Annotated in this window: 57 protein-coding genes and 2 pseudogenes (1 of these 59 cut by a window edge); 16 read left to right on the top strand and 43 right to left on the bottom strand. The window is 71.3% G+C overall.

The window, feature by feature from the left end:
• The 3 genes in view from J0P97_RS08055 to J0P97_RS08045 are tightly spaced (at most 20 nt apart) and all read right to left on the bottom strand, a layout consistent with a single transcriptional unit that may run on beyond the window.
• Positions 1–120 carry the beginning of a DUF2834 domain-containing protein gene (locus J0P97_RS08055; protein WP_215487257.1) on the bottom strand. It extends 225 nt beyond the left edge of the window, so only the first 120 of its 345 coding nucleotides appear in the window; it begins with the start codon at positions 118–120; its stop codon lies off the left edge, out of view.
• 20 nt (positions 121–140) lie between these two features.
• Positions 141–1,046, bottom strand: a complete 906-nt coding sequence (locus tag J0P97_RS08050) for an EamA family transporter (protein ID WP_308163513.1) — start codon at positions 1,044–1,046, stop codon at positions 141–143.
• Entirely contained in the window at positions 1,043–2,254 is a 1,212-nt protein-coding gene (locus tag J0P97_RS08045; protein ID WP_308163511.1) for a serine hydrolase domain-containing protein, read from the bottom strand. The genes J0P97_RS08050 and J0P97_RS08045 overlap by 4 nt, the downstream gene beginning before the upstream one ends.
• A gap of 170 nt (positions 2,255–2,424) precedes the next feature.
• Here J0P97_RS08045 and J0P97_RS08040 point away from each other — a divergent pair, with 170 nt between their 5' ends.
• Both J0P97_RS08040 and J0P97_RS08035 read left to right on the top strand, forming a co-directional pair.
• On the top strand, positions 2,425–2,736 hold the full coding sequence (locus J0P97_RS08040; RefSeq protein ID WP_215487255.1) for a DUF2470 domain-containing protein: 312 nt from the start codon (positions 2,425–2,427) through the stop codon (positions 2,734–2,736).
• 115 nt (positions 2,737–2,851) lie between these two features.
• A complete protein-coding gene (locus J0P97_RS08035) occupies positions 2,852–3,505 on the top strand; it encodes a biliverdin-producing heme oxygenase (RefSeq protein WP_215487254.1) in 654 nt (217 codons plus the stop codon).
• Positions 3,506–3,646: 141 nt separating this feature from the next.
• On the opposite strand, the gene J0P97_RS08030 is transcribed toward J0P97_RS08035, so the two are convergent.
• Positions 3,647–5,068 (bottom strand): ATP-dependent DNA helicase, encoded by a 1,422-nt coding sequence (locus J0P97_RS08030; RefSeq protein WP_372449685.1) that lies wholly within the window; start codon positions 5,066–5,068, stop codon positions 3,647–3,649.
• 44 nt (positions 5,069–5,112) lie between these two features.
• Here J0P97_RS08030 and J0P97_RS08025 point away from each other — a divergent pair, with 44 nt between their 5' ends.
• Positions 5,113–6,261, top strand: coding sequence for a hypothetical protein (locus tag J0P97_RS08025; RefSeq protein ID WP_372449684.1), 1,149 nt, complete (start codon positions 5,113–5,115; stop codon positions 6,259–6,261).
• Positions 6,262–6,282: 21 nt separating this feature from the next.
• Here J0P97_RS08025 and J0P97_RS08020 read toward each other — a convergent pair whose 3' ends face one another.
• The 14 genes from J0P97_RS08020 to J0P97_RS07955 all read right to left on the bottom strand — a co-directional run bounded on the left by J0P97_RS08020 (position 6,283) and on the right by J0P97_RS07955 (position 17,477).
• Positions 6,283–8,274, bottom strand: coding sequence for a bifunctional copper resistance protein CopD/cytochrome c oxidase assembly protein (locus tag J0P97_RS08020; protein ID WP_215487252.1), 1,992 nt, complete (start codon positions 8,272–8,274; stop codon positions 6,283–6,285).
• 83 nt (positions 8,275–8,357) lie between these two features.
• Positions 8,358–8,636, bottom strand: a complete 279-nt coding sequence (locus J0P97_RS08015) for an HU family DNA-binding protein (protein ID WP_215487251.1) — start codon at positions 8,634–8,636, stop codon at positions 8,358–8,360.
• Positions 8,637–9,020: 384 nt separating this feature from the next.
• Entirely contained in the window at positions 9,021–9,326 is a 306-nt protein-coding gene (gene rpsN, locus J0P97_RS08010; protein ID WP_215487250.1) for a 30S ribosomal protein S14, read from the bottom strand.
• Between the two features lie 4 nt (positions 9,327–9,330).
• A complete protein-coding gene (gene rpmG, locus J0P97_RS08005; protein ID WP_005051772.1) occupies positions 9,331–9,501 on the bottom strand; it encodes a 50S ribosomal protein L33 in 171 nt (56 codons plus the stop codon).
• Positions 9,501–9,737, bottom strand: a complete 237-nt coding sequence (rpmB, locus tag J0P97_RS08000) for a 50S ribosomal protein L28 (protein WP_215487249.1) — start codon at positions 9,735–9,737, stop codon at positions 9,501–9,503. The genes rpmG and rpmB overlap by 1 nt, the downstream gene beginning before the upstream one ends.
• Before the next feature lie 190 nt (positions 9,738–9,927).
• Positions 9,928–10,218, bottom strand: coding sequence for a DUF4287 domain-containing protein (locus tag J0P97_RS07995; protein ID WP_215487248.1), 291 nt, complete (start codon positions 10,216–10,218; stop codon positions 9,928–9,930).
• A 27-nt stretch (positions 10,219–10,245) separates the two neighbouring features.
• Complete coding sequence (locus tag J0P97_RS07990) at positions 10,246–10,944, bottom strand: DNA-3-methyladenine glycosylase (protein ID WP_372449691.1); 699 nt, start codon at positions 10,942–10,944, stop codon at positions 10,246–10,248.
• Positions 10,941–12,419 (bottom strand): hypothetical protein, encoded by a 1,479-nt coding sequence (locus tag J0P97_RS07985; RefSeq protein WP_215487247.1) that lies wholly within the window; start codon positions 12,417–12,419, stop codon positions 10,941–10,943. Before J0P97_RS07985 ends, J0P97_RS07990 begins: the two co-directional genes overlap by 4 nt.
• Positions 12,409–13,254 (bottom strand): TIGR03943 family putative permease subunit, encoded by an 846-nt coding sequence (locus J0P97_RS07980; RefSeq protein ID WP_215487246.1) that lies wholly within the window; start codon positions 13,252–13,254, stop codon positions 12,409–12,411. The genes J0P97_RS07985 and J0P97_RS07980 overlap by 11 nt, the downstream gene beginning before the upstream one ends.
• Entirely contained in the window at positions 13,247–14,302 is a 1,056-nt protein-coding gene (locus tag J0P97_RS07975) for a permease (RefSeq protein ID WP_215487245.1), read from the bottom strand. The genes J0P97_RS07980 and J0P97_RS07975 overlap by 8 nt, the downstream gene beginning before the upstream one ends.
• A complete protein-coding gene (locus tag J0P97_RS07970; RefSeq protein WP_215487244.1) occupies positions 14,289–14,741 on the bottom strand; it encodes a Fur family transcriptional regulator in 453 nt (150 codons plus the stop codon). The genes J0P97_RS07975 and J0P97_RS07970 overlap by 14 nt, the downstream gene beginning before the upstream one ends.
• A gap of 44 nt (positions 14,742–14,785) precedes the next feature.
• The gene (locus J0P97_RS07965; RefSeq protein ID WP_215487243.1) at positions 14,786–15,646 is read right to left on the bottom strand and encodes a metal ABC transporter permease; all 861 of its coding nucleotides are present in this window, start codon (positions 15,644–15,646) and stop codon (positions 14,786–14,788) included.
• Complete coding sequence (locus J0P97_RS07960) at positions 15,643–16,485, bottom strand: metal ABC transporter ATP-binding protein (RefSeq protein WP_215487242.1); 843 nt, start codon at positions 16,483–16,485, stop codon at positions 15,643–15,645. The genes J0P97_RS07965 and J0P97_RS07960 overlap by 4 nt, the downstream gene beginning before the upstream one ends.
• 47 nt (positions 16,486–16,532) lie before the next feature.
• Positions 16,533–17,477, bottom strand: coding sequence for a metal ABC transporter solute-binding protein, Zn/Mn family (locus J0P97_RS07955; protein WP_215487241.1), 945 nt, complete (start codon positions 17,475–17,477; stop codon positions 16,533–16,535).
• Between the two features lie 214 nt (positions 17,478–17,691).
• Here J0P97_RS07955 and J0P97_RS07950 point away from each other — a divergent pair, with 214 nt between their 5' ends.
• The gene (locus J0P97_RS07950) at positions 17,692–18,276 is read left to right on the top strand and encodes a manganese efflux pump MntP (protein WP_215487240.1); all 585 of its coding nucleotides are present in this window, start codon (positions 17,692–17,694) and stop codon (positions 18,274–18,276) included.
• Positions 18,277–18,315: 39 nt separating this feature from the next.
• Here the strand turns inward: J0P97_RS07950 and J0P97_RS07945 are convergent, their stop codons facing one another.
• The 4 genes from J0P97_RS07945 to J0P97_RS07930 form a co-directional block, all read right to left on the bottom strand.
• Positions 18,316–19,656, bottom strand: a complete 1,341-nt coding sequence (locus J0P97_RS07945) for a dihydrolipoamide acetyltransferase family protein (protein ID WP_215487239.1) — start codon at positions 19,654–19,656, stop codon at positions 18,316–18,318.
• Between the two features lie 200 nt (positions 19,657–19,856).
• Entirely contained in the window at positions 19,857–20,852 is a 996-nt protein-coding gene (locus tag J0P97_RS07940; protein ID WP_372449683.1) for an alpha-ketoacid dehydrogenase subunit beta, read from the bottom strand.
• Between the two features lie 71 nt (positions 20,853–20,923).
• Positions 20,924–22,051, bottom strand: a complete 1,128-nt coding sequence (locus tag J0P97_RS07935) for a thiamine pyrophosphate-dependent enzyme (RefSeq protein ID WP_215487238.1) — start codon at positions 22,049–22,051, stop codon at positions 20,924–20,926.
• 140 nt (positions 22,052–22,191) lie between these two features.
• Positions 22,192–23,256, bottom strand: a complete 1,065-nt coding sequence (locus tag J0P97_RS07930; RefSeq protein WP_215487237.1) for a histidinol-phosphate transaminase — start codon at positions 23,254–23,256, stop codon at positions 22,192–22,194.
• A 133-nt stretch (positions 23,257–23,389) separates the two neighbouring features.
• Between J0P97_RS07930 and J0P97_RS07925 the strand changes: the two genes are divergently transcribed.
• Entirely contained in the window at positions 23,390–23,785 is a 396-nt protein-coding gene (locus J0P97_RS07925) for a phage holin family protein (protein WP_215487236.1), read from the top strand.
• Here J0P97_RS07925 and J0P97_RS07920 read toward each other — a convergent pair.
• Positions 23,754–25,181: a hypothetical protein gene (locus tag J0P97_RS07920; RefSeq protein ID WP_215487235.1), complete on the bottom strand. Its 1,428-nt coding sequence runs from the start codon at positions 25,179–25,181 to the stop codon at positions 23,754–23,756. The two genes, J0P97_RS07925 and J0P97_RS07920, sit on opposite strands and share 32 nt — an antisense overlap.
• On the bottom strand, positions 25,178–25,462 hold the full coding sequence (locus J0P97_RS07915) for a hypothetical protein (RefSeq protein WP_215487234.1): 285 nt from the start codon (positions 25,460–25,462) through the stop codon (positions 25,178–25,180). Before J0P97_RS07915 ends, J0P97_RS07920 begins: the two co-directional genes overlap by 4 nt.
• A 132-nt stretch (positions 25,463–25,594) precedes the next feature.
• Here J0P97_RS07915 and J0P97_RS07910 point away from each other — a divergent pair, with 132 nt between their 5' ends.
• Positions 25,595–26,101 (top strand): low molecular weight protein-tyrosine-phosphatase, encoded by a 507-nt coding sequence (locus J0P97_RS07910; RefSeq protein ID WP_215487233.1) that lies wholly within the window; start codon positions 25,595–25,597, stop codon positions 26,099–26,101.
• 26 nt (positions 26,102–26,127) lie between these two features.
• A complete protein-coding gene (purB, locus tag J0P97_RS07905; protein WP_215487232.1) occupies positions 26,128–27,510 on the top strand; it encodes an adenylosuccinate lyase in 1,383 nt (460 codons plus the stop codon).
• A gap of 29 nt (positions 27,511–27,539) precedes the next feature.
• Here purB and J0P97_RS07900 read toward each other — a convergent pair whose 3' ends face one another.
• Positions 27,540–27,821 carry a hypothetical protein gene (locus tag J0P97_RS07900; RefSeq protein WP_215487231.1) on the bottom strand — a complete coding sequence of 94 codons (282 nt, stop codon included), beginning with the start codon at positions 27,819–27,821 and terminating at the stop codon, positions 27,540–27,542.
• Positions 27,822–27,971: 150 nt separating this feature from the next.
• Positions 27,972–28,646, bottom strand: coding sequence for a FadR/GntR family transcriptional regulator (locus J0P97_RS07895; RefSeq protein WP_215487230.1), 675 nt, complete (start codon positions 28,644–28,646; stop codon positions 27,972–27,974).
• 180 nt (positions 28,647–28,826) lie between these two features.
• On the opposite strand from J0P97_RS07895, the gene J0P97_RS07890 reads away from it, so the two are divergent.
• Positions 28,827–30,590, top strand: a complete 1,764-nt coding sequence (locus J0P97_RS07890; RefSeq protein WP_215487229.1) for a 2-isopropylmalate synthase — start codon at positions 28,827–28,829, stop codon at positions 30,588–30,590.
• Between the two features lie 51 nt (positions 30,591–30,641).
• Here J0P97_RS07890 and J0P97_RS07885 read toward each other — a convergent pair whose 3' ends face one another.
• The 9 genes from J0P97_RS07885 to J0P97_RS07845 form a co-directional block, all read right to left on the bottom strand.
• On the bottom strand, positions 30,642–30,989 hold the full coding sequence (locus tag J0P97_RS07885; protein ID WP_215487228.1) for an amino acid transporter: 348 nt from the start codon (positions 30,987–30,989) through the stop codon (positions 30,642–30,644).
• The gene (locus J0P97_RS07880) at positions 30,986–31,678 is read right to left on the bottom strand and encodes an acyl-CoA synthetase (RefSeq protein ID WP_215487227.1); all 693 of its coding nucleotides are present in this window, start codon (positions 31,676–31,678) and stop codon (positions 30,986–30,988) included. The genes J0P97_RS07885 and J0P97_RS07880 overlap by 4 nt, the downstream gene beginning before the upstream one ends.
• A gap of 70 nt (positions 31,679–31,748) precedes the next feature.
• A complete protein-coding gene (locus J0P97_RS07875; RefSeq protein WP_215487226.1) occupies positions 31,749–32,186 on the bottom strand; it encodes a hypothetical protein in 438 nt (145 codons plus the stop codon).
• Position 32,187: 1 nt separating this feature from the next.
• Positions 32,188–32,610, bottom strand: a complete 423-nt coding sequence (locus J0P97_RS07870; RefSeq protein ID WP_215487225.1) for a VOC family protein — start codon at positions 32,608–32,610, stop codon at positions 32,188–32,190.
• A 4-nt stretch (positions 32,611–32,614) separates the two neighbouring features.
• Positions 32,615–32,995: a helix-turn-helix transcriptional regulator gene (locus tag J0P97_RS07865; protein WP_215487359.1), complete on the bottom strand. Its 381-nt coding sequence runs from the start codon at positions 32,993–32,995 to the stop codon at positions 32,615–32,617.
• Between the two features lie 69 nt (positions 32,996–33,064).
• Complete coding sequence (locus J0P97_RS07860; RefSeq protein ID WP_215487224.1) at positions 33,065–34,039, bottom strand: Gfo/Idh/MocA family protein; 975 nt, start codon at positions 34,037–34,039, stop codon at positions 33,065–33,067.
• Positions 34,036–34,788, bottom strand: a complete 753-nt coding sequence (locus J0P97_RS07855; protein ID WP_215487358.1) for an alpha/beta fold hydrolase — start codon at positions 34,786–34,788, stop codon at positions 34,036–34,038. Before J0P97_RS07855 ends, J0P97_RS07860 begins: the two co-directional genes overlap by 4 nt.
• 58 nt (positions 34,789–34,846) lie before the next feature.
• Positions 34,847–35,149, bottom strand: coding sequence for a DUF427 domain-containing protein (locus J0P97_RS07850; RefSeq protein ID WP_215487223.1), 303 nt, complete (start codon positions 35,147–35,149; stop codon positions 34,847–34,849).
• A gap of 31 nt (positions 35,150–35,180) precedes the next feature.
• Positions 35,181–36,761 carry an MATE family efflux transporter gene (locus J0P97_RS07845; protein WP_215487222.1) on the bottom strand — a complete coding sequence of 527 codons (1,581 nt, stop codon included), beginning with the start codon at positions 36,759–36,761 and terminating at the stop codon, positions 35,181–35,183.
• Positions 36,762–36,901: 140 nt separating this feature from the next.
• On the opposite strand from J0P97_RS07845, the gene J0P97_RS07840 reads away from it, so the two are divergent.
• Complete coding sequence (locus tag J0P97_RS07840; RefSeq protein WP_215487221.1) at positions 36,902–37,879, top strand: DUF808 domain-containing protein; 978 nt, start codon at positions 36,902–36,904, stop codon at positions 37,877–37,879.
• A gap of 30 nt (positions 37,880–37,909) precedes the next feature.
• Here the strand turns inward: J0P97_RS07840 and J0P97_RS07835 are convergent, their stop codons facing one another.
• Entirely contained in the window at positions 37,910–40,159 is a 2,250-nt protein-coding gene (locus J0P97_RS07835; RefSeq protein ID WP_215487220.1) for an HAD-IA family hydrolase, read from the bottom strand.
• 315 nt (positions 40,160–40,474) lie between these two features.
• Here J0P97_RS07835 and J0P97_RS15570 point away from each other — a divergent pair.
• Positions 40,475–40,828 (top strand): annotated as a pseudogene (locus J0P97_RS15570) (NUDIX hydrolase); the annotation flags it as partial.
• 407 nt (positions 40,829–41,235) lie between these two features.
• Here J0P97_RS15570 and J0P97_RS07825 read toward each other — a convergent pair.
• The 4 genes from J0P97_RS07825 to dhaK are packed head-to-tail and all read right to left on the bottom strand — an operon-like array spanning position 41,236 to position 45,181.
• A complete protein-coding gene (locus J0P97_RS07825; protein WP_215487218.1) occupies positions 41,236–42,738 on the bottom strand; it encodes an SDR family NAD(P)-dependent oxidoreductase in 1,503 nt (500 codons plus the stop codon).
• 25 nt (positions 42,739–42,763) lie between these two features.
• Positions 42,764–43,525 (bottom strand): HPr family phosphocarrier protein, encoded by a 762-nt coding sequence (locus J0P97_RS07820; protein WP_215487217.1) that lies wholly within the window; start codon positions 43,523–43,525, stop codon positions 42,764–42,766.
• Entirely contained in the window at positions 43,522–44,187 is a 666-nt protein-coding gene (gene dhaL, locus J0P97_RS07815) for a dihydroxyacetone kinase subunit DhaL (protein WP_308163506.1), read from the bottom strand. Before dhaL ends, J0P97_RS07820 begins: the two co-directional genes overlap by 4 nt.
• Before the next feature lies 1 nt (position 44,188).
• Entirely contained in the window at positions 44,189–45,181 is a 993-nt protein-coding gene (gene dhaK / locus J0P97_RS07810) for a dihydroxyacetone kinase subunit DhaK (protein ID WP_215487215.1), read from the bottom strand.
• A gap of 101 nt (positions 45,182–45,282) precedes the next feature.
• Between dhaK and J0P97_RS07805 the strand changes: the two genes are divergently transcribed.
• Positions 45,283–46,467 (top strand): low temperature requirement protein A, encoded by a 1,185-nt coding sequence (locus tag J0P97_RS07805; protein WP_246540031.1) that lies wholly within the window; start codon positions 45,283–45,285, stop codon positions 46,465–46,467.
• Between the two features lie 39 nt (positions 46,468–46,506).
• Here the strand turns inward: J0P97_RS07805 and J0P97_RS07800 are convergent, their stop codons facing one another.
• Positions 46,507–47,415, bottom strand: a complete 909-nt coding sequence (locus J0P97_RS07800; RefSeq protein WP_215487214.1) for a LysR family transcriptional regulator — start codon at positions 47,413–47,415, stop codon at positions 46,507–46,509.
• A gap of 73 nt (positions 47,416–47,488) precedes the next feature.
• Here J0P97_RS07800 and J0P97_RS07795 point away from each other — a divergent pair, with 73 nt between their 5' ends.
• Positions 47,489–48,550, top strand: a complete 1,062-nt coding sequence (locus tag J0P97_RS07795) for an EamA family transporter (RefSeq protein WP_282836697.1) — start codon at positions 47,489–47,491, stop codon at positions 48,548–48,550.
• On the opposite strand, the pseudogene J0P97_RS07790 reads toward J0P97_RS07795, so the two are convergent.
• Positions 48,512–49,309 (bottom strand): annotated as a pseudogene (locus tag J0P97_RS07790) (ROK family protein); the annotation flags it as partial. The gene J0P97_RS07795 and the pseudogene J0P97_RS07790 overlap by 39 nt on opposite strands.
• Positions 49,310–49,710: 401 nt before the next feature.
• Between J0P97_RS07790 and J0P97_RS07785 the strand changes: the two are divergent.
• The 4 genes from J0P97_RS07785 (at position 49,711) to J0P97_RS07770 (ending at position 54,683) form a co-directional block, all read left to right on the top strand.
• Positions 49,711–50,991 carry an ABC transporter substrate-binding protein gene (locus J0P97_RS07785; protein ID WP_282836699.1) on the top strand — a complete coding sequence of 427 codons (1,281 nt, stop codon included), beginning with the start codon at positions 49,711–49,713 and terminating at the stop codon, positions 50,989–50,991.
• 3 nt (positions 50,992–50,994) lie between these two features.
• Positions 50,995–51,906: a carbohydrate ABC transporter permease gene (locus J0P97_RS07780; protein ID WP_215487213.1), complete on the top strand. Its 912-nt coding sequence runs from the start codon at positions 50,995–50,997 to the stop codon at positions 51,904–51,906.
• Positions 51,906–52,829, top strand: coding sequence for a carbohydrate ABC transporter permease (locus J0P97_RS07775; RefSeq protein ID WP_372449682.1), 924 nt, complete (start codon positions 51,906–51,908; stop codon positions 52,827–52,829). Before J0P97_RS07780 ends, J0P97_RS07775 begins: the two co-directional genes overlap by 1 nt.
• A 186-nt stretch (positions 52,830–53,015) precedes the next feature.
• Positions 53,016–54,683 carry a glycoside hydrolase family 13 protein gene (locus J0P97_RS07770; RefSeq protein ID WP_215487353.1) on the top strand — a complete coding sequence of 556 codons (1,668 nt, stop codon included), beginning with the start codon at positions 53,016–53,018 and terminating at the stop codon, positions 54,681–54,683.
• A gap of 33 nt (positions 54,684–54,716) precedes the next feature.
• On the opposite strand, the gene J0P97_RS07765 is transcribed toward J0P97_RS07770, so the two are convergent.
• Positions 54,717–55,010, bottom strand: a complete 294-nt coding sequence (locus J0P97_RS07765) for a DUF2277 domain-containing protein (protein WP_215487212.1) — start codon at positions 55,008–55,010, stop codon at positions 54,717–54,719.
• Positions 55,011–55,069: the final 59 nt, after the last annotated feature.

Raw genomic sequence — 55,069 nt, 5'->3', positions numbered from 1 at the left:
ATCTCCGATGAAGTCGCGCATCTGCACGATCGCGAGGGCGTTGAACGTCCACGTCCCGACGAGGCCGAGCACGGCGAGAGCGAGGTACACGACGGCGAGCGGGGTCCAGTGGCGGGTCATGGCGACATGATCCCACCCCGTCAGCCGAGCGGCTCGACCGCCGCACGCGCGTGGCGCCCGGCCATGCGGACGGCGCCGATCGAGGCCGCGACGACGAGGCCGATGCCCGCGACCTCCAGGATGCTGAGGTGCTGGCCGAGGAGCACGAAGCCGGCGAGCGCGGCGATCGCCGGGGCGAGGCTCATCATGATGGCGAACGCGGATGCCGCGAGGCGGCGCAGCGCGATGAGCTCGAACGCGTAGGGCAGCGTCGAGGAGAGCAGTGCGACGGCCGCGCCGAGGCCGAGCAGGCCGAGGGATGCGGGCTCGGGGCGCAGGAGCACAGGGCCCGCCTGCACCAGCCCGAACGGGAGCGCGAGCACGGCGCCGATCGCCATGGCCAGGGCGAGCCCGCCGAGCCCCTGCACCCGAGCGCCCACTCGCGCGGACGAGAGGATGTAGAGCGCCCACATCGCGGCGGCGCCGAGGGCGAACAGAACACCGACGACATCCAGCCGGTCCCATCCGCCGCCGGCGAGCGCCACGACGCCCGCGAGCGCGAGAACCGCCCAGAGCCATGCCGACCCGCGCCGGCTCGCCACGATCGAGAGGGTGAGCGGCCCGAGCACCTCGATCGTCACCGTGACCCCGAGGGGGAGACGTTCGAGCGCGAGGTAGAACAGGCCGTTCATGACCGCCAGCGCGATCCCGAGCTGCACCACCGCGCTCCACGCGGCCCGGTCGAGGCCGCGCAGGCGCGGGCGAGCCACGGCGCACAGGATGAGCGCCGAGAACACGAGTCTCAGCATGACCATGCCGAGAGGGCCGACGGCCGGGAACAGTCGGATCGCGACCGACGCGCCGACCTCCTGGCAGAGGAGTCCCGCGAGAACGAGCGAGACCGCACCCCCGCGTGCACCGACTCCCGGAGGAGCGTCGGTCGTCACGGGATGGGGCAGACGGCGGCTGCCGTCACCTGGGCGCCCATGTCCTCGGCGGTCCAGGGAAGACCGGCGTCGGGGGCCGTCTGGCCGGCGGCAGCCGGAGCCTTGGAGGCGATCGCCGCCAGCTCCCAGGCGAGCGCGCGCACGAGGGCATCCGACGCGCGGGAGTTGTTCAGCGCGACGACGATCGTCATTCCGGTGTTGCGGTCGGCGAAGGCCGCGGTCAGCATCCCCGGCGTCTGGCCGAATTGACCGATCAGGGAGCCCGCCTGGTATGCGCCGCCGGTGGCGGTGAACCACGACGCGGCATCCCCCGCCGCCGGGAGCGGCGCGTCGAAGCGGGCCTCGGTGTCATACGAGCGCGCGCCGAGCGCGAGCGACTGCGTGTACCGGCCCACATCGGCGAGGTCGGAGACGACGGCGCCCGCCGTCCACGTCGCCGAGGGGGACAGGTCGCCGAGGTCGATCGGTGCCGCGCATTCCACCGCGCCCTCGGCGTTCGCCGGCGACCAGAGCCCATGCAGCGTGGCCGCAGCAGACGCGGGCAGGGACGAGCCGGACATGCCGATCGGAGCGAAGACGTACTTCTCGTAGAGAGCGGACATGCTCTTGCGCGATGCCTGCTCGAGCGCCATCCCGAGGAGGAGGTAGCCGGTGTCGGAGTCGGAGAACCCGGCACCCGGCTGACCTCCGGGGCGCTCGAGGCCGTGGCCCACGAGTTCCCGGGGGTTCCAGACCCGCTCGGGCGTGACGACGAAGCGGCCGAAGACCGCGGGCGTGTAGGACGCCACGCCGCTCGTCGAGTCGCACAGCTGGCCGAGGGTGATCGCCTCGCGCCCGGGCAGGCCGGGCACGTACGTCGTGACGCTGTCGTCGAGCTTCACGACGCCGTCGGCGACCAGGCCGTACAGCGCGTCGCACGTCATCGACCGCGTGATCGCCCCCGCCGTGAACGAGGTCGCGACGTCGACGCCGGCACCGCCGGGCGCAACTGAGCCCGCGCCGGCGACCCAGGTTCCTGCCCACGGCGCCCACACCCCGACCAGCGCACCGCTGGAGCCGGATGCCGCGATCGCGCGGTCGACCGCGGCCTGCAGGAGGCCCTGCGTGTCCGCGGGAAGAGCGCCGTCCACCTGCGCAGGCAGCTGGACGCTCGGTCCGTTGTCGGGGGCGCAGGCGGCGAGCGAGAGCGCCAGCGCCACGGAGGTCACGAGCGCACCGATTCGGCTCGCGCGTCCAGTACGCGGCATTCCTCACCCCCGAAAGTTCCTTCTCAGCGTAGGACATGATCCCGGCCACCCCCGGCAGCGTGACGTGATCGATGCACAATCCGGGCGCGGGAGCCCCGGGTGCAGAAGGGGCGGATGTCTAGGGTGGGAGCATGCCGCACGCCTTCGACGCCGACGCCCTCGCAGGTGTCCTGGCCCACATGAACAACGACCACATCGACGACAACCTGTTGATCGCGCGCGCGTTCTCGCCGCTTCCCGATGTGATCTCGGCGACCATGACGACCTTCGATGGCGCGGCGGGTCAGTGGGAGGTGATCACCGCGCACGGGACAGAGGACGTCGTCCGGGTGCCGTGGCCGGGCGGAGAGATCACGGAGCGCCGGGAGGTCCGCCGCGAGATCGTCGCCCTCTACGACGAGGCCTGCGCCCGCTTGGGCGTCACCGCCCGCCCGCACGACTGACCGCTGCGGCGCGCCGGCGGCATCCCGCGCCGGGCTTCGCGCTCGGCATCCGCATCGTGTCATCTGAGGAAACCTTCAGTTTAGGTGAGCCTTAGTTTCAGCTACACTGAGGGCCATGACCGCGACCTCTCCGTTCTCGACCACGCTCCGCGAGCGCTCGCGCGCCGCGCACTCGGGCAGCGAGCATGCCGGATTCATGGCCGACCTCATGCGCGGACAGGGGACGCGCGAGGACTACGTCGCCCTCGTCGCGCAGCACTGGTTCATCTACGAGGCGCTCGAAGCGGCGGCCGAGACGTTCGCCTCCGACCCGATCGCGGCGCCGTTCATCACCCCGAAGCTCACGCGCCTGCCTGCGCTCGAGGCCGACCTCGAGTACCTCCTCGGGCCCGACTGGCGCCAGCGGATCTCCCCGGTCCCGACGACGGGGCGCTACGTCGCCCGCATCCGCGAGGTGCAGGGCGCCCGGTGGGCGGGAGGATTCGTCGCGCACCACTACACGCGTTACCTGGGTGACCTTTCGGGGGGCCAGTTCATCGGGAAGATCATGTCCCGCCAGTTCGAGCTCGGGACGAACGGCATCGGCTTCTACGTGTTCGACGAGATCGCGGACCCGACCGCGTTCAAGGACGTGTACCGCGAGCAGCTCGACGCCGCGCCCTGGGACGCCGCGGAGGCCGAGCGCGTCATCGCCGAGGTGCTGGATGCCTATCAGCTGAACACCGACCTGTTCGTCGACCTCGCCGCCGCCAAGGCCGCCGCCGCCTGACCCCGCCCCGCCCCGCCCCGCGCCGCCTCTCCGGACCGCGAGACACCGTTCTCGCGCCGAGACACCGGTGCACGCCGCGCGTCTCGGTGCACGGATGGTGTCTCGCGGACCTGGGCGGGGGCGGGCGCGGGGCGGGGCGGGTCAGAAGCCGGAGGCGCGGACGCCGGCCATGAAGCGGCGGACGTCGGCATCCACGAGGATGTCGCTCGGGCGCAGGGGGCGCGTCAGGTGCAGGCCATCCAGCGAGGTCAGCCGCGACAGAGCGACGTACGTCTGACCCGGGGCGAACGCCCCCGAGCCCAGGTCGATGATCGCGCGATCGTACGTCTTGCCCTGCGACTTGTGGATGGTCACCGCCCAGGCGAGCCGCAGCGGGAACTGGGTGAACTCGGCCGCGATCTCACGGGTGAGCTTGCGGGATGCCGGGTCGTACGCGTAGCGGAACCTCTCCCACACGGTCGGCTCGACATCGTGCTCCTCGCCGTCCAGCTCGACGCGCACGGTTCCTCCGGCGATGCGGGTGACCGTGCCGATGGATCCGTTGACCCAGCGCGGCCCGCCTCCGCCGGAACCACCCGGGCCGCCGTATCCGGCGATGTCGTTGCGCAGGAACATCACCTGCGCCCCCACCTTCAGCTGCAGCTCCGCGTCAGCGGGGTAGCCGGTCTCGCCCCGCCCGAAATCCCCGGAGATCTCCGCGCGCGCCGTCTGCACGGGCCCCGTGAGCGCGTCGAGGTGGCGCTGGTTGATCCTGTTGACGATGTCGTTGCGCGTGGCGAGCGTGATGATCGGCGGCTCGCCCTCGGCGACGTCGGGGACAGGCCTCGCACCGGCGGCGTTGAGCTTCCCGGCGATGTCGGCGGTGACCACGCCATAGCGGACGGCATTGAGCATCGCCTTGAACTCGTCATCGGCCTGCCGGTGGATGTGCCGCAGTTCGCGGATGTTCAGCGGCGCCCCCACCCGGCCGAGATCGAGCAGACCGTCGGAGCGGATCGCGCCTCCCCCCGCCCCCAGGCCGGTCCCCGAGCCTGTCGAGGGGCCTGCCCACACCTGCGCGTCGAAGAACCAGAACGAGCGGTAGTGGTCGTGGATGTACTTCAGCTCGTCACCGCGCGGGGGCACGGGCGAGAGCTGGTACGGATCGCCGAACATGATCACCTGCACGCCGCCGAACGGCTCGCTGCGTCGGCGCCGCGCCTGACGGAGGGAGCGGTCGATGGCATCCATCAGGTCGGCGTTGACCATCGAGATCTCGTCGATCACGAGCGTGTCGATGGCGTTCATGATCTTCCGCGCCGGCTCGGACTGCTCGAGCTCGCTGTCGGCGATGAGCCCGATCGGCAGCCGGAACAGCGAGTGGATCGTCTGCCCCTCCACGTTGAGCGCCGCCACGCCGGTCGGCGCGCAGACGGCGATCTGCTTGTCCGTGTTCCACGCGAGGTGCTGCAGCAGGGTGGATTTCCCCGTTCCCGCGCGTCCCGTGACGAAGACGTGCTCGCGGGTGTCCTCGATGAGGCGGTAGAGCTCCTCCTGCTCGGGTGACAGCGGAGGGACGTTCACCGACACAATGCTAGCCATCGGCGCCGGTTTCCTAGACTGGGCGCGTGGACGACGCGCGAGAGGGCACAGCGGGGGATGCCGTGGGGCGTGCCCCGACGGCCGCCGCACCCGCCGTCGGGGCCGATGCCGCCGCCCCGCAGCCGGCGCGCCGACCGGCTCGCCGGCGCCGTTCGCTCGGCCGTGACCTCACGGCGATCGGGATCGTCGGCGTGCTCCTCGTCGGAGCGTTCGGCGCCGCGGGCGCGGTGCTGTACGACGACCTCTACAGCCCGTCCTCGTTCGTGCGCCGCTACCTGGACCTGCTCAGCACGGGAAACGCCGCGGAGGCCCTCACCGTGCCCGGCGTCGCCGTCGACTCGGCGGCCCTGCAGAACTCCGGACTGCCGGCGGATGCCAGCGAAGCGCTCCTGCGCCGCGCCGCCCTCGCCCCCCTGACGCACCCCGAGATCACCTCCGCCACCGCGGAGGACGACGGCACCACGACCGTCACGGTGTCCTACGACGCCGGCCCGCATTCCGGCACCACCGCGTTCCGTGTGGAGCGCGCGGGATGGGTCGGCGTGGCGCCGACCTGGCGGTTCGCGACCAGTCCCCTCGCCGCGATCGAGCTGACGGTGCGCGGAGCGACGCAGTTCGCCGTCAACGGCTTCGAGGTCGACACCCGGCAGGTCTCCCCCGATCGCGCCGACGCGGATCCCCTCGAGCCGGTCGCCCTCCTCGTCTTCTCGCCGGGCCTCTACTCGATCTCGGTCGACACCCCGATTGCGTCGACCCCGGGCGTCGCCGTGCTCTCGGACACACCCCTCGCGAAGATCCCCGTCGACGTGCAAGCCCAGCCGACCGAAAAGTTCACCGCCGCTGTGCAGGAGCAGGTGGAGTCCTTTCTCTCCACGTGCGCCACTCAGCAGGTGCTCCAGCCGACGGGCTGCCCCTTCGGCCTCGTCGTGCAGAACCGCCTCGCGAGCACCCCGACCTGGTCGATCGCGCAGCAGCCGACGGTCACCCTCGTCCCGGATGGCGCGCACTGGCGGATCGAGAAGGTCCCGGCGGTCGCGCACATCACGGTCGACATCCGGTCGATCTTCGACGGGTCGGTCCGCACGCTCGACGAGGCGGTGCCCTTCTCGCTCGACGGCACCGTCACGATCCTGCCCGACGGCACGGCGTCCATCCAGGTCGGCGACGGCAGCTGACCGTCGCGTCTGCGGCGACGATCAGCGGCGCGCGCGGGTGTCGCGATCGGCGAGGGCCTGCAGCCGCGCGTTGTACTCCTCGAGCTCGGCGTCCCCGGTCCGCTCGGCCTGGCGATCCGATCGCCGCTGCAGCCGATCGTCCGAGCGGCTCCACTGGATCGCGACGGTGATCGCGAGGACGAGGGTGGGGATCTCGCCGATCGACCACGCGATGCCGCCGCCCGTGTACTGGTCGGCGAGCGGCGTCTCGCCCCACGTGCGCCCCATCGACCCGAACCACTCGGCGACGAACAGACCCGACGACATCATGATCGTGATGCCGAAGAACGCGTGCATCGCCATGACGCCGATGAGGGTGAGCAGGCGGAAGGGGTACGGGAGACGGTACGGGACGGGATCGACCCCGACGAGGGACTGGACGAACAGATACCCGGAGATGAGGAAGTGCGCGATCATCCACTCGTGCCCGATGTGGTCGTACAGGCTCCAGCGGAAGAGGTCCGTGTAGTAGAACGCCCACAGGGATCCGATGAACATCGCCGCCGCGAACAGCGGATGCGTGATCACCCGCGAGAACGGGGTGTGCACCGCCCAGAGGATCCACTCGCGGCCGCCGCGCGAGCCGTCGTCGCGTTTGGCGATGGCGCGGGATGCCAGGGTCACCGGCGCTCCGAAGACGAGCAGCATCGGGATCGCCATGGACAGCAGCATGTGGCCGACCATGTGCATGCTGAACAGGTAGTCCTGGTAGGTGTTGACCCCCCCGTTCGTGACCCAGAGCAGGAGCGCCAGCCCGGCGAGCCAGAGCACGGTGCGGTAGATCGGCCATCGGTCGCCGCGCCGGTGCAGGCGCCGCACGCCGGCGAGGTAGAAGAACACGCCGAAGCCGATGGCGAACGCCCAGAGCAGATCCGGATCCCAGCTGGTGATCCAGCGGATCGGGGTGAGCTCGGGCGGCAGCGGGGCGCCCGTCAGCACTTCGGCGGGGCTCGGGATCTCGGGCAGGCGGGTGTCGACCGGCGGTGGCGTCCGAGAGAGGGCGACGGCTGCGCCGCTCGCGATGCCCATGAAGGCGAGCTCGAGCGTGATGAGGCCCCAGAAGCGTGACGCGGCCCGGCGGCCGGTCTCGGCATCCGCGCGGATCCGTCCGATCAGGCTGCGTCGGTACCAGGCGCCGAGGACGCCGATGAGCAGGAGCGCGACGACCTTGACGGTGAGGATGGCGCCGTACGGCGAGAAGAGGTTCTCCACCGAGACGACGCCGACGATGGCGCGAGCGACCCCCGAGAGCGCCACGACGACGAACGCGGCCAGTGCGATCGACGAGTAGCGCAGGAGCACATCCGACAGGGCGATGCGATCCAGCTGCGGGCGGAGGACGACGAGGAGGACGAGCCCGCCGAGCCACACCGCTGCGCCGATGATGTGCAGCGCGAGGGAGACGACCGCGGTGTTGTGGTTCGCCTCCTCGCCGGAGTGCCCCTGGGTCGCCATGGGGATGAGTGTCGCGACCGCCAGCGCCGCGATCACGAGCGTCGGCGTCCAGCCGCGCACGGCGAAGGTCAGCACGGTGAGGGTCGCCCCCGCGAGGGTGGTGAGCGACCAGGCGCGCCCGGGCTCGGTGTCCACGAGGAAGCGGCCCAGCTGCTGCCCGAACTCGGCGCTCGCACTGGGTGTCGCGTTGTAGATGTTGACGAAGGTGAGGAATGCGACGAGGGCGCTGGCGACGGTGAAGATCGCCGCCGACACGGAGGCCACATCCAGCGCGGTGTCGAACGGCTTCGTCTGGGCGCGCAGCGCGAACAGCGCGAGCAGGAGGGTGCCGACCATGCCGGCCGCGGAGAGGTTGACCCCGAGGGTCGCGACCGGGAGACCCCACCGCACGAGCGGTCCGGGATCGGCGATCAGGAGCGGGCTCGCACCGCCGCCGTAGATGAGACCCGCGACGAGCGCCGCAAGCGCGGCGACGACGAGGATCGCAGGTCCTGCGACCCGGAACACACGGGTGGGCACCGCTCCAGCCTACGCGGGCTTCGGGCGGGCACGACGAAGGGGGGATGCCACGCGGCATCCCCCCTTCGCGGACGTGGGTCCGATTACTTGGCGGCGGCCTTCAGCTTCGAGCCGGCCGTGACCTTGACGCGCTTGCCCGCCGCGATCTGGATCTCGGCGCCCGTCTGCGGGTTGCGACCCGTGCGAGCGGCGGTCTCCACCGTCTCGAACGACAGGAAGCCGGGGATCGTGACCTTGTCGCCCTTGGCGACGGCCTCGGAGACAGCCGAGAACAGACCGTCGACGACGCGGCCGACAGTGGCCTGGCTCTCGCCGGTGGCGCTGGCGATGCTGGCGACGAGCTCGGTCTTGGTGATAGCCATGGGGTTTCCTCCAGACGGCAGCGTGTGTGCCGCCTTCAGTGACATCGAACCGGGCGAACGCCCGGGTTGGTCGGATGGACCGGTCCCGAATATACCCATGACAGGCGGATTTCCGCGGATTTCCGGCCCTCTCGGACCATTCTCACCGGCGTGTCGCGGTGCAGGAGTGATGGATGTGACGAATGTGATGGACGGTCGGCTCGCCGCGGCGAACAGATCCGGAAACGCGCACCAGAACCGGATGCGTGGGCCCGTGGCATCCGGTTCTGCGATCGTTCTCCGATCCTGCGGGCGCGGCTTCTGGGGGCGCAGCGCGCACGACGAAGGCCCGCCCCCTCTCGGGGACGGGCCTTCGTGCGGGCGGGCGCGGGGCCCGAGAGCGTCTTACCAGCTCGACTTGGTCACACCGGGCAGCTCGCCCTTGTGCGCCATGTCGCGGAAACGCACACGCGAGATGCCGAACTTCGACAGGTAGCCGCGCGGGCGACCGTCGATGGCGTCGCGGCCACGCAGGCGCACGGGCGACGCGTTGCGGGGCAGCTTCTGCAGACCGATCCGAGCGGCCTCGCGGGCCTCGTCGGTCGCGTTCGGGTCCACGAGGGTCTTCTTCAGCTCGGCACGCTTCTCGGCGTAGCGGGCGACGACCTCTTCGCGCTGGTTGTTGCGCGCGATCTTGCTCTTCTTCGCCATGAGATCAGCGCTCCTCTCGGAATTCGACGTGCTTGCGGATCACCGGGTCGTACTTCTTCAGCACGATGCGGTCGGGGTTGTTGCGGCGGTTCTTGCGCGTCACGTAGGTGTACCCCGTGCCGGCGGTCGAACGCAGCTTGATGATCGGACGGACGTCCTGAGCCTTCTTGGCCATCAGAGCTTCACCCCTCTAGCGATCATGTCCTTCACGACCGACTCGATGCCGCGCGCGTCGATCACCTTGATGCCCTTGGCGGACACGTTGATCGTGATCTTGCGACCCAGCGACGGAACGAAATAGGTCTTCTTCTGCACGTTCGGGTCGAAGCGGCGCTTCGTCCGACGGTGCGAGTGCGAGATGTTGTGACCGAAGCCGGGAACAGCTCCGGTCACCTGGCACACTGCTGCCATTGTGGTGACTCCTTCAAGTACCGTGAGACCGGACGGTCCCACCCAAGATCCCTTGTCTGCACCCCACCCCTCAGCGCGGCATTGCTGCCGGATGCGGTGGGTGGGATACGAACTGCGTGCTGGAGTGCGCGCAGACAAAGAGTCAGTCTAGCACGCGCGGCGTGTCGCCTTGACCGGCGACCAGCGTGGTTCAGGTCCCCGGACGGGTGTCCTTGCCGTCGAGCCACAGCGTGTCGGACTCGTCGCGGTGGACGCCGTCCGTCCCGACGTGACGCGCGTCGATCTGCGGGCCCTTGGTGATGACGTGGACGAGCGCCATCCCGTAGCCGCGGGAGAGCTCGTAGTCCTCCTTCAGCCACGCGAGGATCGGGGCCGCCTTCGTCTCGGGGCCGAAGCCGCGCTCCGAGGCCAGGTCGATGAACTGCCGCGGAGTGAGCCCGGTGCGGGTCTCGATGTTGTCGAGATAGGCCTGGAATGACATGGGTACACGCTAGCGGTCCGCGCGCTCTCACGCGGGGCGCGCGCCGCGCCCCCACCGGAAGGGCGACACCGTGGGGTCGCCGGCGATCCAGAAGCGCCAGGGGAAGGCATCCGTGCCGGCCGCACCGGCGACGCCCACCCGCGGGCCGGTCGCGATGGGCGTGAGCGGGACGGCGGGGAGCCACAGCCGCGCGACGGCGTCCGCACGCGGCGTCCCGGTCACGGCGTCGATGCCGTCGTGGAGGGCATGCCGCAGCCCCACCGCATCCCCGAGCCGACCGGGCCCCCGCGCGAGATCGCGGCTCGTACGTGCGGCGCGGCGGCGCGCAAACGCGGCCTCCTCCCCCGCGACGACCTCGCCGGCGCGCAGCAGCACTCCGCCCGCGGTCCCCTCCGGCCCGCAGACGACGTTGACGCACGAATGGATGCCGTGGCTGAGATACACGTACAGATGCCCGGGCTCGCCCCACATGGTGGCGTTCCGGGCCGTCCGACCCATCCGGGCGTGCGATCCGGGGTCGGGCTCATCGCCGGTCCCGGCACCGTGGTAGGCCTCGGTCTCGGTGATGCGCACCGCGACCGACGCGGCGCCCGTCGTCACTTCGAGCACGCCGCCGAGGAGCCGCGGCGCCACCTCGACCGGCAGCGCGGTGAGCGCGGCACGCGTCGCGGGCACGAGCCCGGGATCGGGGGCGTCGTCGCGGGCAGCGCCGGGCACGCCCGTCACATCCGGGGCGGGGTCTGGCACCACGAGATGTCGAAGCCCTGCAGAGCGACCTGCTCCGTGCCGTCGGCGAGGGAGACGACGTGCGTCTGCACCTTCTTCGGCAGCGGCAGCCGGTGCCCGTCGTAGGTGTTGGACACCGCATCGGGCGCGATGAGGAACGCCGCGTAGCGCCCGCTGGGCGACACGCAGGTGTCGATGAGCGTGTCCTTCGGGTCGATGTCGAAGACGGGACGGGCAGCGCCGGCGGCGTCCACGACGTGCACCGTCGTCGAGCGCACGGTGAACCCGTCGAGGATCGCCAGCACCCGCAGGGTCGTCCCGTCCGCCATCGGGATGACGCGGTTCACCTGTCCCAGGGACGTGTCGGTCGCGGCCAGCGGCACCTCCTGCGCGGTGGACAGGTCGATCGCCGCCGGTCCCGTGACCCGCTCCACGATGACCGTCGTCGAGCCGCGCGCGATCCCGTCGATCGCGACGGCGTTGCCCAGGGCCACCGGCGCCGAGGCTCCCCCGGATGCCGTCGGCGGCGACACCAGCGTCAGGGCGCCGTCGTAGGTGAGGGTCAGGAGGGTGTCGGTGCCGGGCACGAACCGCCAGTCGCCGACGCGCGACTCGCCCCCGGAGCGGGTGATCGCGGTGGGGTCGGTGTCGGCCTGCGCATCGGCGAGGGAGGCCGTGTAGAGGACGTTCTCGCGCGCCCCGGCCGCGCCGATGTTCGCGTCGGTGAAGGTGTAGCCGATCAGGTCGCCCCGGTCTGCGCTCTGGAGGTTCGTGACGCTGCCCGTGCCGGGGAGGGGGAGATCGCGCTGGCTTCCCCCGTCGAGATCGGTGACGGTCAGGTGCGAGTGGCCGTCGTCGTCGATCGTCGAGATCACGAGGTGCGACGAAGTGGCGCGGAAGTCTTCGATCTGCGGCGCCGTGAACACCGGAACGGCGGCGTCGCCCTCGAGGTCGGTCTGGAAGACGGTGTCGCCGCCGGCGCCCTCATTGCCGCGCTGCAGGATGTAGGTCTGCAGCTTCGGGGTGGTGAACGACTCGCTGAGGGTGGTGGATGCCGCGCCGCCGACGCCCACGACATCCGTGATCGTGACGGTGTACTGGGTGTCGTCCCACAGGGGCAGCGCGAAGCGCACGCCGACGCTGCGCCCGGAGGTGTCGACGGTGAAGGACGTCGCCGGGGTCACCGTCACCTGATCCGGGGTGACGTCGGCGAGGGACTGCGTGGTCGTGAAGATGACGCGCGATCCGGCGTTGCGCGACGCGGCATCCGGGTCCACGCTCACCCGTGTGGCTCGCGGGCCCTGCGCTGTCGTGACGGCGGCGCCCGCGAGGCCGATGACTGCGAGGACGGCGACGACGATGGCGAACGCACCCAGGAACGCGCGCGAGCGCCGACGGCGTCGCTGCTGACGACGCCCGGGGGCGTCACCGCGCACCGCACCGCCCGCCGCACCGCGCCGCGGCTCAGTACTCATAGGGGTCCTTGGGCTCGTCGATCTTCTCGACCGATGACGCATGCACCGCGAGGCGTCCGTCGTCGTCGCGGATCATGCCGGTCACGGTCACCCACTGCCCGGTGTCGTAGCCCGCGTCGGCGGCGATCCGCAGGCTCGCGGGCTGCGCGTCGATGACGCAGTGCGTGATGACGAGGCGGGTGAGGGAGAACCCGTCGTCGCCCGGGGTCACGAAGCCGGTCAGCGTCACCTGACTGCCGTCGAAGGACTCGGGGTTTGTCGCCGTCGCGAACACGCTCGCCCACTCGCCCACGCCGAACGAGGCGGTGTCGCCGGTGGCGGCGAGCGCGATCGTGTCGGCCCCCTGGAAGAGGGGCGGCGTGCCGGTGTCGCGCTGCATCGCGAGCTGCGCCGAGAGGGTGGCCGGTGGGGTGAGGACGATGGCGGCGACGACGCCCGTGGCGAGGATGCCGCCGGTGACGGCGGCCACGGTCGCCCAACGCCCCGCGGGCGCGTGGTCGTGGCCGCCGTGGTGATCGTGGTCGTGGTGATCGTGCCCCCGGCCGGGGTGGACGTCGTGGTCGCCGGAGTGGCCGTCGCCGGCGTGCCGTCTACGCGAGGGCGATGGGCCGTGGTCGTGGCCGTGATCGGCCTCCGCACCCCGCGGGAGGGCGAAGCTCACCGCGCAGCCGGCGAGGGCGACGAACGCCATCGACACCGCGAACCACGTGGAGGAGGGGTTGATGTACAGGCCGAGCCGGTCGGTCAGCCACAGCCCGATCGTCACGGCGGACAGCCCGGCCGCGAGCCCGACGCCGAGCAGGCGCGCACCCCAGCCGGCGAATGCGTCACGCAAAGAGGTTCACCACCGATCCGACGGCGATGGCGAACAGGACGACGATCACGACGAGACCGCCGAGCACCTTGGTGCGGAAGGTCGTGCGCAGGAGCGCCAGCATCTTGACGTCGACGAGGGGTCCGACAAGGAGGAATGCGACGATCGAGCCCGGGGTGAACGTCGAGGCGAACGACAGTGCGAAGAACGAGTCGACGTTCGAGCAGATCGACACGATCATCGCGAGGATGATCATCGCGATGATCGACAGCGCCGGGTTCGATCCGATCGCCAGCAGCGCGTCGCGCGGCACGAGCACCTGCACCGCGCCGGCGAGCGCCGAGCCGATGATCAGGGCCGGCAGCACCGCCCTCAGCTCGACGACGAACTGGGCGAGGCTGCGGCGACCGCGGTCGCGGGCCTGCGCCCCGTCGAGGTCTTGCGCGAACTCGCACGAGGCCGCGAAGCGCTCTGTGATGAGGCCGTCCGGATCGGGATGCCGGCTGTACAGCCAGCCGATGAGGTTCGCGACGGCGAAACCGCCGAGCAGCCGCGCGATGAGGATGCCGTCGTCGAACCCGAACGCCTGATGCGTCGTGATGATGACGATCGGGTTCACGATCGGTGCGGCGATGAGGAAGGTGAGCGTCTCGGGCACGGTGAAGCCGCGCATCATCAGGCCGCGCGCGAACGGGACGTTGCCGCACTCGCAGACCGGCACGAGCATGCCGAGCAGCGAGAGGACCATGCGGCGCGCCCAGGCGCGTCGCGGCATCCAGCGCTCGATGACGCCCGGCGGGACCCACACCTGCACGACGATCGAGAGGAGCACGCCGAGCACGACGAACGGCATCGACTCGATGAGGACGCTGATGGAGAGGGTCAGGCCGTCCTGAAGGCGCGTGGGCAGGGCCGGTCCGGGCGAGCCGATCGCCAGCGCGACGAGCCCCGCGACGACGAGGACCCCGAGGAGGACGAGGCCGACGCGCGCGAGCCTCGGGTCACGATCGAGCCGTTGCGTGCGGGGTTCGTAGCTCGGCCGCGTCGCGGTCCGCTCAGACACGCGCATCGGGGTCGGGGGCGGATGCTGCGTCGGCCGCGGTCGGCGCCGCGGCGGCTCCCCGCGCGGTGCACTCCGCGCACATGCCGAAGATGTCGACGACGTGCTCGGCCTGAGTGAATCCGTAGGCGGATGCGGTGCGCTGCGCCCACGACTCGACCTCGTCGGCCTCGATCTCCACCGCCTTGCCGCACGAGCGGCAGATCAGGTGATGGTGGTGGCCAGCCGTCGAGCAGGCGCGGTAGATCGCCTCGCCGTCGGGGCTCTGCAGCTGGTCGGCCTCGCCGCTGGTGGCGAGGGTCGCGAGCGCGCGGTACACGGTCGCGAGGCCGATGCCGGTGTTCTCGTCGCGGAGGACGCGGTGCAGATCCTGCGCGCTGACGAAGCCGCCGGCGTCGCCGAGTGCCTCGCGCACCCGATCGCGCTGCCACGTGTTCCGCTGGACCATGAGCGCGAGTCTACTCACGCGGTCTTGGAGCGGGCTGGGTACGGTCAGGCCTCCACGCTGCCCCGCCGGCGCACCCCGTCGATCGCCCGGCAGACCAGGTAGATGAGGAACGACAGGGTCGTGATGTAGGGGCTCACCGGGAGCGTCCCGGCGATGGCGAGGAGGATGCCGCCGACGGCGGCCGTGACGCCGAAGCCCGCGGCCAGAAGCGGCACCGCGACCGGGCCGTTCGAGACCCGCATCGCGGCGGCGGCGGGGGTCACGAGCAGCGACAGCACCAGCAGGGCGCCGATGATGTGCACCGCGACGGCGACGACCACGCCGAGCAGCAGCATGAACACGAAGGAGATCGCGGTGGTCGGGACGCCCCGCGCGGCGGCGGACTGCGGATCGAGCGAGTCGAACGTCAGGGGCCGCCAGATGAGCAGCAGCGCGACGAGCACGAGGGCCCCGAGCACGATCAGGACCGTGAGCTGATCGCTCTGCACCGACACGATCTGCCCCGTGAGCAGGCTGAATCGGTTGGCGCTGCGGCCGCTGTAGAGCGAGATGCAGAGGATGCCGAGGCCGAGGCCGAACGGCATCAGCACGCCGATGATCGAATTGCGATCCCGCGCGCGCGCGCCGAGCCATCCGATGAGCCCGGCCGCGACGAGCGAGCCGACGATCGAGCCGGTGACCACGTCGAAGCCCAGCAGGAGTGCGGCCGCGGCGCCCGCGAAGGAGAGCTCGCTGATGCCGTGCACCGCGAACGCCATGTCGCGCTGCATCACGAAGACGCCGATGAGGCCGCCCACGATGCCGAGGACGGCCCCCGCCCAGACGGAGTTCTGCACGAGGGCGAGGATGTCTCCGTAGCGCGACACCCCGCCGAAGAGGGCGTCGCCCACGCTGTCCCAGTTCACCGCGGGTCGTCCTTTCCGGAACGGCGGACACCGACCGTCGCGGTCACCGGGGGCGGGGCGACGTCCTCGCCGTGGTGGTGGTGCTCCGCATCCGAGTCGGGCGCGCCCACGACGACGAGTCGCCCACCGACCCGGGCCACGTGGACGGGGGTGTCGTAGAGCTCGGTCAGCGTCTTCGAGGTCAGCACCTCGTCCGGGCGGCCGAGCGTGAAGCGGCCGCCGGTGAGGTAGAGGATGCGATCGACCTTCTCGAGGACGGGGTTGATGTCGTGCGTCACGAGCAGCACGCCCGCGCCGCTGCGCACCCGGTAGCGGTCGATGAGCTCGATCACGTCGCGCTGGTTGGCGAGGTCGAGGCTCGTGAGGGGCTCATCGCACAGCAGGAGGCCCGGATCGTCGGCGAGCGCCTGTCCGACGCGCAGGCGCTGCTGCTCTCCTCCGGAGAGGAGCCCGACCGGCCGGTCGGCGAACGAGCGCGCGCCCACGGCGTCGATCAGCTGCTGCACGCGCTCCCGATCGGCGCGACGGGCGACGGGCAGGCCGAAGCGGTGCCCGTCGACGCCGAGGCGCACGAGGTCGCGCCCGCGCATCGCGGTGTGGCGCGGGAGGGGTCGCTGCTGCGGGATGTATCCGATCCGTCGATTGCCGGCGCGGTGGACGGGAGCGCCGAACGTCTCGATCGTCCCGGCGGTGAGCCGCTCGAGGCCGAGGACGGCGCGCAGGAGCGTCGTCTTGCCGGTGCCGCTCGGGCCGAGCACGGCGATCAGCTCGCCGGGCTGGACCTCGAGGTCGAGACCACGCCACAGCTCATGGCCGCCACGCGAGAGCGCGGCGGCCATGATGCGCAGTGGAGGCGCTCCGGTCGGGGAGAGTGGAGGCGTCGGACTCACGAACCCAACGCGGTCTTGATCTGTGTAGCCATGTCGGTCATCCACGATACGTAGGTATCGCCGTCCGGGAGAAGTTCGGACGCCTTGATGACCGGCACGTTCCCCTCGCCCGCCTTGGTCTCGACCTGCGTCGTCTCGGCGCCGGCAGCCTGGGCGTTGACGAAGACGATCTTCACCGAGCCGCTGCCGATGAGGGTGAGGGCCTCCAGGAGCGTCGCCGGCGGGACATCCTGGCCCTCCTCTACCGCCTCGCTGAAGGCATCCGGAGTGGCGTTCTTCAGGCCCGCGGCCTCAGCGAGGTAGAGCGGGACGGGCTCGGTGACGAAGATCTCCTCGCCGCTGTGGGCCGTGGCGACCTCGTCGAGGATCGGCGTGACCTTCGCATCGATGTCCTTGCGGAACGCGTCTGCATTCTCCGTGAAGGTGCTCGCGTCCGCGGGGTCGATCGTGCCGAGCTGCGCGGCGATCTCGTCGGCGACGGCGGCGATGGTCTGCGGGTCGTAGAAGACGTGCTCGTTGAAGCCCTCGACGGCCTCCGACGGGTCGGAGCCCTTCCACTCGGGTGAGAACGTGACGGCGCTGATCAGTGGCGCGTCGGATCCCGCGGCATCCTTCAGCGAGGCCATGAACGGGTCGTAGCCGCCGCCGTTCTCGATGAGGAGTCGAGCATCCTGGATGTCGAGCTGATCGGCGGCGGTGGCCTCGAACTCGTGCGGGTCTTTGCTCTCGTCGGCGATCAGCGAGGTGACCTCGACGCGGTCGCCTCCGACGGTCTTCGCGATCGCACCGTAGACGTTCGTCGAGGCGACGACGGCGATCGTGCCGCCGTCGGAGCCCGATGCAGCGGGCGAGGCGGGGGAGTCGGAGGCGCCGGAGCAGCCGGTGAGGGCGAGGGCGGATGCCGCGGTGAGCGCGGCGAGGAGAACGACGGGACGCTTCATTCCCCCAGCGTACGACTAGTGATAATCGTTATCAAAATCAGGGGTACCCGAAATCCTGACAATCGGGGCATTCCGCTTGAACCGCGGGGATGCCACCCTCCAGGCTGGACACTGCTCGCGCGTTCGACGGCGCCGCGCGGCCCGCCTGCGCACCGTGGCCCCACGGCCCGTGTCGGCGTCCCATCTCCGCATCCTTCTCGCTCCGGGAGCCGTCATGTCCCCCTGGACCCTGTTCCTCCTCGCGCTCGGCGTCTCGGCCGACGCGTTCGCCGTCGCGCTCGGCAAAGGCCTGCAGCTGCGCGCCCATGTGCTGCGCACGGCGCTCGTCTTCGCTACCGCCTTCGGTCTCGCGCAGGCGATCATGCCGCTTCTCGGGTGGCTGCTGGGCTCCACCTTCGCCGAGGCGATCGCCCCGTTCGACCACTGGATCTCGTTCGGCCTGCTCGTCCTGGTGGGCGGCAAGATGATCTGGGAGGCGGTCACGCCCGACGCGCCCGCCGACCCGGAGCATCCGGACCACGTCCACGACACCGAGGCCTTCTCCGCGCGCGAAGTGCTGCTCCTCTCGATCGCGACGAGCATCGACGCCCTCGCGGTCGGCGTCTCGTTCGCGTTCCTCGACGTGAATGTCTGGATCGCCGTGGGCGCGATCGGCCTCGTGACCTTCGCCCTGTCCTTCGTCGCCGTGTTCGTCGGCTTCCGCATCGGCACACGGTTCCGCCGTCCCGCCGAGATCGTCGGCGGGCTCGTCCTCATCGGCATCGGCACGCAGATCCTGCTCGAGCACCTGCTCGCCTGAGCGGCGCGCGGCCCCGCGCGCCCGGGCGCAGGGGCGGGGTCAGTCGAGCAGCAGCGCAGGCTCTTCGAGGATGGATGCCACGTCGGCGATGAACCGGCTCATGCCGTCGCCGTCGATGACGCGGTGGTCGAACGAGCCCGACACCGTCGTGACGAAGCGAGGGCGCACCTCGCCGTCGACGACCCACGGCTTCTGACGGATCGTGCCCATGGCCACGATGCCCGATTCGCCGGGGTTGATGATCGGCGTACCGGCATCCATCCCGAACACGCCGATGTTGGTGATCGTGACCGTGCCGCCCTGCTGGTCGGCGGGCGAGGTCTTGCCGTCGCGGGCCGTCAGGGTGAGCTTTTCGAGCGCGCGGGCGAGCTCGCGCATATTGAGATCCTGCGCGTCCTTGATGTTGGGGACGAGGAGCCCGCGCGGCGTCGCCGCGGCGATGCCGAGGTTGACGTAATTGCGCACGCGGATCTCCGCGGAGCCGTCCTCCTTGTCGATCCACGCGGCGCCGATCAGCGGCGTGCGGCGGACGGCCCAGATGACAGCGCGCGCCATGATCAGCAGCGGGGACACCTTGATGTCGGCGAAGTCCGGCGAGGCCTTGAGCCGTTTGACGAGCTCCATGGTGCGCGTGGCGTCGACGTCGGTCCAGACCGACACGTGCGGCGCGGTGTACGCGGAGCGCACCATGCCGGATGCCGTGGCCTTGCGCACGCCCTTGACGGGGATGGCCTCCTCCCGGCCCGGAGAGAGCGCCGGGGCGGGCGGTGCGACGTGCGCGACGGGGATCGTGTGCTCGCGCACGGTGGGCGCCTCGGGGGTCGCGATGTTGCGGAAGACACTCGCCTGCTCGGCCTGGCGGACGACGTCCTCGCGGGTGACCTCGCCGGCGGGGCCGGAGGGGGCCACGTCGGCGAGCGTGACGCCGAGGTCGCGCGCCAGCTTGCGGACGGGCGGCTTGGCGACGACCCCGACCGACGCGCGGACGGTCTCGGTGCGCTCGGCCGGGCGCTTGCGGCGCGAGGTCGCGCCCGCTCCGGTGCCGTAGCCGACGAGGACGGCGCCGGCGGGGTCGGGCTCGGGCGCAGCGGCGGGCTCGCCGTGAGCAGACAGGCCGGCGGAGGCATCCTGCGCTTCGGTGGCGCCGGCGATCGTGATGACGGGCGCCCCCACCGTCACCGTGTCGCCCTCGGCCGCAAGGAGTTCCCCGACCGTTCCGGCGAACGGCGACGGCAGCTCGACGAGCGACTTCGCGGTCTCGATCTCGACGAGCACGTCGTTGACGGCCACGGCATCGCCCGGCGCGACGCGCCACTGGACGATCTCCGCCTCGGTCAATCCTTCTCCGACATCGGGCAGGTGGAAGGTCTGCGTGCTCATGCGTGCTCTCTTCTCTCTCCGCGAGACACCTTCTGTGCGCCGAGACACCGGTGCACAGCCGGGGTCTCGGTGCGTGGGCGGTGTCTCGCGGTCATGGCGGCGGGCGGGGAGGTGCGTGGGGTGGGGCTGGGGGTGGGGGCGGGGGGGGGGGGGGGGGGGGGGGGGGGGGCGGGGGGGGGGGTGGGAGGGGGGGGCGGGGGTCAGTAGGCGAGGGCGCGGTCGACGGCTTCGAGGAGGCGGTCGGCGTCGGGGAGGTACGTGCCCTCGAGCTTCGCGGGCGGGAACGGCACGTCGAATCCCGACACGCGCAGCACCGGCGCCTCGAGGGCGAAGAACGCCCGCTCCATGACGGTCGCAGCGATCTCCGACCCCACCGACAGGTTGCCGGGGGCCTCCTGCGCGTAGACCATCCGCCCGGTGCGGCGCACCGAGTCGAGGATCGGGCCGTAGTCGATCGGCGAGAGCGAGCGCACATCGACGACCTCGCAGCTCGTGCCCTCGCTCTCGGCGAGCGCCGCGGCCTGCAGGAGCGTCGTGACCATCGCGCCGTGGCCGACCAGGGTGACATCGGTCCCCCGGCGCACGACGCGTGAGGCGTGCAGCGGCATCGAGCGCTCTGCCGTGTCGACCTCGCCCTTCATCCAGTACTTCGCCTTCGGCTCCAGGAAGATCACGGGGTCGGGCGAGGCGATGGCATCCTGGATCATCCAGTACGCATCGTTCGGCGTCGACGGGCTCACGACGCGCAGGCCGGGGGTGTGCGCGAAGTAGGCCTCGGGGCTCTCCTGGTGGTGCTCGACCGCGCCGATGTGGCCGCCGTAGGGGATGCGGATGACGACGGGCATCGTGACGGCACCCTCGTGGCGGTTCGTGATCTTCGCGAGCTGCGAGGTGATCTGGTCGAACGCGGGGAAGACGAACCCGTCGAACTGGATCTCCACGACCGGGCGGAAGCCCGCCATCGCGAGCCCGATCGCGGTGCCGACGATGCCCGACTCGGCCAGCGGCGTGTCGAGCACGCGGCGGTCGCCGAACTCGGCCTGCAGCCCCTCCGTCACCCGGAAGACGCCGCCGAGCTTGCCGATGTCCTCACCCATGAGCACGACGTGGTCGTCGGCCGCCATCGCGGCGCGGAGACCGGCATTCAGCGCCTTGGCGAGCGGCAGGGACGTCACCGTTCCTGAGCCTGTCGTCACGGTTCCTGAGCCTGTCGTCGCGGTTCCTGAGCCTGTCGTCACGGTTCCTGAGCCTGTCGAAGGATCGACCATCACGCACCCCCCTCGAACGAGGCCTCGTAGGCCGCGAGCCAGCGCTGCTGCTCTTCGACGAGCGGATGCGCGTCGCCGTAGACGTGCGCGAACATCAGGTCGACGTCGATCCCGCCGAGGGCGTTCGTGCGGGTGCGCACGTCATCGGCATAGTCCTGAGCCTCGGCATCCACGCCGTCGAAGAAGGATGCCGCGGCGCCGCGGCCCTCGAGGTAGGCGCGCATGCGCGCGATCGGATCGCGCCGCGCCCACGACTCCTCCTCGTCGGAGGTCCGGTACTTCGTGGGGTCGTCACTCGTCGTGTGCGCGCCCATCCGATACGTCGTCGCCTCGATGGCCTGGGGGCCCGAGCCGGAGCGTGCGTCGTCGAGCGCGAGCTTGGAGACGGCGTAGCTGGCGAGCACGTCGTTGCCGTCGACCAGGGTCGAGGGCATGCCGTAGCCGGCGCCGCGCTGATAGAGCGGCGCACGGGCCTGGGTGGCGACGGGGACCGAGATGGCCCACTGGTTGTTCTGCAGGAAGAAGACCTCGGGCGTGCGGTAGGTGTTCGCGAAGACCATCGCCTCGTGGACGTCGCCCTGACTCGACGCACCATCGCCGTAGTAGACGATGACGGCCTCATCGCGCTCGGGGTCACCGGTTCCGGAGCGTCCGTCGAAGACGAGCCCCATGCCGAACCCCGTCGCGTGGAGGGTCTGCGAGCCGAGGACGAGCGTGTAGATGTGCGTGTTGCCGTTGCGCGGATCGGTCGGATCCCATCCGCCGTGGCTGAGGCCGCGCATGACGCGGATGATGTCGATCGGGTCGACGCCGCGGGTCGTCGCCACGACATGCTCGCGGTAGCTCGGGAAGACGTGGTCCTGCGGACGCGTCGCCCGCACCGAGCCGACCTGCGCCGCCTCCTGGCCGAACGAAGGGGGCCACAGCGCCAGCTGGCCCTGACGCTGCAGGTTCGTCGCCTGGCGGTCAAAGGCGCGCACGACCACCATGTCGCGGTAAAAGGTCTCGAGGTCGGCGTCGGTCAGCGCGTCGATGAGCGGGAGGTAGCGCTCCGCCTCGGGCGTGGGCGCGAAGGTTCCGTCCGATGCCAGGACGCGCACGAGTGCGGGGTCGTCGGGCAGGGTCATGCCTCCACGCTAGACCCGGTCGCATGCAGAGCTCTGCATGCAGTCCACAACGGATGCCGCGATCCGCCGTGCCCCCACGACAGTGCAGCGACGGCGTGGCGGCCGCCGGCGGCGCAGCGCGGCAGGAGCGGATGGCGTCGTCACGGCGCGACGCGCGCGGCGACCTCCACGATGCGATCGACCGATTCGGCCTCGCCGATGGAGATGCGCACACCGTCGCCGGCGAACGGGCGCACGATGAGTCCGGCCTCCTCGAAGGCGGCCGCGACCTCGAGGGCGCGATCTCCTGCCGGCAGCCACACGAAGTTGCCTTGCGCGAGCGGCACTTCCCAGCCCGCGCCACGGAGGCGCGTGGCGAGCTCGTCGCGCCGGATCGCGAGTTCCGCGACCCGCACCTTCAGCTCGTCCTCCGCATCGAGGCTCGCGAGCGCGGCCTCCTCGGCGGCCGCCGTCACCGACAGCGGGATCCCGGTCGAGCGGGCGGCCCCGAGGATGCGGGGGTCGCCGACGGCGTAGCCGACGCGGAGCCCCGCGAGCCCGTACGCCTTGGAGAACGTCCGCAGCACGACGACGTTCGGATGGCCCGCCGCCAGCACGCGTGCGCCGTCGACCGCCGCCGGGTCGGTGACGAACTCGGCGTAGGCCTCGTCGAGCACCACGAGGATGTCGGCGGGCACGCGGGTGAGGAAGGCGTCGAAGCCCTCCTGCGTGACGATCGGGCCCGTCGGGTTGTTGGGCGAGCAGACGATGATCATGCGCGTGCGGTCGGTGACGGCATCCGCCATCGCGTCGAGATCATGACCGCCGGCCGCGTCGTTCGGTACGGTGACGCCGTGCGCACCGGCCACCACCGGGAGGCTCGGATAGGCCTCGAAGGAGCGCCAGGAGAACAGGATCTCGTCGCCGTGACCGCTCGTGGCCTGCGCGAGCTGGAAGAGGATCGACACCGACCCCGCCGCGATGTGCACGTGGTCGTCGGTGACCCCGAAGCGCTCCGCGAGACGGGCGCGGAGGCGGGAGGCGGTGGCATCCGGGTACCGGTTGAACCCGTGCGCGCGCTGGACCGCCTCGACGACACCGGGCAGCGGGTCGAACGGATTCTCGTTGCTCGACAGCTTGAAGGCGTCGGCGCCGGCCTGCTTGCCCTGCCGGTAGGCGGGCAGGGCCGCGATCTCGGGACGAATGCGCACAGGAAGATCGGTCACGGGAGCAGTCTACGGAGGCGACCGGGGCCGACGCGCGGTCACCGGGTGGCGCCCCCGGACACGCGGCGGGTCGGGGCGCGGCGACGCGGGACCGGTTCCGCCGGCGCGCGCCGCGTGCCAGACTGACCGGACCATGCGCTTCCTCATCCGCGTCGTCGTCAACGCCTTCGCCATCTGGGTCGTCACCCTGATCCCGGCACTGGGAACGACCGTCATCGCGTTCCCTCCGGGCGAGACCCTCCAGCTGGTCCTCGCCCTCCTCGCCGTCGCCGTCGTCTTCGCGATCGTCAACAGCATCATCGGCACGGTCATCAAGATCGTCGCGTTCCCGCTGTACATCCTGACGCTCGGGCTCATCTCCTTCCTCATCAACGGCCTGCTGTTCGTCATCACGGCGTGGGTCACCGAGTGGTGGGCCTGGGGGATGCGCGTCGAGGACCTCTGGCACGGCATCCTGGCGGCCATCGTCGTCTCGCTCATCAACTGGGTGTTCGGCATCATCCTGCGCCCCCAGCTGAAGCGGCGCTGACCGCACCGCCCGCCGCCGCGTAGGGCGGAGGCACGACCGCGACCGCCGCGCCTCGGACGTATGGCGTGGGCGGCACGACGGTGTCACGCGCCGCGGCGTAGACGATCGTCTCGACGGACCGCGCACGCCCGAGGTCATCGAGCCGCGCGCGCACGGCATCCATGCGCGGGTCTTCGGAGGCATCGAGCATCGCCGCTGTCTCGCGGTAGGCGTCGAGCTCATGCGGCACGATGAGACCCTGACCATCGCGGAGGGTTCCCGGATGCTCGCGGGTCGCCACGAAGCTGCCATCTGCGCCCACTCCCGCCGCCGATCCGCCGCCGGCGAGCGCTGCGACCGGGTCGTCGAGGTGGCGCACCGCGACGCTCAGGGTGTCCTCGCCCACGTCCGCGTGGACCGGGTCGCCGAAGGTCACGAGCAAGGACACGTCGTAGTCTCCGGAGAGGGCGAGGTAGGACGCGTTCATCGCGCCCTGCGAGTGCCCGAACAGGTCGACCGTGTCGCCGGCGGCCGCCCCGGCATCCGTCAGCGCTGCCGCCAGGGCGTCGTCGGACGCGGCGTTCATCCGCGCGTAGAGACCGAGGTCGGAAGCCCAGTCCCATGCCTCCGCGCGATCGGGCGTCGTGACCGTGCCGCCGATGTAGGCGACGAAGCGGCGGTCTCCATCGGGCATCGTGTAGCGCTCGACCCGCACGCGCGCCTCACCGCGCGGGATGCGGTCCACCGCCTGCACGAGCCCAGCGGGCGCGGACGCCGCGGCCGGAGCCACCGGCCCGCCCGCTCCGGGGCCGAGCCGGGTGACGTGAACGCGCGTGTCGAGGCCCCGCAGGCGCGTCCCGCGGGGCAGAGTGCCGAGCCCGAGCACGGTGGCCGCCCCGGACAACAGCACCGCGAGCGCCCCGAGGTCGGCGCTCGTGGCGAACATCGAGCGATACTGCTCGTTCAGGGCGAGCGGCCCGGCCAGCGCCCCCCGCACCGACACCCCCGCCAACGCTCCGGCGAGCGCAGGGTCGGCGGCCATCAGCCCGACGGCCTGCGCGTGCAGTTTCGTGGCGAGGACGAGGTCACCCCCCACCGCCGCGGACTGCGCCTGAGCCTGGAGCTCGACGATGTCGTAGAGGCCGGCCATCGCCTCGAGGTCGCGCGCGAGCCGCGCGGCCCGATCCCCGGCATCCGTCGCGGCAGCGGTCGGCATCGCGATCCAGACACCCGACATCGCGGCGGCGTCCGCGGCGCCGTCGAGCGTCGCCCGGACCGCCTCGCACACGCCCGCGAGGGCGCGCAGCCCCCCGGCAGCGGAACGCAGGGTCTCCGTGTCGACGGCGACCACCCCGCCGCTGGAGATGTCGAGGTCATCGTTCCCAGCTGTGCCGGAGGAGCCCGTGGCGCGGCTCATCGCCCGGCTCCGGGCATCCGCGTCGCGCGCAGCCGTTCGTCGCGCGCGGCGCACTCCACCTCGTCCTCGGCGACGTCGACGGCCGCCTCGAGCCGGGCCAACTCGTCGCAGAGCAGGCCCACTCCCGCCCGATAGCCGTCGGTGGCGCGGGAGCGCCAGGCCGTGGCATCCGTGAGCGCGCGGGCACGGACACGCGCCTCGCCGATGTCGGTGCGCGCCGCACGCAGGCACTCCCCGGCGCGGTGCAGTGCTGTCAGAGCAGGCGAGGAGGCGAGATCCATGGTCAGACTGTGCCGCCGTCGCCCCTCGGCCGGGGCCCGGACCGACCGATCTGTGGACGGTTCGCCGACATTCCAGGCTGGGGACGAGGTGATGCACTTCCCTGGCGACATCCGTATGGCCAGAATGAGGGGATGCCCCAGAAGCCCGCGCCCTTTCGCGTCGCCTTCGTCTGCACGGGCAACATCTGCCGCTCGCCCATGGCCGAGATCGTGTTCCGTGAGTTCGTCGAGCGCGCGGGCCTGTCCGACTACGTGACCTCTTCCAGTTCGGGCACCGGCGACTGGCATGTCGGCGAGCGTGCCGACGCACGGACGATCGAGGCCCTGCGCCGCCGCGGCTACGACGGCGAGCATCACCGGGCACGACAGTTCACGCTCGCCGACTTCGACCGCCATGACCTCATCGTCGCCCTCGACCGCTCGCACGAGCGGATCCTCACGAGCTGGGCGCGGACGAGCGACGACGCCGACAAACTCGCCGTCCTGCTGTCCTTCGACCCCTCCGCGGGCGACGTCCTCGACGTCCCCGATCCCTACTACGCCGGGTCGGAGATGTTCGACGACGTGCTCGCTATGATCGAGAGTGCGAGCCGGGCGCTCTTCCGGCAGCTCGAGCCCGCCATCCGTCCGTCATCCTGAGCGCCCGTTTCATCGAACGGAGCCTCGTGACCACGTCCCTGCCGCCGCAGCCCCTCAGCCCCCTCGACGGCCGCTACCGCGGCGCTGTCGCGGGCCTTGCCGACTACCTCTCCGAAGCGGGCCTGAACCGCGCCCGCGTCGAGGTGGAGGTCGAATGGATCATCACCCTCACGGATCGCTCGCTGTTCGGGTCGACTCCCCTCACAGCGGAGCAGAAGCAGAGTCTGCGCGCCCTGTACGAGGAGTTCGGCCCGGCCGAGATCGCCTGGCTCGCCGAGAAGGAGGCCGTCACCCGACACGATGTGAAGGCCGTCGAGTACCTCGTGCGCGACCGCCTCGCGACGCTCGGGCTGGATGCCGTCGCCGAGCTCACGCACTTCGCCTGCACGAGCGAGGACATCAACTCCGCCTCCTACGCCCTGACGGTGCGCCGTGCGGTCGAGACGGTGTGGCTGCCGAAGCTCCGTGAGGTGACGGCGACGCTCGGCGACCTCGCCCGCGAGCACCGCGACGCCGCGATGCTCTCCCGCACGCACGGCCAGCCGGCGACGCCGTCGACGATGGGCAAGGAGCTCGCGGTGTTCGTCTGGCGTCTGGAGCGCGTCGCGCGCCAGATCGAGTCGGGCGAGTACCTCGCGAAGTTCTCCGGCGCGACCGGCACGTGGTCGGCGCACCTGTCGGCGGCTCCCGATGTCGACTGGCCGGCGCTCTCGCGGGAGTTCATCGAGGGACTCGGCCTGGGGTTCAACGTGCTCACGACGCAGATCGAGTCGCACGACTGGCAGGTCGAGCTCTACGACCGCGTCCGTCACGCCGGCGGCATCCTGCACAACCTCGCGACGGATGTCTGGACGTACATCTCCCTCGGCTTCTTCGCGCAGATCCCCGTCGCCGGCGCCACCGGCTCCTCGACGATGCCGCACAAGATCAACCCGATCCGCTTCGAGAACGCCGAAGCGAACCTCGAGATCGCGGGCGGGCTGCTGCAGACCCTGGCATCCACCCTCGTCACGAGCCGCATGCAGCGCGACCTCACCGACTCGACCACGCAGCGCAACATCGGCGTCGCGTTCGGGCACTCGCTGCTCGCCCTCGACAACCTTCAGCGCGGCCTCGGCGAGATCCTGCTCGCCCGCGAGGTGCTGCTCGCCGATCTCGACGCGAACTGGGAGGTGCTCGCCGAGGCGATCCAGACCGTCGTCCGTGCCGAGATCGTCGCCGGCCGCTCGCAGATCACCGACCCGTATGCGCTCCTGAAGGAGCTCACCCGCGGACGCCGCGTCGGCGGCGCCGAGCTCGTCGCCTTCGTCGAGGGCCTCGACATCGGGGCGGATGCCAAGGCACGCCTCGCGGCGCTCACGCCCGCGACCTACACGGGCCTCGCGGACCGTCTCGTCGACGAGGTGTAGCGGCGCCCCTCCGGCGGCCGCGAGAGGGATCAGAGGATCAATCCCCGGAGCCCGTCGATCGGGCGCTCATCCCACGTCGCGAAGGGGTCCTCGCCGATCTCCGCCATGAGGGCGGGGCGTGCCGCGGCTGCCGATCTCTCCGAGTCCCACAACGCGATGCCGACGAGACGGCCGCTCGCGTCGTCGACCACGCCGGTCCACTCCAGACCTGCCTGATCCCTCGCCACCCTGCTGTAGCGCTGCATCGAATCGAGCACCGCCTGTCGATGCTCGGGCTTGGGCGAGTGGACGGAGACGACGGCGAAGGTCATGGCGTCGATCCAAGCATGCATGCACAGGGGGCGGCACGGTGCCGGGGCGAGGCCGGCTCCTGCCCGGCGCGCGCGGATGCCGAGGTCCCGACCCCTCGGCGGTGACACGTGCGCCCCGCTGCCTGCCGTATCGGCGGATCGGACGCAGGGTCAGGCGAGGGGCAGGCCCGCCGCGAGGGACGCGAGGTGGTCGCGCGTGATCGCTGCCGCGACGGCGGGATCTCCGGCGGCGATGGCGTCGTAGAGGCGGTGGTGCGTCGCGTGGTCTGCGTCGCTGCCATGATCGCCGCGCCGGCGGAGCATCGCGATCATGGCTTCGCGACTGCGCGGAGTGAAGCTGTCGAACATCTCCAGCAGGATCGGATTGTGGGCCGCGGCGACGATCGCGCGGTGGAACGCGGCATCGGTGTCGACGTGCTCATCGATGCGCTCGCGGCGCGCCTCGCGGGCCTCGAGCGCTCTCTTCAGGGCCCGCAGCTCGGCCGGGCTGCGACGGGCAGCGGCGAGCGCCGCTGCTTCGACCTCGATGGCGCCCCGGGCCTCGATCACGGCGCGGATGTCTGCACGGCCGACCTTCTGCGTCCAGTCGCCGGGGGCGTCCAGCGCGATCACGAAGACGCCGGCGCCCTGCCGGGTGGCGAGCACGCCGCGGCCGGCGAGCTGGCGGATCGCCTCGCGGATGGTGGAGCGTCCGACGCCGAGCTGCGGCGCGAGCGTCGTCTCTCCGGGCAGCTTCTCCCCGAGCGCCCACTCGCCGGAACGGATGCGTTCGAGCAGGAGCTCGGCGGCCTGGTCCGCCAGCGGCTCGCGACGGACGGTGGTCATCGCCCCATCATTCCAGATCGGCTGACTTCTCTACTTGTCTGAGGAGTTGTGGTAACGTTCCCGTCATGCGCTCCCTCGAGCTCCTTCTTCGCCGCCACGGCGGGGCATAGCCGGACCGGCTCCCCGACGTGGAGCCGAAGCATGCGCCGGTCCCCCTCATCCGGACTGAAGAAGGACCCCATGAACACGAGCACGCTCTCCCACCTGACGACCCCGGCGGGCTCCCTCCCCGCTGACGCCCCGGCGTGGAACCGCCAGCGACACTCGCGGATGCCGTCGCAGCGGTACCGTGACTTCTCCTCCCGCGTCGAGGTGCCCCTGACCGCGCGCGCGTGGCCGACCAAGCGCTTCACCGCCGCGCCGCTGTGGGTTCCCGTCGACCTTCGCGACGGCAATCAGGCCCTCGCCGAGCCCATGGATCCGGAGCGCAAGCGGCGCTTCTTCGACCTGCTGGTTCGGATGGGCTATAAGGAGATCGAAGTCGGATATCCCTCGGCCTCGCAGACCGACCATGATTTCGTTCGCCTGATCGCCGATGCCGATCTCGCGCCGGAGGATGTCACGATCGTCGTCTTCACCCCGGCCCGCCGCGACCTGATCGAACGCACCGTCGCATCGATCCGGGGCATCCGCAACCAGGTCGTCATCCACATGTACGCGGCGACCGCACCGGTCTGGCGTGATGTCGTGCTCGGCCGCGACCGCGCGGAGCTGAAGAAGCTGATCCTCGACGGCGGCCGGGATGTGCGCGATCTCGCGGGCGACCTGCCGAACGTGCGCTTCGAGTTCTCGCCCGAGGTCTTCACCCTCACCGAGCCCGACTACGTGCTCGAGGTCTGCGATGCGATGACGGAGCTGTGGGATGCCACACCGGAGCGCCCGGTGATCCTGAACCTCCCGGCGACCGTCGAGATCGCGAGCCCGAACGTCTACGCGGACCAGATCGAGTACATGCACGAGAACCTGGCGCGGCGCGATGCCGTGATCCTGTCGGTGCACCCCCACAACGACCGCGGCACCGGCGTCGCCTGCGCGGAGCTCGCCGTGCTCGCCGGGGCTCAGCGCGTCGAGGGATGCGTGTTCGGCAACGGCGAGCGCACCGGAAATGTGGACATCGCGACGCTCGCGCTGAACCTGCACGCCCAGGGCATCGACCCGATGATCGACTTCTCGGACATCGACGAGATCCGCCGCACGGTCGAGTACTGCAACCGCATCGAGATCCATCCGCGTCACCCCTACGTGGGCGATCTCGTGCACACGGCCTTCAGCGGCACCCACCAGGACGCGATCAAGAAGGGCTTCGCGGAGCACCGCGCACGGGCCGCCGCCGAGGGCCGCTCGGAGAGTGAGATCGCGTGGAGAGTGCCGTACCTGCCGATCGATCCCGCCGACCTCGGGCGCAGCTACGACGCCGTGATCCGCGTGAACTCCCAGTCCGGCAAGGGCGGGGTCTCGTACCTGCTGGAGAGCGAGTACGGGATCGAGCTGCCCCGCCGACTGCAGATCGACTTCGCTCGGCACGTCCAGCGGCACACGGATGCCAGCGGCGGCGAGGCCACCGCCGCCGAGCTCTGGGAGATCTTCCGCGCGGCGTATCTCGCGCGACCGGCCGGAAGCGACGGCCCGGCTCTCCTGGGGTACGACACGACGGGCACCGCGACGACGATCGCGCTCCGGATCCACGGCGGTGAGCACCGCAGCGTTCACGAGGGGATCGGACCGGTGGAAGCACTCACCCGGGCGCTCGCGCAGCACGGCAGCCGCATCGAGGTGCTCAGTCTGCACCAGAGCAGCCTCGGCACCGGCACCGGCACCGACGCGCTCACCCTCATCGAGTATCGCGATGACGACGGGCCCCGATGGGCGGCAGGCACCGACCGCTCGGTGCTCACCGCCAGCCTCAACGCGGTGCTCCGCGCCGCGGCTTCCCCCGCCCGCTGAGCCGGGGCGCGGGCCGCGCGATCCCCGCCCGTCGACTGCGAGACGGCGGGGTCAGGCGCGGGGGTCGGATGCCGAGGGGTCCGACCCGTCGGCGCGGCCCGCGCCGCCGTCGGCGTCCTCATCCGGCAGGAGCACGGCGCGGTCGACCTGCTTGGTCACCTGCGCCGGGTCGACGGCCAGCATGAGCAGCGCGATGATGACGAGGGTGGCGATGAAGGAGATCCCCGCGACCACGAGCGACACGACGATGACGTGCAGCCGCTCGTCGCCGCTGAGGTCCTGGAAGAAGCCCATCGACACGAGCGCGATGATGCCTCCGAAGGCGGCCGCGGCGAACGCGAAGCCGAGCAGCTGCACCGGCTTCATCAGATCGCGACGGGTCGGACGGTTCTCGCTCATGCGGGCTCTCCTGCTGTCGGAGCGGCCTGACCGGCCGCGGCGTCCCCCTGGCGTCCCGCCGGGCTCGGCGCATCCTCGGTCGTCGACGCCTCCGAGTCCACCGGCGCGGGGCGCGGGGAGAAGCCCGCGATGCCGAGGAACACGGCGACGATCGCCGCATAGCCTCCGAACACCCCGACGCCGATCGCGATGCCGGTGAGCGCGAACTCGCCCGCACCGTCGATCACGTAATGGAGGTCGTAGCCCGGGTTCACGACGAGCAGACCCAGGGCGAGCGCGATCGTGACCGCGCCGATCAGCACGCCGTCACGGGCGTGCGGATCGCGGGCGCGGCGCGCGCGCAGACCGCCGACGAGCTCGATGATCCCCGAGATCGCGGCCCACGCGATGACGACGGAGAAGAACAGCACCGTCGATCGCAGCGGGGGGATGCCGGTGACCATGCCGGCGACGCCGGTGACGATGCCGAGGAGCACCGGCACGGCCCGCGACCCGGCGGGGAAGACGAGCCACGCCGACAGGAGGAACGCGAGAGACGTGGCGATCGCGAAGCCGCTGAACACCGCGAGACCGAGCTGGGCGGAGTGGTCCGCGGAGAAGGTGATCATGATCGCCGCGATCGCCGCGAACAGGGCGCGCACCAGTTGCAGGTGGCGCACCTCGAGGGTGCGCGGCGGGGCGTCGGTCACAGGGAGCTCATCCGGACGGGGCGGGAGGGAACCCTTCCAGTCTAGGTCGTCCCCACCGCCCGCCCGCGGTTCAGGCCACGGCCTGGGCGACGAGGGTGCGGATGCGCTCGTCCACGGCGGGGGTCACCGCCACCACCGCGAAGGAGACGGGCCACATGTCGCCGTCGTCGAGGTGCGCATCCTCGGTGAAGTTCACCGTCGGGTAGCGGGTGTCGAACTTCGCCGCCGGCTGGACGAAGACGACCACTTTCCCGTCCGCCGCGTACGCCGGGAAGCCGTAGTAGGTCTTCGGGTTCAGGTCGGGCGCGAGTTCGGTCACGATCCGGTGCACCGCGCGGGCGAGATCGCCGTCGACCCCGCCCAGCGCGTCGATCGCCTCGGCGCACGCTTCCAGCTCCTTGGCGAGCTTGGCCGCGCCCTTGAGGCCCTTCGTGGAGCGCAGCTCGTCGGCGCGCTGGGCCATCGCCGCGCGCTCATCGGCGCTGAAGCCGCTCTTCGTGTCGGACATGTCAGGCCTCCGGGGTCGGGTTCTGCTGGATGCGGATGAGGTTGCCGGCGGGATCGCGGACGGCCGCGTCGCGGATGCCGTAGTCCTGGTCGATCGGCTCCTGGACGATGTCGGCGCCGGAGCGCTCGAGCTGCGCGAAGACCGCGTCGAGGTCATCGGAGCCGAGGTTGATCCCGAAGTAGCTGCCCTTGGCGACGAGTTCGGCGAGGGTGCGACGCTCGTCCTCGGAGACGTCGCGCCCGACGCCGACGGGGTGCAGGACGATCGCCGTGTCCGGCTGGCCGACGGGTCCGACGGTGATCCAGCGGAGGTCGCCGCGGCCGATGTCGAGGCGCACCTCGAAGCCGAGGACGTCGCGGTAGAACGCGAGGGATGCCTCGGCATCCGTCTGGGGAAGGAAACTCGAGTGAATGGTGATGCTCATGCGTTCACGTTAGGGTCGTGGGCCGCGGGGGCGCTTCTCGATTCCTGACCGGTCTGGTCAGCTGGCGCACGAGGCACGGCGCCATCCCGGGCCTGAACGGCGCACCGCGCTCGCGATAGACGCTCGGCGGCACCCCGACGAGCTCGGTGAAGCGCGTCGAGAACGTCCCGAGAGACTGATACCCGACGGCGATGCTCACGTCCGTGACCGAGGCATCCGTCGTCCGCAGCAGGGACATCGCGCGCTCGACGCGCCGCGTCATGAGGTAGGCGTACGGCGTCTCCCCGTACGCGAGGAGGAACTGCCGCGACAGGTGTCCGGCGGAGAGGTGCACGTCGCTCGCGAGGGACGGGATGTCGAGCGGCCGCGCGTACTCGCGATCCATCCGGTCTCGCACGCGACGGAGCCGGATGAGGGTGTCGAGGTCCTGACCGGTCGGCACGCGTGGCCTCTCTCAGCGAGGTCCGCGACGGAGGGCCTCGACCGCGCGGAGCACCGCCAGTGTGCGCTCCTGATCGGGTACGGGGTCCTCTCCGCGGACGAGCTCGGCGAATCGGCGCACCTCGTAGACCATGTTGTTGTCGGCGGCCTCGATGCGCTCCGCGGTACGTGTGCCGTCGCGCAGCGACAGGGCGATCTCGCGCGGGGCGGTGACCTCGTCGAAGTCGATCGTCCCGAGCTCGCCCTGGATCTCGTTTGGCCGATGCGAGACGCCGATCTTCGAGAACGAGACCTGCGCCGCGAAGGCGGGGTACCCGAGGACCGCCGCACCCGCGCCGTCGGCGCCCGTCGCGATCGTCACGAGGTGCCCCGCGACGGTGTCCGGCGCGCCGAACAGGTGGACGAGGGCGCTCAACGGGTAGACGCCGAGGTCGAACAGAGCGCCGCCGGCGAGCGCGGGATCGAAGATGTTGGGGGTCTCTCCCGCGAGCACGAGGTCGTACCGCGCCGAGTACTGCGACTGGCCGAACGACACGAGTCGCACAGCCCCGATGCGGGGCAGGAGCTCCGCGACCCGGGCGAGGCCCGGATCGTACGCGTTGCGCATGCCTTCGAAGACGACGATGCCCCGATCCCGGCCCGTCTCGGCGAGCTCGGCGAACTCGGCCGCCGTCGGGGTCGCGGGCTTCTCGAGGAAGACGTGCACGCCCGCCTCGAGCGCACGACGCGCCTGCGCGGCGTGCGCGCCGTTCGGGGAGCCGATGTACACGGCGTCCACCTCTCCCGAACGCAGCAGCGCGTCGAGATCCGTGGCCGCGCGGGGGACCCGGAGGCGCTCTGCGAAGGCGGCGCCGCGCTCTTGGTCCCGTGAGTACACGACCTCGATGCGGATGTCATCGCCGGCGCCGTTCGCGGCGGCCACGGCATCCGCGAACTTCTCGGTGATCGTGCTCGTGCCGATCGTCGCCAGGCGGAGGGGAGTCGTCATCGCCCCTCCTGGAGGAAGGCCAGCGCCTGCTCGCGGAGGACGCGGGAGCCGGGAGCGTTGAAGTGATGACGGTCCGGGATCTCGAGGAAGCGCCCCTGGGGCGCGGCCGCGGCCAGCGCGCGCGAACCGGGGATGATGGCGTCCTGGGACCCGGTCGCGAACAGCACCGGCTGCTGCGGGGCGTGCGCCGGATCCGGGTCGACGGTCTTCGTCTCGCGGAGGCCGCGCGCGATCGCGAGCAGCGCCCGCAGATCGTTGCCCGGCACGCGCTCGGTGAGCCGCACGTAGTTCTGCGTCACGGGGTCCGTCACCGGTATTCCCTCTTCGGCATACGCGCGGACCTGCTCGATGTCGAGGCGGGCGAGGGGGATGCCGTCGGGCACCCCGCCCAGGATCGCGCGGGGGATCCGCGGGGCGATGTCCTGGACCACCTCCCACCCGACGCGCGCGCCGAGCGAGTAGCCCACGTAGAACGCCTCATCGACGAGGTAGGTGTCGAGGACCGTCTCGACGTCGCCCGCGAGCTGCGAGAGGGAGTAGTCGGATGCCTCGTGCGGCTTGTCGCTGGCACCGTGCCCCCGCTGGTCGAGCCCGATGACCCGGTACCCGGCGCGGAGCAGGTCGCGCACCCACCCGGTCGCGACCCAGTTGTCCTTCGTGCTCGAGGCGAAGCCGTGGACCACCACCGCGACGGGGTCGTCCAGCTCACCCCACGAGTAGGTGGCGATGCGGTGGCCGTCGCCGACCATGATGAACTGCGGATCGGGCAAGGCGGTCAGCTGCGGCAGGACCGCAGGGACGCCCGTCTCAGTCGATGACACGGATCTCCTTCCAGAAGGCGACGTACCCCGAGAAGTCCTTCCCGACCCGCTCTCTTCCCGACTCGTAGGGGTGGGGGTAGCTCCACGCCCGGTCGGTCAGCTCGCGGTCGTCGACGCGCACCGTGTAGTACTGGCACACGCCCTTCCATGGACAGGTGTACGGCGTCGGGCTCTCGACGAGGTAGTCGCTGTTGACGCTCGAGGGCGGGAAGTACCAGTTGCCCTCGATCGAGATGAGCTCCTCGCGCGGCGCCTCGGCGATGACGGTATCTTCGAGCACGGCCTTCATGGCATGTTCCTTCCCCTCGGATGGGGCCAGGCTACTCCGGCCGACGGGTGCCGCGGGGGGGGCGGGCGTCGCGGCGGGCCCGCGAGTGCACGTGCACCGCCTGATCGCCGCGGCGACGGCGCCACGGGGAGAGGGCCGGCGCGCTCTCGTCGGCGGACCCCGCGGCCGGAGGCGACAGCACGGGGAGCGGAGCCGTGATCACGGCATCCACCACCATCGACCCGTCCGTCGGGCCGATGACGGGGATCGCGGTCGTCTCGGTGACCTCCGCGGGGTCGACCGGCATGCGCGCGAGCCGACGGTGCGCGCGCAGGTACGCCGGGACGAGCACGAGGCACGCACCGATCCAGGCCAGCGGGTTCGACCACACGACGCCCTCGAAGCCGAGCAGGTGCCCGAGGACGAGCGCGGCGCCCACGCGCATCGCGAGCTCGATGATGCCCGTGACTGTGGGGATCACCGTCGACCCGAGCCCCTGCAGCGACCCGCGCAGCACGAAGAGGATCGCGAGCGCCCAGTACCAGAAGCCGTTCACGTGGAGCATGAGGGTCGCGAGTTCGACGACGCGGTCCGAGCCGTCGCCGATGAACAGCCGCACCACGACGCCGCCGAACGCGATCAGCAGCGCCCCGAGGACGACACCCGAGCCCACTGCCATCACGGTCGCCTGGCGGACGCCGCGGCGGATGCGATCGGGCCGGCGGCCGCCGAGGTTCTGCGCCGCGTACATGGAGGCCGCGAGGCCCAGCGACTGCAGGAGCGCCACCGCGAGCCCGTCGACCCGGGAGGCGGCGGTGTAGGCGGCGACGGCCTCGCCGCCGAGCAGGTTGAGGGCGACCTGCACCGTCAGCGTGCCGATCGCGATGATGGAGGCCTGGAACCCCATCGGCAGCCCGAGGCGGAGGTGTTGGGCGAGGTCCCGCCGGGTCACCCGCCAGTCGAAGCGGCGCACGTGCAGCACCGGAAGGCGGCGACGCACGAACTCGAGACAGAGGATGACCGAGATCGCCTGGGCGACGCACGTCGCGAGGGCGGCGCCCGCGACGCCCCAGTCCAGCGGTCCGACCATGAGGATCACGAGCGCGACGTTGATGACGCACGAGAGGGTGAGGAACACGAGCGGCGTCCGGGAGTCGCCGATCGCGCGGATGATCGCCGCGAGGTAGTTGAACGCCATGATCGCACCTGCCCCGAGGAAGCTGATCTGCGCGAAGACGGTCGCATCCGCCATGAGCTCGGGCGGGGTCTGCAAGAGCGTGAGGGCGGCGCCGGACAGCATCGGGGCGAAGACGGTGAGCACGACCGTTGTCGCCGCCGTCAGGATCGCACCCGTGGCCACCGAGCGTCGCACTGCCGCGAAGTCGCGCGCACCGAAGGCCTGCGCGGTCGGGATCGCGAACCCGCTCGTCATCCCCCACGCGAACCCCAGAAGGAGGAAGAGCAGGCTGCCGGTCGCTCCCACGGCCGCGAGCGCGTCGACGCCGAGATGGCGCCCGACGACGACGGCGTCGGCGAACTGATAGAGCTGCTGGACGACGTTGCCGATCAGCAGCGGCACCGAGAACGCGAGGATGCCGCGCCACGGGCTGCCGGTGGTGAGGGTGCGGGACATGGAGCTTTCTTCGGGGGAAACAGCGAACGGCGCCCCGAAGGGGACGCCTCGGCATCCACGATATCGAATCGATTCGACGATGGCAAGCCGGCGGCACGGCCGTCCGGGAGGCCGTCCGCGGGACCGGGTACTGTGAGGGCATGTCCGTAGGTCTGCTCGCCGTCGTCGACGACATCCTCAGCGCCGCCCTGAAAGCGTCGGCGAAGTCGGCGGGCGTCGTCATCGACGACGCGGCCGTCACGCCGCAGTACGTTCAGGGCCTCTCGCCCGCGCGGGAGCTGCCGGTCGTCGGGCGGATCGCGCTCGGCTCGCTCGCGAACAAGTTCCTCGTGATCATCCCGATCGCGCTCCTGCTCACCGCCTTCGCGCCGTGGGTGCTGCCCTGGCTGCTCATCGTCGGTGGCAGCTATCTGTGCTTCGAGGGCGCCGAGAAGGTGCTCGAGTGGTTCGGGTTCCATCACGGCGGTCACGACGGCGAGGAGGCGCGCGACGAGAAGCGCCTCGTGGCCGGAGCCGTCCGCACCGACCTCATCCTCTCCGCCGAGATCATGCTCATCGGCCTCGCGGCGATCGACCCGACGCTCGACTTCTGGATGCGCCTCGCCGTCCTGGCCGTCATCGCGCTGGCCATGACCGCGCTCGTCTACGGCGCCGTCGCGCTGCTCGTGAAGATCGACGACATCGGCCTGCGCATGGCCCGCGGCGACTCCCCGCGCGTGCGGCACACCGGCATGCGGATCGTCCGATCGATGCCCGCCGTCTTCCGCGGGATCTCGATCCTCGGGACGATCGCCATGCTCTGGGTCGGCGGTCACCTGGTCCTGCAGAACCTCGGCGAGGTCGGGTGGCATGCGCCGATCGATCTGCTGCACGGACTCGAGCACCTCCTCGAGCCCGCCGGCGGCGTCGTGGTGTGGCTGGGCGACACCCTCGTCTCGGCGATCGCGGGCCTCGCCTGGGGCCTCGTGATCGTCGGGATCACCCTCCTCATCGGCAAGGCCTTCGGAAAGAACCTCAGCTTCGCCGAAGGTCACGCCAGTCCCGCCGGCGATGCCGGATCCTCCGGGGCCGGTGCCGCCGGAGCCCCCGCGGCGGGGCAGGCGCCCCCGCGGCACTGACCCGCAGGGGAGTTCCGAGCCGAGCGCGGGTCACGCGCCGATCGTGACCGCGATCCCGGGCTCCGCCGACGCCACGCGGATCCCGGAGGCATCCGGAACCACCCACGTCGCGCCGGTCCCCGCCGCGTGCGGGCCGATGCCGATCACGCGCATGCCCGCCGCCAGACCCGCCGCGATCCCATTCGGCGAGTCCTCGACCACGATGCACGACGCCGGGTCGACGCCGAGGGCGCGCGCCGCCGCGAGGAAGCCCTCGGGGTCGGGCTTGCTGCGGGTGACGTCCTCGGCCGTGATCGCGAGGGACGGCACGGGGAGTCCGGCGGCATCCATCCGCGCCTGAGCGAGCGCGAGGGAGGCCGAGGTCACGAGGGCGTGCGGGAGTCCGCGGAGAGCGGCGAGGAGCGCGGCGGCGCCGGGGATCGCGACGACACCGTCGGTCTGCGCCGTCTCCGCCGCGAGGAGCTCCCGGTTCTCGGCGAGGTTCACCTCGTGCGGGCGGTCGGGCAGAAGCAGGGCCATCGAGTCCTGACCCTGACGTCCGTGGATGATCGAGAGCGTGCGCGCGGGGTCGATGCCGTGCCCCTCGGACCACTGTCGCCAGAGCCGCTCGACGACCTCGTGCGAGTCGACGAGCGTGCCGTCCATGTCGAGCAGGAGGGCCGCCGCGGTCGTCTCGGCCGGCGCGGCGGCGTTCCCGGCCGGGTCGCCGGGGTTCCCGGCCGGCGCGGCGCTCTCCGGTCGGGCGGTGTCGGCCCGCTCCGATGTGAGGACCGATGCCGGCACCCGGAGGATCTCCCACCCGCCGCCGAGCGGCGGGATGTGCCACCCGGCATCCACAGCCCCCGCGCCGGAGTCCGCCGCGCGGTGGACGATCGCGCGGTGCGGGGATGTCGTGTCGACGATGTGGATCAGGACGGAGCCGTCGTCGCGGCGCTCCCCGCGCGTCGCGAGGACGAGTCGCGTGGGCGCGGCGTGCGAAGAGCAGGCCGGATCGGCGATTCCGGCGGCGTCGACGACCGAACCGGACGTTCCGGCCTGCTTTCCGGCCGCGGCGGCGCCGGCATCGGCCTCGAACTCCACCTCGGTCTCGGTCCAGCTGCCGCCGACCTTCAGCTCGCCGACGCCCGGCAGGTCGAGCGTCCACCCGTCGGCGGTGTCGGTGAGGGTGAGCCCGTCGGCGTCGAACGGGGCCTGTCGAAGGATGCCGAGGTCGGCGCGCGAGTCCCACGTGTCGTGCGAGACGTGCAGGGCCGTCGGCACCGGGATCTTCGACGTCGGTGCGGCCTCGGCATCCACCGTCGCGGCGTCGGCGACCGCGACGGCGTCGACGAACGCCCAGAACGCGCGGAGGGTCGCCTGCGTGTCGAGGGTGGCTCCGTGATAAGCGATGACGAGATCGCTCTCCGGGATGATGAGGCCGAACTGCCCTGCGGCTCCGTCGAGGCGGTAGCCGTGACGGCTCCGCCACATCTGGTATCCGTATCCGAGGGACCAGTCGTTGACCTCGTCCTCGGCAGCGGCGGGTCCGTCGAACTCCGCGGTGTCCGACCAGACCCGGCTCATCTCGTCGACGTACGCGCGCGGCGCGACCTGGGCGCCGCCGAAGACTCCGCCGGCGCCCAGCATGATCGCCGTGCGGGCGATGTCGTCGACGGTGAGGTGGAACCCGGAGGCGCCCGTCTCGATGCCGTCGACCGAGCTCATCCAGCGGTCGCCGATTCCGAGCGGCTCGAGCAGCCGGGGCCGAAGGTACGCGGTGAGCTGCTCGCCGGCGAGGCGCGCGATGATCGCGGAAAGCGCGTACGTGGCCGGTGAGTTGTAGGCGAACCGGGTGCCGGGGGCCCGCTCGGGAGCAGTGGCGAGGAGGCCGGCGGGCGAGAACCCGTACCGCTCGATCTGTTCGGGGCTGTGGCCCGTGTTCATCGTCAGCAGGTGACGGACCGTGATCCCGTGCGGGTTCGGCAGGCCGAGCAGATCCCCCACCGAATCGTCGAGACCCAGCCGCCCCTCGTCGACGAGGAAGCCGATGGCGAGCGAGGTGTACGTCTTCGAGACCGAGTAGACGAGTGCGGGCTGCTCGAGCCGATACGGAGCCCAGGCCGTCTCGAAGGCCACCACCCCGCCCCTCGCGACGAGCAGGGCGTGGGGGTCGAGACCCTCCTCCTGGAGCCGGTCCGCGAGAGCGGCGAGGGCTGCGGCCGGGATGCCGACCGCCTCCGGCGCACGACGCTCGAGCGGCGGGAACGATGTGGGGCGCGGGTGCGGCGAGGTCGAAGTCATCCCCTCCACTGTACGTCGGCGGGTCGCCGCGGGCCCGCCGCGTCGGTGGCGGCTGCAGAACTTCGGCGGATTCGCGGCCGAGCGGCTCTGAAGGCCGGAGCTTGCGCCGGGCCCGCCCGCTCTCGCGGAGCTCTGGCGATGCCCCGTCCGGCGTCGCCCAGGCGGCCCCGGCGCCGGGCCGGAGGCCGAGGATGTTACGGTGCGGGGGTGTCCGCCGAACCCGCTGAGCCCGCCGGAACCCCCGCCCCGACGCCGGCCGCGGCCCCGGCCGGGCCCCTCGCGGCGACGCCCCGCGAGATCCGGGTGTCGGCGGCCGTGATCACCGACGCGACGGGGCGACTGCTGCTCGTGCGCAAAGCCGGGACGAGCGCGTTCATGCAGCCCGGCGGCAAGCCCGAGCCGGGCGAATCACCGGCCGCGACGCTGGCCCGCGAGCTGGCCGAGGAGGTCGGTCTGATCGTGCCCGCCGCCGACCTCGAGCCGCTCGGCGAATTCCGCGCCGCGGCTGCGAACGAACCGGGCTTCGTCGTCGTCGCCGACGTCTTCCGGGCGGATATCGGCGACCAGATCCCGGTGCCGGATGCCGAGATCGACGAGCTCCGCTGGGTCGCACACGCGGGGGCATCCGAGATCGAGGTCGCTCCGCTCGCCGCCGCGTACTTCCTGCCTCCGGCGCCGTTCACCCTCGACGGCTCGCGGATCGACGGCATCGCCTCGTTCTACGACGAGGTGAACCGCGTGCTCATGACCGGGGAGGACTGGACCCTCGGCCCCAGCCTGGATGCCCTCGACGATCTGCTCTACGGCGGCATCGGGTCCCTCCGCGGCGTGCAGCGGCCGACGATCGTCCTCAGCCACCACCGCACCGTGCGCGCGGCGCTGGGCGCCCCGGCGACCCGTGCCTTCTACCTCGGCAAGCTCGCGCGCCCCGACGTGTACGCCGTCGACCGCTTCCGCGCCGATCTCGCGGCGCTCGACGCAGGAGACGGCCCCACCTACTTCGACCTCGTCCTCGCCGTGTTCGCCGACCACCCCGACATCACGCTCGTCCTCGACTGACGCTCACCCGCCCGGGCTCACCACGAGCTCTTGCGATAGTCCTTCAGGAAGATTCCGAACAGATCCTCGCCGGCTTCACCGCGCACGATCGGGTCGTAGACCCGAGCCGCACCGTCGACGAGGTCGAGGGGTGCGTGGAAGCCCTCCTCTGCGAGGCGCACCTTGGTGAAGTGCGGGCGCTCGTCGGTGATCCAGCCGGTGTCGACCGCGGTCATGAGGATGCCGTCGGTCTCGAACATCTCGCGGCCGCTGGTGCGGGTCAGCATGTTCAGGGCGGCCTTGGCCATGTTGGTGTGCGGATGGCCCGGACCCTTGTATCCGCGGCCGAACACCCCCTCCATCGCCGAGACGTTCACGATGTACTTGCGGCGGGCGGGCGACGCGGCCATCGCCGGCCGCAGCCGCGACACGAGGAGGAACGGCGCCGTCATGTTCGCCAGCTGCACCTCGAGCATCTCGAGGGGTTCGACCTGATCCACCGACTGGGTCCAGCTGTTGATGTGGTTCTCATCGGGCACGAGGCCGCCCGCGTCGATCGCCGTCCCGGCGGCGAGGCGTTCGAGCGACGACGACCCCGCGGCCATCGCCTCGGCGGTGAGCTCGTCGGCCGTCCTCGCGGCGGCGGCGAGGATCGGATGGCTCGACACCGACTGCGCCAGCGCGAGCGGGTGCGCATCGTTGGTGTGCCCGAAGGTCAGGAGCTCGGGGAGCGGACCCTGCGGGAGGGGCGCGAGCTCGGCATCCACCAACGGCTTGTAGGCGCCCGCGGAGCGCCGCACCGTCTGCGCCGCGTTGTTGATCAGGATGTCGAGGGGCCCGTCGGCCGCGACAGCGTCGGCGAGCCCGATCACCTGGGCCGGATCGCGCAGGTCGATGCCGACGACCTTCAGCCGGTGGATCCAGTCGGCCGAATCGGGCAGTGCCGAGAACCGGCGGACGGCGTCGCGCGGGAAGCGGGTCGTGATCGTCGTGTGCGCGCCGTCGCGCAGAAGCCGCAGCGCGATGTACATCCCGATCTTCGCGCGGCCACCGGTCAGCAGGGCGCGTCGGCCGGTCAGGTCCGTGCGCGCGTCGCGCTTGTCGTGGCTCATCGCGGCGCAGTCGGGGCAGAGCTGGTGGTAGAAGGCATCCACCGTCGTGTAGGGCTGCTTGCAGATGTAGCAGGCGCGCGGCTTGATGAGCTCCCCGGCGGTCGGGGCGGCGGTGCGCGCTGCGAGGGGGATGCCGCGGGTCTCGTCGTCGATGCGGTCAGGCGCTCCGGTCGCCGTCGCCGCGACGACGGCGCGGTCGGCGTCGGCGATGCGCTGACGCTTCTCCTTGCGCGCGAGGCGCTTGACGTCCTTGTAGAGCTTCCCGGTCTGTCGGCGCAGAGCGATGTAGGCGGGGTCGTCGTGGTCGAGGTCGGATGCCGCGTCGATGACCCGCAGCGCGATCTCGAGCTCGGTCGGGTCGATCGTCACCCCCGGCCGCTCGGGCGCGTCGGCGCGCGCGGCGGGGTCGTCGGGAGTCGTTTCGGGCACACGGAATTCTACCCGGCGCGACACGTCAGCCGGATTCGCCGAAACCGCCCCCGATGAGGGCGACGAGCGCGTCGACCGCGGCCGCCGCACCCTCCTCCTCGGCCCGGACGGCGAGCGTGTGGCCCCCCTCCGCCCCGAGCGCGAGGAGCGAGATCAGGCTGTTCGCCGCCGCCGGGCCGTGCCCGTTGGTCAGGTCGGTGAGGGTGGGCGCGGGATGGTGCCCGCTCGCGGCCTTCACGACGAGCGAGGCGGGCCGCGAGTGCAGCCCCAGCGGGTTGAGGAGGGTCACCTCGCGCTCGATGACGTCTCCGTCGTCGGATGCCGGGGCGGACGACGGCGCGGCGTCCGCGGGCACGGCCGGCGCAGAGACGTCGGCCGGCGCAGGAGCCCCGTCCTCGCCGTGCGGCTGCTTCGCCGCGAGGGCTCCCGCCGCCTCGGCCGCGACCTCGTCGAGGGTCCCCCCGGTCGCCGCCCGGACGATGCCGGCGGTCGCTCCCTCCACGAACGGTCCGCCGCTGATGCGCACCGGCTGGGTGCTCTCGCGCAGCTCGAGCGCGAGCTCCGAGCTGAGGACGGCCGATCCCAGATCCGTGAGGACGAGCACGCCGTCGGCGTCCGCGAGCTCGTCGATCGCCGCGGCGATGGCGACGGCATCCGTTCCGAAGCCGCCATCCGCGCCCGCGGCGACCCGCACCGGCGGTGCGTCGCCGTGGATCATCTGCATCGCGAGCTCGACGGCGGCGTGTGCCAGCGGTTCGCTGTGCGAGACGACGACGAAACCGATCACGCGCCGGCTCCCCCATCGTCTGCGAGCGTGTCGGCGAGGGTCTGCAGCAGCAGGGCCGACGATGCGGCGCCCGGATCGATGTGCCCCGCGCTGCGCTCCCCGAGGTAGGACGCCCGCCCCTTCCGGGCGACCAGCGGCTCGGTCGCGTCGCGACCCGCCGCAGCAGCCTCGGCCGCGCCCGCGGCCGCGGCTGCGGGCGCGGCTCCGGATGCCGCGGCATCCTGCAGAGCCGCCACGGCCGGGTCGAGGGCGTCGATCATCGTCTTGTCGCCGAGCTCCGCATGGCCGCGCCCGACGATGCCGGCGACACCCGCCGCGACGATCGACGCGAATCCGTCGGCATCGACCTCGTTCGCCGCCGGGGCGGCCTTGCCCATGTCGAGGAAGAGCGTGCCGTAGAGCGATCCGCTCGCGCCGCCGACCTTGGAGATCAGGGTCATCCCCACCGACTTCAGCAGAGCCTGCAGCGTCGGGGACTCGTCCGCGGGCGCGGCGTCGAGCTTCGCGACGACGGCCGCGAAGCCCCGCGCCATGTTCGTTCCGTGGTCGGCGTCACCGATCGCCGAGTCGAGCGCGGTGAGCTCCTCGGCGTGCGCGGCGAGCACGTCGGCCGACCGGCGCAGCCAGGTCTCGAGCTGCGCGGCGGTGACCTCCCCCGCCACGTCAGAGCCCCCAGCGGAGCGCGGTCGTGCGCACCGGGGCATCCCACAGCCGCAGGATCTCGTCGTCGGCCTTCACGAGCGTGAGCGAGCAGCCGGCCATATCGAGGCTCGTGATGTAGTCGCCGACGAGGACGCGCGCGACGCTGATGCCGCGCTCGGAGAGCGCGTCGGCGATGTCGGCGTAGATGACGTACAGCTCGATCAGCGGCGTCGCGCCGAGCCCGCTCAGCAGCGCGATGACGGGTGCGCCGGTGAAGTCGGCGTCGTCCGCGATCGCGGTGACGATGTCGTGCGCGATCCCGCGCGCGTCCTCCAGCGGCACGCGCCTGCGCCCCGGCTCCCCGTGGATGCCGACGCCGACCTCCATCTCGTCCTCCGGCAGGTCGAAGCTGGGGTGTCCCACGGCCGGCACGGTGCAGCTCGTCAGCGCGACGCCCATCGAGCGGCCCGCCTTCGACACGCGCTCGGCGATCGCGGCGACCTCGGCCAGCGTCCTGCCTTCGGCGGCGGCGGCGCCGGCGATCTTCTCGACGATGACCGTGGTGCCGACGCCGCGACGCCCCGCCGTCCAGGTCGAGTCCTCGACCGCGACGTCGTCGGCGACGATGACGGATGCGGTCTCGATGCCCTCGTCGGCGGCGAGCTCGGCCGCCATCTCGAAGTTGAGCACGTCGCCGGTGTAGTTCTTCACGATGAAGAGCACGCCCGCCCCCGCGTCGACACGCGTCGCCGCGGCGAGCATCTGGTCGGGCGTGGGCGAGGTGAAGATCTCCCCCGCGCATGCCGCGTCGAGCATGCCGGGGCCGACGAATCCGCTGTGCAGCGGCTCGTGCCCCGTCCCCCCGCCGGAGATCACCGCGACCCGGTTCTCGCGGGGCTCGGTCGCGACCACGAGGCGGTTCTCGATGTCGACGGACAGTTCGGGATGCGCCGCCGCGACACCCCGCAGCGCGTCGGCGAGCACCGTGTCGGGCGAGTTGATGAGCTTCTTCATGCGCGGTCTCCTCTTCGTCGAGTCGTGAGCGTGCGCCCTCTCGCATCCTCCCCCCTCGCCGCGGCGGTGTCGAGCGCCCCGCACCCGCTACCCTGACGCCCATGACGCCTTCGACGCCTCCGCCGCCGACGCGCTCCCGGCTCGTCCCGATGCGCCCGCGGAATCCGCACGAGCCGCACCGCGCGGCATCCACCCTCGAGCTGTTCTTCGACCTCGTCTTCGTCGTCGCGGTCAGCATCGCGTCGGTTCAGCTGCACCACGCGCTCACTCACGGCGACGTGCTGCACGGCGTCGTGACCTTCGCGATCGTGTTCTTCGCGATCTGGTGGGCGTGGATGAACTTCACGTGGTTCGCCACCTCCTTCGACACCGACGACTGGCTCTACCGGGTGCTGACCATCCTGCAGATGGGCGGCGTGCTCATCCTGGCCGCCGGCATCCAGCCGATGTTCGAGCACGCCGACTTCCGGGTCAGCATCGCCGGATACGTGGTCATGCGCCTCGCGATGGTGACGCAGTGGCTGCGCGCCTCCCGCTCGGCCGGAGCCGCGCGGCGCGCGACCCTCATCTACGCCGGGGGCATCGCCTGCGTCCAGGTGCTGTGGCTCCTCTCGCTCCTCCTTCCCGCGGCGCTCTCCCCCGCCGCGATCGTCGTCCTCATCGGCCTGGAGATCGCTGTTCCGGTCATCGCGGAGCGGACCGGCCACACCCCCTGGCATCCGCACCACATCACCGAGCGGTACGGCCTGTTCACGCTGATCGTCCTCGGCGAGAGCCTTCTCGCCTCGGCGAACGCCATCATCGAGGCGCTCCACGAGACGGACGACCTGGCCCCGCTCATCGGCATCGCCGCCCTGACCCTGGTGACGACGGCAGCGCTCTGGTGGATCTACTTCTGGCCGCCCCACCACCACGCCATCGGCGGGCTGCGCGCCTCGATCTTCTACGGATACGGGCACTACTTCGTCTTCGCCGCGGCGGCCGCCTTCTCCGCCGGCATCGAGGTCGAGATCGACACGCTCACCGACGCGAGCGAGCTCCACGAGCCCTGGGCCGCCTTCACGTACACGGTGCCGGTCGCCGTCTTCGTCCTCGGTGTGTGGCTGCTCGCGATCCGGCGCTACGCGGATGCCGTGGTCAACGTCGTGGTGCCCGTCGGCGCCCTTCTCATCCTCATCGACCCGCTGCTACCCCTGCCGATCGCGATGACGGCCGTGATCCTCATCGTCATCGTCGCAGTGCTCGTGTGGCGGCCGCCCGTGGAGCCCCCCTCCCCCGCGCACTGAGGCCCCAGAGCTCCGCGACGCCCGGTCGCGGGCGACGGGTCAGCGCATCCGCGACGCGGCGACGAGAGCGTCCAGCACCGCCCGGAGGGCGGGGGAGTCCTCCTGCGTGCGCCGGTGCACGACGAGCACGTCGCGCGTCGACGCCGGCGCCTCGGTGGGGATGGCGACGACGTCCGGACCGAGCTCCTCGCGGCCCAGCCGGGGGACGAGGGCGACCGCGAGCCCGGCGCGGGCGATGTCGACGTGGTTCTCGAACTCCATCGACTCGTAGGCGATCCGCGGCGCGCCCGGCACGCCGTCGAACAGGCGTCGCAGCCACTGGCGGCAGATCGTGCCGTCGAAGGTGGCGACCCACCGCTCGGCGGCGAGGTCGTCGGGGCGGAGGGTCGCCCTCCCGGCGAGGGGGTGGTCCCGGTGGAGGATCACGTCCGCGACATCCGTGAACAGCGGCGTCGCGACGAGGTGCTCCGGCATCGCGAGCGCGACTCCGCCCCAGCGGTGCACGATCCCGAGGTCGCGCCCGCCGGACGCGACGAGGGCGATCGTCTCCCAGGGCTCGCTCTCGCGCAGCGGCAGGGAGAGGCCGGGGTGCCGCGCCGCCAGGTCGGAGATGACGGGGACGAGAAGCCCGCGCACGACGGTCGAGAAGGCGGCGATCCGGATCTCGCCGGAGACCGTCGCGTCGCCGTCGGCGAGCTGGAGGTCGGCGCCCAGGCGGTCGAGGTCGGCGAGGATGGGCGCCGCCGCGACGACGAGCCGCGTCCCCGCATCGGTGAGCACGACGCCTCGCCCGACGCGCTCCAGGAGGGCGATCCCGGTGCCCCGCTCGAGCCTCTTGATCTGCTGGGAGATCGCGGACGGCGTGTATCCGAGGGTCGATGCCGCCGCGACGACGCTGCCGCCGGTCGCGACAGCGCGCAGGGCGACGACGGCCTCGAGATCGATCATGAAGGGATGCTACATGGTGAGGCATCCGAATCATCGCTTGTGCTTCATCGACCAGAACTCCGATGCTGAACGAGTGAGCAGACGCGACATGATGCTGGCCGCTGCGGTGGCCTCGCTGTGGGGGTTCAACTTCGTCGTCATCGACTGGGGCATGCGCGGCGTTCCCCCGCTCCTGTTCGTCGCGATCCGCTTCGTCGTCGTCGCGGCGGCGGTCGTCGTGGTACCCCGCCCCCGCACCTCGTGGCGGACGGTCGTCGGTGTCGGTCTGTTCATGTGCCTCGGTCAGTTCGGGCTGCTGTACACCTCGATGGCGCTCGGACTCCAGCCCGGGCTCGCCGCGCTCGTCCTGCAGGCGCAGGCGGTGTTCACGATCGCCTTCGCCGCGCTCGCGCTGCGCGAGAGGCCGACCCCGCTGCAGGCGATCGGCGTCGCGGTGGGGGTCATCGGGCTCGCGATCGTCGCTGCCGGCCGCGGGGGGAACGCGCCCGCGCTGGCCGTCGCGCTCGCCCTCGCGGCGGCCGCGTCGTGGGCGATCGGCAACGTCATCTCGCGCCGGGCCGGCGTCGTCGCGGGCCGCGGGCGTCTGGGCGGCCTGTCGCTCACCGTCTGGTCGGCGCTCGTCGTGCCCGTCCCCGCGCTCGGGCTCTCCCTCGCCGTGGAGGGGCCGGATGCCATCGGGCTCGGTCTCGCGGCCTTCGGCTGGTCATCGGTGCTCTCCACCCTGTACACGGCCGTCCTCTGCACGATCGTCGGCTACTCGATCTGGAACGGACTGCTCTCCCGCAACCGGTCCGCGGCGGTCGTGCCGTGGGTGCTGCTCGCCCCGGTGGTGGCCATGGCCTCCGCCGCCCTCCTGCTGGGTCAGATCCCGACGCCCGCCGAGCTGACCGGCGGCGCGCTCCTCATCGGCGGGGTGCTCGTCTCCTCGGCGCAGCCTCGCGCGCACCGCGCCCGGCGCGGATCAGGCCCGCGCTCCGACGAGCGACGCGACGATCGGGTCCTGGAGGAGGTGCGCGCGCGCAAGGTCGGCGGCGGCGGCGACCGCGCCGATCACGACGACATCCGCGCCGAGGGTCGAGATGACGAGTTCGGGGGCGGGGAGGTCGAGATCGGTGGGCAGCGCGGCGCGCGCTGAGGCGGCGACCTGCTCCACCCCGGCGGAGACGGCACCCGACACGACGACCACGCGCGGGTCGAACATGCTCCCGAGCACACTGACGATGCGGGCGAGCACGCGGCTGACGCGCTCGGTGACCCGCTGTGCGTCGCGGTCGCCCGCCGCCGCAAGTTCCAGCACGGCGCGCGCATCGAGGTGGTCTGCGCGCGCGAGCGCCCCCGCAGGGTCGGCCTCTCCCATGGCGATCGCCTCTCGCGCCCAGTGCGTGGTGAGGTACCCGAGCCCGTAGGCGGAACCGACACCGTCGACGTGGTCGAACGCGACCATCTCGCCGACACCGCCGTGCGCACCGCGCAGAACCCGGCCATCCACCACGACTCCGGCGCCGAGGCGATCGCCGGCAAGCAGCGACACGTAGTCGACGCACCCGCGGGCGGCGCCGTTCGCTCCCTCCGCCACCGCCGCGAGCGACGCGTCGTTGTCGATCCTCAGGAGCGGAGCCCACGCGAACAGGCCCAGAAGATCGGGGTTCATGAGGTCCCAGAAGCCGGTCCGATGCCGTGGTGAGCGCCCCGTCCGGTCGACCGGCGCCGGGACGCCGACGCAGAGCGCTGCGACGTCCGCGCGCTCCTTCCCCGCCTGGTCGAGGGCCGCGTCGACGACCGCCCCGATGAGGCGCCGCCGCTCGGGGACGTCCTCATTCGTCGCGTCGGCGTCGGCGTCGGCCCGGTAGGTGACGAGAGGCTGGGAACGGAGGTCGCTGACGACGACCGTCATGTGCCCGCGCCCGGCGTCGACCCCGACGAGGACCGCGGCGTCCTCCCGCAGTTCGAACCTCCGCGCGGGGCGGCCCTTCCGGTACTGACCCGCGTCGCGCGCATTGGCGAGCTCGCGGAGGACGCCGAGATCCACGAGCCCGTCGACGGCATCGATGACCGTCGAGCGGGTCATCCCGGTCGCCTCCATCGCGTCGCTCGCCGTGAACTCCCGCACTCCCCAGGCGTAGCCCCACACCGCGTCCTGGCTGGGCGAGCGGTTCACGGGTGGCATCAGGGGATCGGGCACGGGGTCTTGACCTTTCGTCGAATCTCCTGCAATACTGCCTGCAACCAATTGATTTGGCGAGTAAATCTAATCTTCGACGTTGGCAGGGATGCCAGCGTGATGGGAGGACGACGGTGTCTCTACTAGCGCGAAGAGGGCGGCGGCTGCTGGCGGCTCTCGCGGCGACGACCCTCGTCGCCGCGGCCCTGGCGGGCTGTTCGGCCGACGGAAGGGAGACGGTCCGCTTCACCTTCAGCAAGCGCGAAGCGCTCGACTTCATGAGCAAGGTCGTCGCCGACTACAACGCCTCGCAGGACAAGGTCGAGGTCGTCATGGACACCTCCGGCGTGGACGTCGTGTCGGCGAGCTTCGTCCGGGGGAACCCGCCCGACATCATGCTCGCCAACTACAACTACGAGATCGCGCGCTTCGTCGAGCGCTGCGCTCTGAGCGACCTGTCCGGCACCGAGGCCGCCGCGGAATCCGATCAGAACCTGCAGCCGCTCATCGACCAGTACGGCAAGTGCGACGGTCGCATCAGCGCGCTGCCGTACTCGGTCATGGCGGCATCCGTCATCTACAACACGCAGATCTTCGCCGACAACGGCCTCGAGGTCCCGACCACGTGGGACGAGCTGATCGCGGTGTGCGAGAAGCTCAAGGCCGCCGGGATCACCCCGTTCTACGCGACGTTCAAGGATGACTGGACGATCGGCCAGGGCTGGTACGACTACTCCGTCGGCGGCTCGCTCGATGTCCTCGACTTCTTCGAGCGGCTCAGGGCGCAGGGCGCGGATGTCGGCTCCGGATCGCCGGTCTCGTTCGAGAACGACTTCTCCGGCGCCACCGACAAGATGCTGCAGCTCACCTCGACGTACACGAACCCGGATGCCGACAGCCGCGGCTACGGAGACGGCAACCTCGCCTTCGCCAAGGGGCAGGCCGCCATGTACCTCCAGGGGCCGTGGGCGTTCAGCGAGATCGCCAAGACGGCCCCCGACCTGAAACTCGGGACGTTCCCGCTGCCGATGACCGCTGATCCCGACGATCGCAAGGTGCGGGTCAACATGGATCTCGCGGCGATGATCCCCGAGGGCTCTCGCCACCAGGAGGCGGCGCGCGACTTCCTGGAGTACCTGTTCGTCCCCGAGCGCATCGAGGCGTACAACGCCTCCCAGCTCGGGTTCACCCCGATCACGGGCGCCGCCGAACCCGACGACCCGCGGATCGCGGGCATGATCCCGTTCTACAACGCCGGGGAGATCTACCAGGGGCCGTCGGTCCTCGTGCCGAAGACCATCCCCGTCTTCAACTACGCGCAGGCGATGGTGTTCGGCGACTCGCCGACATCCATCCTGCGCACCATGGACCAGGACTGGGCGCGTCTCGCGTTCCGCCAGCCGAAGGAGGGCTGAGCGATGGCAACGACCACGACCCTCGTCACGCAGGGGGACCGGACCGCCCGGCGCAGCACCCGCCGTGTCGAGCCGATCTACTACCTCTTCCTGCTGCCGAGCCTTATCCTCTTCACGCTCGCCATCACGGTTCCCGGGGTCATCGGCATCTTCTTCAGCTTCACGGACTCGATCGGGATCGGCGACTGGAACTTCATCGGCCTGACGAACTACATCGCCCTGTTCAGCGACCCCGCGATCCTGCAGAGCTACCTGTTCACCTTCGGTCTGTCGATCGCCTGCGTCATCGTCGTGAACATCGCGGCGTTCCTGCTCGCGGTGGGACTCACCTCGCGGATCCGCTTCAAGACGGGGCTGCGCGCGATCTTCGTCATCCCGATGGTGATCTCGGGCATCATCATCGCCTACGTCTTCAACTTCCTGTTCTCCAACTCGATCCCCGCACTCGGCAGCGGCACGGGCATCCCGTGGCTCGAGTCGAGCCTGCTCGCCAACCCCGACCTCGCCTGGGTCGCGATCGTCATCGTCACGGCCTGGCAGGCGATCCCGGGCACCCTCCTCATCTACATCGCCGGGCTCCTGTCCGTTCCCGGTGATGTGTACGAGGCCGCCGACCTCGACGGCGCCGGCAAGACGCAGCAGCTGCTGCGGATCACCCTCCCCCTCGTCGCCGGCTATGTCGTGATCAACGTCATCCTCGGGTTCAAGGGCTTCCTCAACGCCTACGACATCATCGTCGGCCTCACCAACGGGGGCCCCGGCACCGCCACCCGCAGCATCGCGATGACGATCATCGCCGGGTTCAACGGCGGCGACTACGCCTACCAGATGGCCAACGCGACCATCTTCTTCATCGTCGCGGTGCTGATCTCCGTCCTCCAGCTCTCGCTCACGCGCGGAAGGAACCAGTTCTGATGACCACCTCGCAGCCGGCACTCGCCTTCGAGCAGGCCGAGATCACCGTCGACGCGGACCGAGCGGGCAGAACCCGCCGGGCGCGCTCACCGCGGACCGCGATGGAGCGGGTGAACTGGTCGGGGACGATCATCCTCATCCTCTGCGCCGTCACCGTCCTGCTCCCCCTCTACGTCACGATCTCCATGGCGTTCAAGACCACCGGCCAGGCGGTCGACGGCAACGCCTTCTCGCTGCCCGCCCCGTTCAGCATCGACGGGTTCGTCCAGGCGTGGAACCTCACGAAGTTCCCCGTCGGCGCATCCATCTCGCTCCTCGTGACCGCCGGCACCGTGGTCGCGACGATCATCCTCGCCGCGCTCGCCTCGTACGCGATCGTCCGCAACTGGGACCGACGCCTCTTCCGCTACTCGTTCTTCTACCTGCTCGCCGCGATGTTCATCCCGTTCCCCGTGGTGGCCCTGCCGCAGATCCAGCTCACGGGACGGGTCGGGCTCGACAATCCGTTCGGCGTCATGATCCTCGCGACCATGTTCCAGCTCAGCTTCAGCGTGCTGCTGTTCACCGCCTTCCTGCGCTCCATCCCGCTGGAACTCGAGGAGAGCGCGCGGATCGACGGCGCGACGACCTGGCAGACGTTCTGGAGGCTGATCTTCCCGCTCCTGGCCCCCATGAGCGCCACGGTCGGCATCTTCGCGTTCCTCTACGCATGGAACGACTTCATGATGCCCTCGCTCATCATCTCCGACCCGGCGCTGCAGACGCTCCCCGTGCGGCAGAACCTCTTCCAGACCCAGTTCAGCAACAACTACAACGTGTCGTTCGCGTCGTACCTCATGGCCATGGCGCCCGCGATCGTCGTCTACCTCTTCACGCAGCGCTGGGTCATGGAGGGCGTCACGCAGGGCGCCGTCAAGGGCTGATCGACCGTTCCGACCCCCGCTGAATCCCGACATCCGATCCCCGACATCCGATCCCCGACATCCGATCCCCGACACCCGACCCGAAAGGCACCTCTCCCCGTGACCGTCCCGACCGACACCACCGTCCCGACCGACGCCGCCGCCACGGCCACCACCACTCCCGCCGCGCAGGTTCCGCAGACCGAGATGCCGCCGTGGTGGCGGCAGGCGGCGGTCTACCAGATCTACCCGCGCAGCTTCGCGGATGCCGACGGTGACGGGCTCGGCGACATCCGCGGCATCCTGTCGCGCGCCGACTACCTCGCCGAGCTCGGGATCGACGCCGTCTGGCTGAGTCCGTTCTACCCGTCCGAGCTCGCCGACGGCGGTTACGACGTCGCCGACTACCGCGATGTCGACCCGCGCCTCGGCACCCTCGCGGACTTCGATGCCCTCACCGCCGCGCTCCACGCGCGCGGGATCAAGGTCGTCGTCGACATCGTGCCCAACCACACATCCGACCAGCATGTCTGGTTCCAGGAGGCGCTGACCGCCGGCCGCGGCTCCGCGGCGCGCGAGCGGTACATCTTCCGCGAGGGCAGCGGGCCGGACGGGGCCGAACCGCCCACCGACTGGACAGCCGCATTCGGCGGGAGCGCGTGGGAGCGCGTCGACGACGGGCAGTGGTACCTGCACAGCTTCGCGATCGAGCAGCCCGACCTGAACTGGGCGAATGCCGAGGTGCGCGCGGACTTCGTGACGACACTGCGGTTCTGGTCCGATCGGGGCGTCGACGGATTCCGCATCGACGTCGCTCACATGCTCACGAAGGACCTCTCCGAGCCGCTCCCCTCCGCCGCGGAGCTCGCGGACATCCCCGTCGACGGCAATCACCCGCTCCTCGACCGGGACGATGTCCACGAGGTGTACGCGCAGTGGCGCGAGGTGTTCGACTCCTACGATCCGCCGCGCACGGCCGTCGCCGAGGCCTGGGTGGCCTCGGACCGCGTGCCGCGGTATGCGAGCCCCGAGAGCCTCGGTCAGTCCTTCAACTTCGACCTGCTGGTCGCGGACTTCGACGCGGCGCAGTTCCGCGACATCGTGACGCACAACATCGCCCTCGCCGCGCAGTCCGGCTCTTCGAGCACGTGGGTGCTCTCCAATCACGACGTCTTCCGCCACGCCACGCGCTACGGGCTCGTCGGCCTGGACGACCTGCCCGAGGATGCCGCCGTCCCGAAGCGCCACGGCGGAGGATGGCTCGAGTCCGGCGCCGATCAGAGCGGGCTGGACCGCGCGCGCGGCGAGCGGCGCGCGCGCGCGGCGAGCCTGTTCCTTCTCGGGCTCCCCGGCTCGGCGTACCTCTACCAGGGCGAGGAGCTGGGCCTGCACGAGGTCGCCGAGATCCCCGCCGCCGAGCGCCAGGATCCGACGTACTTCCGCACGAACCAGGAGCAGTTCGGTCGCGACGGATGCCGCGTGCCGCTCCCCTGGGCGGCCGAGGGACCGTCGTTCGGTTTCGGCACGGCGGGCGCGCACCTGCCGCAGCCGGCGTGGTTCGCCGACCACGCCGTCTCCGTGGAGGAGCGCGATCCCGCATCGACGCTCTCCCTCTACCGGCGCGCCCTCGCGCTGCGGCACGAGCTGCAGACCGGGGAGCAGCTCCAGTGGATCGAGACGGGCCGCGCCGACGTGCTCAGCTTCATGCGTCCGAACGGATGGCGGGTCGTGACGAACTTCGGTGGCGAACCCTTCACGCTGCCCGCCGACGCGGGAGAGGTGCTCGTCGGAAGTGCGGGCTCCGTCGACGCGTCCCCGACGGCATCCGATCGCGTCGTCCCCGCCGAGACGACGGTCTGGCTCGCCTCGGCCTGAGCCGCCGCCCGGTCGGGCACCCCGACCGGGCGGTCAGGATGCCGTCCGGATCCGCACCTCGCGTTCCATGCGCGCCTCGTGGCGGGCGCGCCCCTTGACCGCTTCGATGTCGCGGTTCTTCGGGGGCGCGTTCGTCACGAGCGCGTCGAGCAATCGCCGCGTCGCGAGCGCGATCTCATCGACCGCGTGGTCGAACGGCTCGGTGTTGGCGCGGGAGGGGTGGGTCGACCCGCTCACCTTGCGGACGAACTGCAGCGCGGCCTCCCGCACCTCGTCATCGTTCGTGGGCGGTTCGAAATTGTGGAGGACGCGGATGTTGCGGCACATGCCGTGAGCGTAGACCCGTGCGCTGACACGGGCGAGCGTCCCTGGCATCCTGTCGACCC

It is taken from the genome of Microbacterium flavum, assembly GCF_018717645.1.
Taxonomy (GTDB): Bacteria; Actinomycetota; Actinomycetes; order Actinomycetales; family Microbacteriaceae; genus Microbacterium; species Microbacterium flavum.
Note: the sequence above shows the minus strand (reverse complement) of the source record. Positions and strands in the feature narration are given on the sequence as shown.

What these genes read in the sequence shown, in the direction of transcription:
- J0P97_RS08040 (WP_215487255.1), top strand. Translation starts at nt 2,425, where the DNA reads ATGCCGCACGCCTTCGACGCCGACGCCCTCGCAGGTGTCCTGGCCCAC.
- J0P97_RS08035 (WP_215487254.1), top strand. Translation starts at nt 2,852, where the DNA reads ATGACCGCGACCTCTCCGTTCTCGACCACGCTCCGCGAGCGCTCGCGC.
- J0P97_RS08015 (WP_215487251.1), bottom strand. Translation starts at nt 8,636, where the DNA reads ATGGCTATCACCAAGACCGAGCTCGTCGCCAGCATCGCCAGCGCCACC.
- rpsN (WP_215487250.1), bottom strand. Translation starts at nt 9,326, where the DNA reads ATGGCGAAGAAGAGCAAGATCGCGCGCAACAACCAGCGCGAAGAGGTC.
- rpmG (WP_005051772.1), bottom strand. Translation starts at nt 9,501, where the DNA reads ATGGCCAAGAAGGCTCAGGACGTCCGTCCGATCATCAAGCTGCGTTCG.
- rpmB (WP_215487249.1), bottom strand. Translation starts at nt 9,737, where the DNA reads ATGGCAGCAGTGTGCCAGGTGACCGGAGCTGTTCCCGGCTTCGGTCAC.
- J0P97_RS07995 (WP_215487248.1), bottom strand. Translation starts at nt 10,218, where the DNA reads ATGTCATTCCAGGCCTATCTCGACAACATCGAGACCCGCACCGGGCTC.
- J0P97_RS07985 (WP_215487247.1), bottom strand. Translation starts at nt 12,419, where the DNA reads ATGAGTACTGAGCCGCGGCGCGGTGCGGCGGGCGGTGCGGTGCGCGGT.
- J0P97_RS07975 (WP_215487245.1), bottom strand. Translation starts at nt 14,302, where the DNA reads ATGCGCGTGTCTGAGCGGACCGCGACGCGGCCGAGCTACGAACCCCGC.
- J0P97_RS07970 (WP_215487244.1), bottom strand. Translation starts at nt 14,741, where the DNA reads ATGGTCCAGCGGAACACGTGGCAGCGCGATCGGGTGCGCGAGGCACTC.
- J0P97_RS07960 (WP_215487242.1), bottom strand. Translation starts at nt 16,485, where the DNA reads ATGGCCGCCGCGCTCTCGCGTGGCGGCCATGAGCTGTGGCGTGGTCTC.
- J0P97_RS07955 (WP_215487241.1), bottom strand. Translation starts at nt 17,477, where the DNA reads ATGAAGCGTCCCGTCGTTCTCCTCGCCGCGCTCACCGCGGCATCCGCC.
- J0P97_RS07950 (WP_215487240.1), top strand. Translation starts at nt 17,692, where the DNA reads ATGTCCCCCTGGACCCTGTTCCTCCTCGCGCTCGGCGTCTCGGCCGAC.
- J0P97_RS07945 (WP_215487239.1), bottom strand. Translation starts at nt 19,656, where the DNA reads ATGAGCACGCAGACCTTCCACCTGCCCGATGTCGGAGAAGGATTGACC.
- J0P97_RS07935 (WP_215487238.1), bottom strand. Translation starts at nt 22,051, where the DNA reads ATGACCCTGCCCGACGACCCCGCACTCGTGCGCGTCCTGGCATCGGAC.
- J0P97_RS07925 (WP_215487236.1), top strand. Translation starts at nt 23,390, where the DNA reads ATGCGCTTCCTCATCCGCGTCGTCGTCAACGCCTTCGCCATCTGGGTC.
- J0P97_RS07920 (WP_215487235.1), bottom strand. Translation starts at nt 25,181, where the DNA reads ATGAGCCGCGCCACGGGCTCCTCCGGCACAGCTGGGAACGATGACCTC.
- J0P97_RS07915 (WP_215487234.1), bottom strand. Translation starts at nt 25,462, where the DNA reads ATGGATCTCGCCTCCTCGCCTGCTCTGACAGCACTGCACCGCGCCGGG.
- J0P97_RS07910 (WP_215487233.1), top strand. Translation starts at nt 25,595, where the DNA reads ATGCCCCAGAAGCCCGCGCCCTTTCGCGTCGCCTTCGTCTGCACGGGC.
- J0P97_RS07900 (WP_215487231.1), bottom strand. Translation starts at nt 27,821, where the DNA reads ATGACCTTCGCCGTCGTCTCCGTCCACTCGCCCAAGCCCGAGCATCGA.
- J0P97_RS07895 (WP_215487230.1), bottom strand. Translation starts at nt 28,646, where the DNA reads ATGACCACCGTCCGTCGCGAGCCGCTGGCGGACCAGGCCGCCGAGCTC.
- J0P97_RS07890 (WP_215487229.1), top strand. Translation starts at nt 28,827, where the DNA reads ATGAACACGAGCACGCTCTCCCACCTGACGACCCCGGCGGGCTCCCTC.
- J0P97_RS07885 (WP_215487228.1), bottom strand. Translation starts at nt 30,989, where the DNA reads ATGAGCGAGAACCGTCCGACCCGTCGCGATCTGATGAAGCCGGTGCAG.
- J0P97_RS07875 (WP_215487226.1), bottom strand. Translation starts at nt 32,186, where the DNA reads ATGTCCGACACGAAGAGCGGCTTCAGCGCCGATGAGCGCGCGGCGATG.
- J0P97_RS07870 (WP_215487225.1), bottom strand. Translation starts at nt 32,610, where the DNA reads ATGAGCATCACCATTCACTCGAGTTTCCTTCCCCAGACGGATGCCGAG.
- J0P97_RS07865 (WP_215487359.1), bottom strand. Translation starts at nt 32,995, where the DNA reads ATGGATCGCGAGTACGCGCGGCCGCTCGACATCCCGTCCCTCGCGAGC.
- J0P97_RS07860 (WP_215487224.1), bottom strand. Translation starts at nt 34,039, where the DNA reads ATGACGACTCCCCTCCGCCTGGCGACGATCGGCACGAGCACGATCACC.
- J0P97_RS07855 (WP_215487358.1), bottom strand. Translation starts at nt 34,788, where the DNA reads ATGGTCGGCGACGGCCACCGCATCGCCACCTACTCGTGGGGTGAGCTG.
- J0P97_RS07850 (WP_215487223.1), bottom strand. Translation starts at nt 35,149, where the DNA reads ATGAAGGCCGTGCTCGAAGATACCGTCATCGCCGAGGCGCCGCGCGAG.
- J0P97_RS07845 (WP_215487222.1), bottom strand. Translation starts at nt 36,761, where the DNA reads ATGTCCCGCACCCTCACCACCGGCAGCCCGTGGCGCGGCATCCTCGCG.
- J0P97_RS07840 (WP_215487221.1), top strand. Translation starts at nt 36,902, where the DNA reads ATGTCCGTAGGTCTGCTCGCCGTCGTCGACGACATCCTCAGCGCCGCC.
- J0P97_RS07835 (WP_215487220.1), bottom strand. Translation starts at nt 40,159, where the DNA reads ATGACTTCGACCTCGCCGCACCCGCGCCCCACATCGTTCCCGCCGCTC.
- dhaK (WP_215487215.1), bottom strand. Translation starts at nt 45,181, where the DNA reads ATGAAGAAGCTCATCAACTCGCCCGACACGGTGCTCGCCGACGCGCTG.
- J0P97_RS07805 (WP_246540031.1), top strand. Translation starts at nt 45,283, where the DNA reads ATGACGCCTTCGACGCCTCCGCCGCCGACGCGCTCCCGGCTCGTCCCG.
- J0P97_RS07800 (WP_215487214.1), bottom strand. Translation starts at nt 47,415, where the DNA reads ATGATCGATCTCGAGGCCGTCGTCGCCCTGCGCGCTGTCGCGACCGGC.
- J0P97_RS07780 (WP_215487213.1), top strand. Translation starts at nt 50,995, where the DNA reads ATGGCAACGACCACGACCCTCGTCACGCAGGGGGACCGGACCGCCCGG.
- J0P97_RS07775 (WP_372449682.1), top strand. Translation starts at nt 51,906, where the DNA reads ATGACCACCTCGCAGCCGGCACTCGCCTTCGAGCAGGCCGAGATCACC.
- J0P97_RS07770 (WP_215487353.1), top strand. Translation starts at nt 53,016, where the DNA reads ATGCCGCCGTGGTGGCGGCAGGCGGCGGTCTACCAGATCTACCCGCGC.
- J0P97_RS07765 (WP_215487212.1), bottom strand. Translation starts at nt 55,010, where the DNA reads ATGTGCCGCAACATCCGCGTCCTCCACAATTTCGAACCGCCCACGAAC.